Genomic DNA, 57,671 nt, shown 5'->3' with positions numbered 1-57,671 from the left:
GGACCACTGCCGTTGACATGGTATTTAAGTGGTATTAGTTTTGCGCCATTACCGGGCGACAACACTCCAATATCCGCATCGGAACCTCATCAGATGAACCACATCCTGGCCCTGCGCCCTGACGACACCCAACCCACGCCTTTGTACCTGCAACTGGCGCGCAACCTGGAAGCGGCGATTCATGCCGGCCTCTGGAAAGCCGAGCAGGCGCTGCCGTCGGAACGCAACCTCAGTGAAACGCTGAACATCTCCCGCGTGACCGCCCGCAAAGCCCTCGAAGTGCTGTTCGAACAAGGCCTGATCCGTCGCAGCCAAGGCTCCGGAACCTTCATCACGCCACGCCTGGAACAACCGCTGTCACGGCTCTCCGGGTTCAGCGAAATGCTTCGCCTCAAGGGCTTTGTGCCGAGTTCGCAATGGCTGGAACGGGAAATCACCCAGCCGACCCACGAAGAATTGATCCGTCTCGCGCTGTCACCCTACGACAAAGTCGCGCGCCTCAAGCGCCTGCGTAAAGCCGACGACACCGTCATGGCCATCGAGATGAGCACCCTGCCCGCCTCGATCATTGCCCAGCCGCAAGCCATCGGTGCCTCGCTGTACGAATACCTCGACGGCATCGGCAAACCGGTGGTGCGCGCCCTGCAACACATCCAGGCAATCAACGCCTCGGACGAATTCGCCGCGCTGGTGGGCATCGCTCCCGGCACCGCCATGCTGCGCATGACCCGGGTCGGCTACCTCGAAGACAACACACCGATTGAAGTCACCGACACCTATTGCCGCAACGACTACTACGACTTTGTCGCAGAGCTTCGACGCTAAGAACTGCGTCACTGACGCCGGAGAACCTTTCATGTCTGAAGACAACATTCTCACCGCCCAAGGCTGGGTTCGCGGCCGACTGGTCCATGAACACGGCAAGATCGTGCGCATTGAAGGTCAGGCCTGCGACCCGGCGGACAACGACCTGCCTTACCTGCTGCCGGGTTTCATCGACCTGCACGTCCACGGTGGTGGCGGCCGGGACCTGATGGAAGGCACGCCAGCCTTCGAAACCATCACCAGAACCCATGTGCGCTTCGGCACCACCTCGCTGCTGGCCACCACCATGACCGCGCCGAGCGAAGAGATTTCCCGCGTACTGGAACAGGTCGGCGAGTTCTGCGAGCTACGCCCTCAAGGTTGCGCCCGGGTACTCGGCGTGCACCTCGAAGGGCCGTACATCAACCCCGGCAAACTCGGCGCCCAACCGAACTTCGCCCACACCGCGTTGATGGCCGAAGTCGAAGCCTACATGGCACTGGCACCGATCCGGGTGATCACCATCGCCCCGGAAATCGCCGGTCACGACAACCTGATCCGCGCCCTGAGCGAGCGTGGCGTGCGCATGCAGATCGGCCACACGCTGGGCAGTTACGAGGAAGGTGTCGCGGCGCTTGAGGCCGGTGCCACCAGTTTCACCCACCTCTACAACGCCATGAGCCCGCTGCATCACCGCGAACCTGGGATCGTCGGCGCGGCACTGGCCCACGCCAAGTACGCCGAGCTGATCCCGGACTTGCTGCACGTGCACCCCGGCGCCATTCGCGTGGCCCTGCGTTCGATCCCGTGCCTGTATTGCGTCACCGATTCCAGCGCCGCCGCCGGCATGCCGGACGGTGAATACAAGCTCGGCAGCCACACCGTGACCAAATGCCTGGGCGGCGTGCGCCTGCCCGATGGCACGCTGGCCGGCAGCACCCTGACCATGGATCAGGCGCTGCGCAACCTGGTGAAAATCGGCCTGCCACTGGCTGAAGCTTCGCAACGTCTTTCGCAATTCCCCGCCGACTACCTCGGCCTCAACGAGCGCGGCCGTCTGCAACCTGGCGCCTGGGCCGACTGCGTGCGCCTGGATCGCTCACTCACACTGACCGCCGTGATGGTCGAAGGAGAAGACATTGACTTCAAAAATGCTTGAAGAGGCGTTGTCCTCGTACAAAGCCGTCGAAACCCAGTTGCAGCAACTCGACCCACAGATGATCGAGATTGCCGGGCGCCTCAACCGTCAGCCACCCCAAGTGGTAATGACCGTCGCCCGTGGCAGCTCCGATCACGCCGCGAGCTACTTCGCCTACCTGACCATGCAGCACGTGGGCGTTCCGGTGGCATCGCTGCCGATGTCGGTGGTGACCATGCAACAGGCACCGCTGAAGGTCAGTGGCCAGGTGGCATTTGCGTTCTCGCAGTCCGGCCAGAGCCCGGATCTGGTCAACAGCCTGCGCCTGTTGCGCAAACGCGGTGCCCTGAGCATCTCCATGGTCAACGCCGAAAACTCGCCACTGGAGGCCGCGTGCGAATTCAGCCTGCCACTGTGTGCCGGGACCGAAAGCAGCGTCGCCGCGACCAAAAGCTTCATCGCCACCCTCAGCGCCAGCGCACGGTTGATTGCCCACTGGAGGCAGGACCCCGAGTTGCTGGAGGCCGGCCTCGCCTTGCCCGAAGGCCTGCGCGACGCCGCGAAACAGGACTGGAGCCTGGCCATCGACGTCTTGCGTGATTGCCAACGGTTGATGGTGATCGGCCGTGGCGCCGGGTTCGCCATCGCCCAGGAAGCGGCGCTCAAACTCAAGGAAACCTCGGCGATCCAGGCCGAAGCCTTCAGCAGCGCCGAAGTGAAACACGGGCCCATGGCACTGATTAACGACAACTACCCGCTGCTGGTATTCGCCCCGCGCGGTGCCGAACAGGCTGGCCTGCTGAGCCTCGCGGCCGAAATGCGCCAGCGCGGTGCTCGTGTGTTGCTGGCCGCCCCGGATGACGTGACCGAACGCGACCTGACGCTGAGCCGCGCCGAACATCCGGCGCTGGACCCGATCCTGGCGATCCAGAGTTTCTACGTCATGGCTGCCGGCCTCGCCGAGGCACGCGGCATGGACCCGGACCAGCCGCGTCACCTGAGCAAAGTGACCCGCACCCACTAACGCGCCCGAATCGAGTACCGAGCCATGCATAACAACAATAAAGACCTGACTCTCAGCGCCCCGCTCAGCGGCCCGGTGCTGACGCTCGCCAAGGTGCCCGACCCGGTGTTCGCCAGCGGCGCCATGGGTGACGGGATCGCCATCGACCCGCTCAACAACACCTTGCACGCGCCGTGTGCCGGAGTGGTGGTGCATGTCGCCCGCACCGGCCACGCCGTGACCCTGCGCGCCGACAATGGCGCCGAACTGCTGCTGCACCTGGGCCTGGACACCGTCGAGATGCAGGGCGAAGGGTTCTCGATGCTGGTCAAGGAAGGCACCCGCGTCAGCAATGGCCAGGCGCTGCTGCGCTTTGACCTGGACAAGGTTGCCCAGGGCTGCAAAAGCCTGGTCAGCCTGCTGATCCTGACCAACAGTGAGGACTTTCAGGTACTCCCCATCACCCTTAAATCGGTCAAGGTCGGCGAGCCGCTGCTGCACATCGTGCCAAGAGCCGCGAACGGCGCACAGGCCGAAGCGGATCACTCGACCTGCGAAGTCCACGGGCAGGTCCGCATCAACCACCGTGGTGGCCTGCATGCGCGGCCGGCAGCGCTGATTCGCCAGACCGCGCAGCTGTTCACCAGCCAATCACGGCTGCATTTCGCGGGTAAATCGGCGCCGTGCGACAGCCTGATCGGGTTGATGGGTTTGGGGATTGGCGAGCAGGACGAGGTTCAGGTCAGTTGCCGTGGTGCAGACGCCGACGCGGCGCTGCACGCCTTGCTCAACGCGCTGTCCACAGCGGTCAACGACGACTCTCACAGCGCCGCACCGACGCCAATTGCCCTGCGCCCTCGCGTTGCTGAAGCAGGCGTGTTGCACGGCGTGTGCGCCGCGCCGGGGCTGATCGGCGGGCCGTTGTTCCAACTGGCCGCCATCCACCTGCCCGACGACACCGGCAACCACAACGCCGAAGAACAACTTCAAGCGCTGGACCGGGCCCTGGAGCACGTGCGTGGCGAAATCCGCGCCACCCTCGCCCACGCCAAAAAGCACAAGCACACCGACGAAGAACAGATCTTCGCCGCCCACCTCGCCCTGCTCGAAGACCCGGCGCTGCTCGACGCGGCCAGCCAGTCCATCGATCAGGGCAGCGCCGCGACCCACGCCTGGAGCCAGTCGATCGAGGTCCAGTGCGAGGTTCTGCAAACCCTCGGCAACCCGCTGCTGGCCGAGCGCGCCAACGACCTGCGCGACCTCAAGCAGCGCGTGCTGCGGGGCTTGCTCGGGCAGGATTGGCACTACGACGTACCGGCCGGGGCCATCGTCGCCGCCCATGAACTGACGCCCTCCGACTTGCTGCAACTGAGCCTGCAAGGCGTCGCGGGGCTGTGCATGGCCGAGGGCGGCGCGACGTCCCACGTGGCCATTCTTGCCCGGGGCAAAGGCCTGCCGTGCATCGTCGCCCTCGGCTCATCGCTGCTTGATCAACCGCAAGGCCAGTCGGTGGTGCTGGACGCGGACGGCGGACGCCTTGAACTGACACCCGACAGCGACCGTCTGGAACAAGTGGCGCAGGCCCAACGTGAACACCTGCAACGTCGCGAGCGTCAGCAAGCGCAAGCCCACAAACCGGCGCACACCCGCGATGGCCTGCGCATCGAAGTCGCGGCCAACGTCGCGTCCAGCAGCGAAGCCGCCGACGCCTTGAAAGGTGGCGCCGATGGCGTCGGCCTGCTGCGCACCGAGTTTCTGTTCGTCGATCGCCAGACCGCGCCGGACGAGCAAGAGCAGCGCCAGTCCTATCAAGCCGTGCTCGATGCCATGGGCGACAAGTCGGTGATCATCCGCACCATCGACGTCGGCGGCGACAAACAGCTCGACTACCTGCCTCTGCCCGCCGAAGCCAATCCGGTGCTGGGCCTGCGCGGGATTCGTCTGGCGCAGGTACGCCCGGAACTCCTCGACCAACAACTGCGGGCGCTGTTGCAGGTCAGCCCGTTGCAGCGCTGCCGGATTCTGCTGCCAATGGTCAGCGAAGTGGATGAGTTGCTGCACATCCGCCAGCGCCTCGATGCTTTGTGCGCCGAGCTGCAACTGACCCAACGCCCGGAGCTGGGCGTGATGATCGAAGTCCCCGCCGCCGCGCTGCTTGCCGAGCAACTGGCCGAGCACGCGGACTTCCTGTCCATCGGCACCAACGACCTGTCCCAGTACACCCTGGCCATGGACCGCGACCATGCAGGCCTCGCCGCCCGGGTCGATGCCTTGCACCCGGCGCTGTTGCGGCTGATCGCCCAGACCTGCGCCGGTGCCGCCAGACATCAGCGCTGGGTCGGCGTGTGCGGGGCGCTGGCCTCCGATCCATTGGCCACCCCGGTGCTGATCGGCCTGGGCATCAGTGAACTATCGGTCAGCCCGCCCCAGGTCGGCGAAATCAAGGAACGGGTCCGCCAACTGGACGCCAGCGAATGCCGGCGCCTGAGCACCACCCTGCTCAACCTGAGCAGCGCAGCCGCGGTACGTAATGCCTGTCATCAACATTGGCCTCTGAGCTGAATAACAACAGCGCTAAAACAAAAAGAACACAGGGAGAACTGCCATGTACCAACTCTTCATCGAAGGCTTGCAGCGTCTCGGACGGGCGCTGATGCTGCCCATCGCGATCCTGCCGATTGCCGGCCTGTTGCTGCGGCTCGGCGACACCGACCTGCTGAACATCGCGATCATCCACGACGCTGGGCAGGTAATCTTCGCCAACCTGGCGATGATCTTCGCCATCGGCATCGCAGTCGGTTTCGCCAGGGACAACAACGGCACCGCAGGCCTCGCCGGGGTCATTGGTTACCTGGTGATGATCTCCACGCTCAAGGCGCTCGACGCGAGCATCAACATGGGCATGCTCGCCGGGATCGTCAGCGGCCTGACGGCCGGCGCGCTGTACAACCGCTTCAAGGACATCAAGCTGCCCGAATACCTGGCGTTCTTCGGCGGCCGGCGCTTCGTGCCAATCATCACCGGGTTCGCCGCCGTGGGACTGGGCGTGATCTTCGGTTTGATCTGGCCGCCGATCCAGCACGGCATCAACAGCTTCGGCGCAATGATGCTCGACAGCGGCCCCATCGGCGCCTTCATCTTCGGCACGCTCAACCGCCTGCTGATCGTCACCGGCCTGCACCACATCATCAACAACATGGCGTGGTTCGTCTTCGGCAACTTCATCGACCCGACCACGGGCGCACTGGTGACCGGTGACATCTCGCGCTACTTTGCGGGCGACCCGAAGGGCGGCCAATTCACCACCGGCATGTTCCCGATGATGCTGTTCGGCCTGCCAGCCGCGTGCCTGGCGATGTACCGCAACGCCCTGCCGGAGCGACGCAAGGTGATGGGCGGGATCTTCCTGTCGATGGCCCTGACCTCGTTCCTGACCGGCGTTACCGAACCGGTCGAATTTGCCTTCATGTTCCTCGCACCGTTGCTCTTTGTGCTGCACGCCCTGCTGACCGGCCTGTCGCTGGCGGTCACCAACGCGCTGAACATTCATTTGGGCTTTACCTTCTCCGGCGGCTTCATCGACATGATCCTCGGTTGGGGCAAGTCCACCAACGGCTGGCTGGTGCTTCCGGTGGGCCTGGCGTATGCGGTGATCTACTACGTGGTGTTCGACTTCTGCATCCGCCGCTTCAACCTGAAAACCCCGGGGCGCGAAGACATCGTGGTCGGTGAGAAAACGCTCATCGCCGAGAACGAACGGGCCGGGGCCTACATCAAGGCACTGGGCGGCGCCGAGAACCTGATCACGGTCGGCGCTTGTACGACACGGCTGCGGCTGGACATGGTGGATCGCAACAAGGCCTCGGACGCGGACTTGAAGGCGCTGGGCGCCATGGCCGTGGTTCGTCCCGGCAAGGGCGGCAGTTTGCAAGTCGTGGTCGGGCCACTGGCCGACAGCATCGCCGACGAGATTCGGCATGCGCTGCCCACGGCCGGCAAAGTCGTCGCAGCTGCCGCTGTGGTTGCCGAGGCAGAGCCTGAAGTAACGCCGGTGTCCACCTCGCTGGCCCACAAATGGCTGAGCGCCCTGGGCGGCAGCGACAACGTGTTGCAACTGGACTGCGTGGCCATGACCCGGATTCGCCTGCAACTGGCGGACGGCAAAGCCTTGTCGGAACACCAACTCAAGGCGTTGGGCTGCCAGGGTGTGAGTGCCTTGGACGGCGGCGTGTGGCACCTGCTGATCGGCGACAACGCAGCGAGTTTGAGTGAGGCGCTTGAAGGGTTGGTGAATCGTAGTGAGGTCAGTGCCAAGGTTTAAATCGTCATCGCCCAACAAAAAACCGCTGACCGTTTTCGGCCCAGCGTTTTTTTGCTGCCCGTTACTCTGCCGAGTCGGGCGGATCGAGCTGATCCAGCACGCGGTTCACCGACAACTGCGCCAGGGAAATCATCTGCTGAATCGCCAGTGCCATGTTGCACGCAGGGCCGGTCAGGTCGAACGCCAGATCACTGGCCATGACATTGGCCGACGCCAGGGTTTCACAGGCATGGGCCAGCAGGCTTTCGGACTCGACACCGGGGACAATCATGAAAATCGTACCGGGGCGCCGATCAGGCAACGCATGGCGATTGCCGGGCGGCGTCAGGTAGTGATCGAGGGCGCGGTGGGCGGCGGCATGGAGCTTTTTTGAATCGAGGGATTGGTAGGGGGAGACGTCGTCGGTTTCGGGGGGATTTGGACTGTCTTTAATCATGGTGGAACTCCAAGTTTGAATGGAGCCGCCACTGATCGCCGCGACGCGAAGGAAGGTGGCAGCTGTACGCAGGTTCGCGGACCGAGAACTTGGAACCCGGCATACCCGAAGGTATCCCGCGCACAGCCACCATGACACCAAACAACAAGCACAGTGAAGATGCCAGTTATTGGAGCGAACGATTATGCATCAAGTTAACGGGCCGCGACGCCCGATCGCTGAATTGGCAGCGACGTTCAAAGGCTAGACGCCGCCCTTCCGAGCGGCAACCTGAAAGACATGTCGGAAATTTCTACGTTACTCGTGATGCTGTCACCGAGTTCAAGCCTCTTCCTACGGGCATTACACAACCCCCAATAAAGTAGGAACGATCGAGCAAGATCAAAAGATCATCCGAACGCGGCCCGAGCCTGCGGCAGCTCCAAATAAATATCGTCGACTGTAAGGCCGCCATCGCGAGCAAGCTCGGCTCCCACAAGGGAGCCGCGTGTACTTTAGCGCGGACAACAAAAACCCGACCTAGGCCGGGTTATTGTAATGCTGCTTGGGCTCAGGCAAACGTTGCGCGTTGCTCAGCCTCGTAATGCCGTGTCTGGAAAGGCATAAGTGTTTGAGCCTTAAGACCAAGACCTTCACTCAGCCCCCAAGAAGCGGCAAGTTCATCACGGCGTCTGCGAAGCGAAACAGCTGCTTGCGGCTTCACATCTTGCTTGAGAGTCGAGCGTGAAAAAAGCTCTAGGGCGTTGAAGGTTTCCGACACGCGATTATCAGACACGCATGAGAAACGGGTGAACCGCTCGAGCAAGTAGCCTGCGCGACGAACCTCAACCTCGTTGGTGTGGCAGCTCAGAAAAGCTTTGGCTTCACTCACAAGGTTCGAGTTCGAGTACCAAACAGCTTTGGCTGCGCTCACAAGCGCAGCGTCATCTGCTTGATTTAAAGGGTTTTTGACCAGTCTGTCCAAGGCGGATGAGAGGACGTGGCCGTTAAGAGGCTTCGCCATCTATATTCTCCAAGTAGTCCTGCAAAATATTCGTAAGAACGGATGTTGGTGGCTCTTTGTTGCCAACATACACATCAATCGCCTGCAATGCCAGTCGACGGAGCTCGGCGGTCAGTATGAAGCCAGCCCTGAGCAGCGCCATGATATCGCTAATGTCCTGATCCGTGGCTCTACCCAATTTGGAGATTGCAATATCGATAGGCGCAGCAATATGGAGGTGCAGCGGAGACTCAACTGGGAACTCTACAAGAGGAAGACTCCGCTCCCAGTAGTCCTCGTGAATGGGACCAAAGCTTGTGTTGTATTGAAGATCGTAGTTCAACTCCATCAATCGACCGGATCGCTCATCGAGAAATTGCTCAGGAACCTCTGCAAGCAAGGTTTGAAGGTGGAGGCCTTCAGGGACATTAGCGTAATAAATCTCGGCATCAACGTCTGTGGAAACACGATGATTTGTGTAGAGGTGAACTGCGCACCCACCGAACACGATGACTTTGACCGCCCCTGACTCTGCGCCTTCAAGCTCCAACTCCGCTTCGACGGACTTGAACATCGAAATCAAAGCCTGTCCCAGCGCCGTGCTCGTATTGACTCGAGGAGTGATTACGTCCGGTAATTTCCATTTTTGAACCTCAAATACTGATCTGGTGCGGTGCAGCTGTGCTTGTAATGGCTCTACGCAGAGTAAACAGCAGGAGAACCTTTCGCCAGCGGTAAGGCCTCTAAGCAGCCAATGGATTTTCCCACTGCAATATATAAGTCGGCTGTCAGGCCACCTCGCCATAAAAAAACCCGCAGAACCAATAACGGTTCTGCGGGTTTCTCATTTCAACGGCGGGAAGATCAGAAATCCTCCAACCGCCACACCTCGTAAGCCGGTGTCTCATAGGGATGGCTCTGCTTCAGCGCCATCACCACAGCACGAATCAACTCATCGCTGACCACCAGCTCAACCTTCCACTCCTCCACCTGCTCGACCTGGCCCGCCTCCCCAATAAACGGCTGACTGCCGTCCAAAGGACGAAACTGACCCAACCCGAGCACCTGCCACGCACAGTGGTCATACAAACCGATTCGCCCACCACCGGCAGCGAACACAGCCTGCTTGACCACCTCAACATGGCTCTGAGGAACAAAAAAGCTGAGCTTGTACACAGCGCTTAGTTCACCCACACACGAGCGTTACGGAACATACGCATCCAAGGTGCGTCTTCGTTCCAGTCTTCCGAACGCCATGAGTTCTGCACCGCGCGGAATACCCGCTCCGGGTGCGGCATCATGATGGTCACACGACCGTCACGGCTGGTCAGGCCGGTGATCCCGCGCGGCGAACCGTTCGGGTTGGCCGGGTAACGCTCGGTGACCTTGCCGTGGTTGTCGACGAAACGCATCGCCACGCAACCCGACAGATCGGCTTCCAGCAACGCTTCTTCGCTTTCGAACTCGGCATGACCTTCACCGTGCGCGATGGCGATTGGCATGCGCGAACCGGCCATGCCTTGCAGGAAGATCGAGTTCGACTCCTGAACCTGAACCATGGCCACGCGGGCTTCAAACTGCTCGGAGCGGTTACGCACGAAGTGCGGCCAGAACTCGCTGCCCGGGATCAGCTCGTGCAGGTTGGACATCATCTGGCAACCGTTGCACACGCCAAGGGTGAAACTGTCGGTACGCTCGAAGAAACCCTGGAACGCATCGCGAGCGCGGCTGTTGAACAGGGCCGATTTGGCCCAGCCTTCACCGGCACCCAGTACGTCGCCGTAGGAGAAACCGCCGCACGCCACCAGACCTTTGAACTCGTTCAGGTCAACACGGCCGGCCAGAATGTCGCTCATGTGCACGTCGATCGCGTTGAAACCGGCGCGGTCGAACGCGGCCGCCATTTCCACCTGACCGTTGACGCCCTGCTCACGCAGCACGGCAACCTGTGGGCGAATGCCTTTTTTGATGTAAGGCGCGGCGATGTCCTGGTTGACGTCGTAGCTGAGCTTGACGCTCAGGCCCGGGTTGTCTTCTTCCAGCAGCACGTCGAACTCTTGCTCGGCGCAGTCGGCGTTATCACGCAGGCGCTGGATCTGGTAGCTGGTTTCAGCCCACTGACGTTGCAGCAGACGACGCTGACCTTCGAACACGGTTTCGCCGTTGAAGGTGATGCTGATCTCGCCGTTGTTGATCGGCTGACCGATCACCGACACGCAGTCGCCCAGGCCAGCAGCGCTGAACTGCGCGAGGATGTCCGGGGTGGCGTCCTGACGAACCTGGATCACGGCGCCCAGTTCTTCGTTGAACAGGATCGCGGCGATGTCGGCCGAGGTTTCCGCCAGGCCGTCGAGGTTCAGGCTCAGGCCGCAGTGGCCGGCGAAGGCCATTTCCACAACGCTGGTCAGCAAACCACCATCGGAACGGTCGTGGTAAGCCAGCAGGTGGCCGTCGGCGTTGAGGCCCTGGATCACGGCGAAGAAGGCTTTCAGGTCTTCGGCGTCGTCGACGTCCGGCGCCTGATTGCCGAGCTTGCCGTGAACCTGTGCCAGGATCGAGGCGCCCATGCGGTTCTGGCCACGGCCCAGGTCGATCAGGATCAGGTCAGTGGTGCCCTTGTCCATGCGCAGTTGCGGGGTCAGGGTCTGACGGATATCAGCCACTGGCGCGAAACCGGTCACGATCAGCGACAGCGGCGAGGTCACGCTCTTGTCCACGCCTTCGTCGTTCCAGCGCGTGGCCATGGACATCGAGTCCTTGCCCACCGGAATGGTGATGCCCAGTTCCGGGCACAGTTCCATGCCGACCGCTTTGACGGTGTCGTACAGACGCGCGTCTTCGCCCGGGTGACCGGCCGCCGACATCCAGTTCGCCGACAGTTTGATGTCGGAGATCTTGTTGATGCGCGAGGCGGCGATGTTGGTCAGGGTTTCGCCGATAGCCATGCGGCCCGACGCCGGGGCGTCCAGCAAGGCCAGCGGAGTACGCTCGCCCATCGCCATGGCTTCACCGGTGTAAACGTCGAAACTGGTGGCGGTGACGGCAACGTCGGCCACCGGAACCTGCCACGGGCCAACCATTTGGTCACGGGCCACCAGGCCTGTGATGGTGCGGTCGCCGATGGTGATGAGGAAGCTTTTGCTCGCGACAGCCGGGTGATGCAGAACGCGCTCGACGCAGTCGGCAATCGCAAGCGTCGACGGGTCGAAGTCGTCGCCCAGTTCGCTTTCACGAACGGCCGAACGGTGCATGCGCGGGGCTTTGCCCAGCAGCACTTCGAGTGGCATGTCCACCGGGCTGTTGCCGAAGTGGCTGTCGGTGACCGTCAGTTGCGGCTCGGCAGTGGCTTCGCCGACGACGGCGAACGGGCAACGCTCACGTTCGCAGATCGCTTTGAAACGTTCGAAGTCGGCAGGGCCGACCGCCAGAACGTAGCGTTCCTGGGATTCGTTGCTCCAGATTTCGTGCGGGGCCATGCCCGGCTCGTCGTTTGGAATGTTGCGCAGTTCGAAACGGCCACCACGGTCGCCGTCGTTGACCAGTTCCGGGAAGGCGTTGGACAGGCCGCCCGCACCCACGTCGTGGATGAAGCTGATCGGGTTGTGTTCACCCAACTGCCAGCAACGGTCGATGACTTCCTGGCAACGGCGTTCCATTTCCGGGTTTTCGCGTTGTACCGAAGCAAAGTCCAGGTCGGCCGAGCTGGTGCCGGTGGCCATGGAGGAAGCCGCGCCGCCGCCCAGGCCGATCAGCATCGCCGGGCCGCCGAGCACGATCAGCTTGGAGCCAACGAGAATTTCGCCTTTCTGTACGTGTTCGGCGCGGATGTTGCCCATGCCGCCAGCCAACATGATCGGCTTGTGGTAACCGCGCACTTCATCGCCACGCGGGGTGGTGATCGATTGTTCGAAGGTACGGAAGTAACCGGTCAGCGCCGGGCGGCCGAATTCATTGTTGAATGCGGCGCCGCCCAATGGGCCTTCGATCATGATGTCCAGCGCGGTGACGATGCGCTCAGGCTTGCCGTACGGCACTTCCCACGGCTGTTCGAAGCCCGGGATTTGCAGGTTGGACACGGTAAAACCGGTCAGGCCAGCCTTCGGCTTGGCGCCGCGACCGGTGGCGCCTTCGTCGCGAATCTCGCCACCGGAACCGGTGGATGCGCCCGGGAACGGGGCAATCGCGGTCGGGTGGTTGTGAGTTTCGACTTTCATCAGGATGTGCACCGGTTCCTGCACCGCGCCGTACTGGCGGGTTTCAGGGTCCGGGAAGAAACGGCCGGCCACGTTGCCGACGATCACCGAAGCGTTGTCCTTATAAGCCGACAGAACGCCTTCGCTGTGCATCACGTAGGTGTTCTTGATCATGCCGAACAGGCTTTTTTCCTGGCTCTGGCCGTCGATGTCCCAACTGGCGTTGAAGATCTTGTGGCGGCAGTGCTCGGAGTTCGCCTGGGCGAACATCATCAGTTCGATGTCGTGCGGGTTGCGCTTCAAGCCGATGAAGGCGTTGACCAGGTAGTCGATCTCGTCTTCGGCCAGGGCCAGGCCCAGTTCGACGTTGGCTTTTTCCAGCGCGGCGCGACCGCCACCCAACACGTCGATGGCGGTGAGCGGCTTGGGCTCGGAGTGACTGAACAGGCCCAGCCGCCAGCTCGAGGTTTTCCAGCACGATCTGGGTCATGCGGTCGTGCAGACCGTCGGCGATCAACTGGGCCTGCGCGTCGGTGAATTCACCGGTCACGTAGAAAGCGATACCGCGCTCCAGGCGCTGGATTTTCGCCAGGCCACAGTTGCGGGCGATGTCGCTGGCCTTGCTCGACCATGGCGAGATGGTGCCAAACCGCGGCAACACCAGGAACAGACGGCCGGTCGGCTCTTGTACCGGAACGCTTGGACCGTACTTCAGAAGGCGCGCAAGCACCTGCTGTTCATCGCCGGTCAGGACGCCGGTGACTTCGGCGAAGTGAGCGAATTCAGCATACAAGCCAGTGACAGCCGGAACCTTTTGGCTCAGTTGCTCAAGGAGTTTGCTGTGGCGAAAGGCAGAAAGGGCAGGAGCGCCGCGCAGGATCAACATCTTCGGGACAGCCTCGGGAAGGGGTGTGCTTTGAGGCCGTGCATTCTAGCCTAAACCGCCCGCGACATCACTCGAAACGCTACGCCTGGCTGCGGCCGAACGTCGGCCGGGGGGCCAGAGCCTATAACCAGAGGCAATTGAGGTCAGTGCGAAGGGTTATTTGAAGTGTCATACAAAGGGCTGAACGCCCATTCCTGAAGGCTTGGCGGCGATTTTGAAACCTCTAGCAGACAAGCCCTTTGCTGTCGAGATATGGCGCCCGTGGTCCTTTGCGTATACTGCGCAGATGTTTTCCCCAACGGCTTTGCGTCCGCGATACGCCAAATGGCTCTTCGCAACCGGACTCTTCCTGATGCTCAGTGGCTGTGTTGATAAACCCAACACACTGGAGCGCGTAAAGGAGGATGGCGTGCTGCGGGTGGTTACCCGCAACAGTCCCGCCACCTACTTCCAGGATCGTAACGGTGAAACCGGCTTCGAATACGAGCTGGTGAAGCGCTTTGCCGAAGATCTGGGGGTGGAGCTAAAAATTGAAACCGCCGATAACCTGGACGACCTCTACGGGCAGTTAGGCAAACCCAACGGCCCGGTGCTGGCTGCTGCCGGTCTGGTCAGCAGCGAAAAACGCAAGGCACAGGTCAGGTTTTCCCACCCGTACCTGGAAGTCACCCCGCAGATCATCTACCGCAACGGTCAGTCGCGGCCCACCAAACCCGCCGACCTGGTGGGCAAAAAAATCATGGTGCTCAAGGGCAGCACCCACGCCGAACAATTGGCAGAGCTGAAACAGAAAAATCCCGGCATTGAATACGAAGAGTCCGACGCCGTTGAAGTCGTCGACCTGCTGCGCATGGTCGATGAAGGTCAGATCGATCTGACACTGGTCGACTCCAACGAAGTGGCGATGAACCAGGTCTACTTCCCTAATGTGCGGGTCGCCTTCGACCTGGGTGACGCCAGCAACCAGAGCTGGGCAGTCGCTGCCGGCGAGGACAACAGCCTGCTCAACGAGATCAACACCTACCTCGACAAGGTGCAGAAGAACGGCACCCTGCAACGCCTCAAGGATCGCTATTACGGGCACGTCGACGTACTCGGCTACATGGGCGCCACCACGTTCGCCCAGCACTTGCAGCAACGGCTACCCAAGTACGAACAGCACTTCAAGACGTTCGCCAAGAAAGAACAGGTCGACTGGCGCCTGCTGGCGGCGATTGGTTACCAGGAGTCGTTGTGGCAACCGGCGGTCACCTCCAAGACCGGCGTTCGCGGCCTGATGATGCTGACCCAGAACACCGCGCAGGCCATGGGCGTGTCCAATCGACTGGACGCCAAACAAAGCATCATGGGCGGCGCAAAGTACCTGGCGTACATGAAGGAGCAACTGGACGATTCAATCCAGGAACCGGACCGCACATGGTTTGCGCTGGCAGCCTACAACGTTGGCAGCGGTCACCTGGATGACGCACGCAAACTCGCGGCCAAAGAAGGTCTGAACCCGGACAAGTGGCTGGACGTGAAAAAGATCCTGCCGCGCCTGTCGCAGAAACAGTGGTACAGCAAGACACGCTACGGCTATGCCCGTGGCGGTGAGCCGGTGCACTTTGTCGCGAACATCCGTCGCTACTACGACATTCTGACCTGGGTCACGCAGCCGCAGCTTGAAGGCAATCAGGTGGCCGAAGGCAGCCTGCACGTGCCGGGCATCGACAAGACCAAGCCGCCGGAAGAAAACCGACCGCTTTAATCAAGCCAACCCCAATCAAATGTGGGAACGAGCTTACTCGCGATGAGGCCCTGACATTCAACATTGATGGTGACTGACAGACCGCTATCGCGAGCAAGCTCGCTCCCACAGGGTTTCAGCGTGGTCTTCAGGCCTTCGTAGCAGCCGCCAGGATCAGCGCTTTCATCTCCGAAACAGCCGACTTGAACCCGACGAACAAGGCATGCGCCACCAGCGCGTGGCCAATGTTCAGTTCGTTGATGCCCTTGATGGCCGCGACCGCTTCGACGTTGTGGTAGTGCAGGCCATGGCCTGCGTTGACGATCAGGCCCTGAGCCAAACCAAAGGCCACGCCATCCGCCACACGCTTCAGCTCTTCTGCAACCGAAGTCGGCGTCTCGGCATCCGCATAACGGCCAGTGTGCAGTTCGATTGCGGGTGCGCCGACACGACGGGAGGCTTCGATCTGACGCTCATCGGCGTCGATGAACAGCGACACTTCGCAGCCGATTTTCGCCAGACGCTCCACCGCTGCCCTGATCCGCGCTTCCTGCCCCGCCACGTCCAGACCGCCTTCGGTGGTCAGCTCCTGACGGGTTTCCGGAACCAGGCAAATGTGCGCCGGGCGAATGCGCTCAGCGAACGCCATCATTTCCTCGGTGACGCCCATTTCGAAGTTCATGCGGGTTTGCAGCACGTCCTTGAGCAACAGCACGTCGCGCTCCTGGATGTGCCGACGGTCTTCGCGCAAATGCACGGTGATGCCATCGGCACCCGCCTCTTCCGCGTCCAGCGCTGCCTTGACCGGATCAGGGTAACGAGTGCCCCGGGCCTGACGCAGGGTAGCAACGTGGTCGATGTTCACGCCAAGAAGAATGCGATTGCTGGTGGTCACGGAAGCGCTCCTGAAAGAGGGAAGATTCGGCGCACAGCATACACGGGGATACAGGGTCTGTTGACGCTTGGTGACGGCAGACCCTAGGGTCTGTACGAAAACTGCCTGCGTGTCGATCATGCTGCGTTAAAAACAGGCTCGGAATGCTCATTTACACCCCGTAAACTCCGCTTCCTCGCCTGTTTTTGCCTTGCCTGATCGCCACTCGGCGACTTTTCGTACAGACCCTAGGGCTTGCGAAACAACTCGCGGCTGACCAGTGGCCGGCCACCCAGATGAACGGCCAATGCCTGACGCATCAGACGCTTGGCGGCAGACAATGCGCCCGGCGCGCTCCAGTCAGCGTCGGCCATGGCCAACAGCTCGGCACCGTTGAACAGGCCGGGTTGCAGCAGGTAGACCCGCTCCAGGCCCGCATCCACTTGCAAACGGTACAGACCGTCCGCCGCAATCGGCTCGTGGTGGATATCGGCGTTCAATGCAAAGCCGTAGCCCAGGTCATCGAGCAATCGCCATTCGAACGAGCGCAACAACGGCTCCAGCGGTCGCCCTTCGGCCAGTGCCAACAAGGTCGCGGCGTAATGATCGAATACTGCCGGGTGAGGATCTTCGGCGGGCAACAGGCGAATCAGCAGCTCATTGAGGTAGAGACCGCTGAACAGCGCTTCGCCATTGAGCCAGGTCGAGACGCCCGCACTTTCCATGCGCCCGACGTTCTTCAATTCGCCCCGACCACGAAACTCGACTTCGAGCGGCACGAATGGCCGCGCCAACGTCCCGGCCTTGCCCCGCGCACTGCGCAACACCGCCCGTAGCCGACCTTGCGGCGTGAGGAAATCCACCAACGCGCTGCTTTCGCGGTAGGCGCGGCTGTGGAGCACATAGGCGGGCTGGCCGAGGGGAGCTTGAGACATGAAAGTCAGGGTTCTCAATGAAAGAGCGCAGTTTTACAAACAACCCAAAACCACTGTGGGAGCGAGCTTGCTCGCGATTGCGGCCTGTCAGTCAACATTGATGTTGAATTTCAGGCCCTCATCGCGAGCAAGCTCGCTCCCACAGGGATTATCTGGTGTACCAGGAACCGAGTATTACAAGTCGCCGTAACCCAGCGAACGCAAGGCGCGCTCGTCGTCGGACCAGCCGCCTTTCACTTTGACCCAAAGGTTGAGCATGATCTTGGAGTCGAACAGCAGCTCCATGTCCTTGCGCGCTTCGGTGCCGATGCGCTTGATCCGCTCGCCCTTGTCGCCAATGATGATTTTCTTCTGACCGTCACGTTCGACGAGGATCAACGCATGGATGTGCAGGGTTTTCCCCTGCTGCTTGAACTCTTCGATTTCCACGGTGATCTGGTAAGGCAGCTCCGCGCCCATCTGGCGCATGATTTTCTCGCGCACCAGTTCGGCGGCGAGGAAACGGCTGCTGCGGTCGGTGATCTGGTCTTCCGGGAAGAAGTGATCGTTTTCCGGCAGGTGACCGGCGATCACCCGCTCCAGCGCGTCGAGGTTGTGCCCGTGCTGCGCCGAAATCGGAATGATCTGCGCGTTCGGCAGCTGCTCCTGCAACCAGCTCAGGTGCGGCATCAGCTCGGCTTTGTCTTCGATGCGGTCGGTCTTGTTCAGCGCCACGATCAACGGGCCCGTCACGTACTGAACGCGCTCGAGAACCATCTGGTCTTCTTCGGTCCACTTGGTGCGATCAACCACGAAGATCACCACGTCGACGTCTTTCAACGCGGCCGAAGCGGTCTTGTTCATGTAGCGGTTGAGGGCTTTCTCGCCACCTTTGTGCATGCCGGGGGTGTCGACGTAGATCGCCTGCACATCGCCTTCGGTCTTGATACCGAGCATGTTGTGACGAGTGGTTTGCGGTTTGCGCGAGGTGATCGCCAGCTTCTGACCCAGGATGTGGTTCAGCAGCGTGGATTTGCCCACGTTCGGACGGCCGACGATGGCGACATAGCCACAGCGAGTTGCAGTTGAATCAGTCATGGCCATTCTCCACGCCCAGGGCAATCAGTGCTGCGGCGGCCGCTACCTGTTCGGCAATACGACGACTCACACCCTGACCTCGGCTTTTTTCGTTCAGTAAGGTGATTTCGCATTCGACGAAGAACGTCCGGCAATGCGGCTCACCCTGGATATCCACCACTTCGTAACGCGGCAGTTCACAGGCACGCGACTGCAAGAACTCTTGCAGGCGGGTCTTTGGATCTTTGTTGGTATCGACCAGCGTCAGGCTGTCGAACTCGGACGTCAGCCAGGCCAGCACGCGTTCGCGCGCCATGTCCATGCCGGCATCCAGGTAGATCGCACCGATCAGCGCTTCGAGGGCATCGGCGAGAATCGACTCGCGGCGGAAACCACCGCTCTTCAATTCACCGGAGCCCAGGCGCAGGTACTCACCCAGATCGAAACCACGGGCCAGTACGGCCAGCGTCTCACCTTTCACCAAGCGTGCGCGCAAACGCGACAACTGGCCTTCGCGGGCCAGGGGAAAGCGATCAAACAACGCTTCACCGGCGACGAAGTTGAGAATGGCATCACCGAGGAATTCCAGGCGTTCGTTGTTGCGCCCGGCAAAGCTGCGGTGAGTCAGGGCCAGGATCATCAGTTCCTGGTCCTTGAAAGTGTAACCGAGCTGACGCTCGAGACGGCTTAAGGAGACGCTCACGGTTTACCCACGCTGAGTTCGTGGTCGACGTCCATCACAGCAATGCTGCTAGGTTCTTTGACAATTAACGCTGTGTTCAAAAATTACATCCTGAATATCGAGGCAAATGCTACCCGGCGGCCTTATGCAGGCTCCAGAAATGCATTCGGCGCTGTGTTCAACAGCGCCGTGTGTGATTACTTGATCAGGCCAACCCGCGAGAAATTCGGCAGGTGGCTGAGTTTGGGTTCCGGCCAGCTCATCCAGACTGCGAAGGCCTTACCGACGATATTCTTGTCGGGAACCATGCCCAGCATGTCTTTGGGAATGCTTGGATCATCCCAATAGCGACTGTCGTTGGAGTCGTCGCGGTTGTCGCCCATCATGAAGTAGTGCCCGGCAGGCACGGTCCATTGATGGTCCGGGATTGCGCGGTTACGGCTCATTTGCTTGCGGATAAAGTGCTCGGCAACGCCGAGTTTTTCCTTGTAGAGCTCGGCACTGCCCAGCATTCCCGGCTCGGAGCCAACCAGCAACTCGGCAATCGATTCGCCATTGACGAACAAACGCTTGTCGGCGGTGTAGCGAATCTGGTCACCCGGCAGGCCCACCACACGCTTGATGTAGTTGATGTTCGGGTCGCTTGGGTAGCGGAACACCATCACATCGCCGCGCTGCGGATCACCGACCTCGATGACTTTCTTGTCGATCACCGGCAAGCGGATCCCGTAAGAAAACTTGTTCACCAGAATGAAATCGCCAACGTTCAGGGTCGGTTTCATCGAGCCGGATGGAATCTGGAACGGTTCCACCAGGAACGAACGCAGCACCAGCACGATGAACAACACCGGAAAGAACGACTTGCCGTATTCAACCAGCATGGGTTCTTTGTTGAGTTTCTCGATCACCATCCCGTCCGGCTGGCTGACGCTGCCCTGATAGGAGGCAATGGCGGCACGCCGACGCGGCGCCAGGAAAATCAGATCGAGCAACGCCAACGCACCACAGACGGCGACGGCGATAACCAGCAACAGCGGGAAATTTAGTGACATAGGACCTAACTATCCAACCTGAGCACCGCGAGGAAGGCTTCCTGTGGAATTTCCACGTTACCGACCTGCTTCATGCGTTTTTTACCGGCCTTCTGCTTTTCCAACAGCTTGCGCTTACGGCTAACGTCACCACCGTAGCATTTGGCCAATACGTTCTTTCTGAGTGCCTTGACGGAGGTTCGCGCAATAATCTGCCCGCCAATGGCGGCCTGGATCGCGACGTCGAACATCTGGCGCGGAATCAGTTCTTTCATCTTCTCGGTCAACTGGCGACCTTTGTAGTGCGCATTGTCACGGTGCACGATCAGCGCCAGGGCGTCGACCTTGTCACCGTTGATCAGCACATCCAGTTTCACCAGACTAGCCGATTGATAACGATCGAAATGATAATCCAGCGAAGCATAGCCGCGACTGGTGGATTTCAGACGGTCGAAGAAGTCCAGGACCACTTCGTTCATCGGTATATCGTAGGTCACCTGGACCTGGGAACCGAGGAACAGCATGTCGTGCTGTACGCCACGCTTTTCGATACACAGGGTAATGACGTTGCCCAAGTGTTCTTGCGGCACAAGAATATTGGCCCGCACGATCGGCTCGCGCATGTCTTCGATCGAGGACACGTCCGGGAGCTTGGACGGGTTGTCGACGTAAATCGTTTCACCGGTTTTCAGCACCAGCTCGAAAATAACCGTCGGCGCAGTGGTGATCAGGTCCAGGTCGTACTCGCGCTCCAGGCGCTCCTGGATGATTTCCATGTGCAGCATGCCGAGGAACCCGCAACGGAAGCCGAAGCCCAGGGCGTCGGAGCTTTCCGGGGTGTACTGCAGCGACGAGTCGTTCAGGGTGAGCTTTTGCAGGGCTTCACGGAAGTCTTCGAAGTCGTCGGAGCTGACCGGGAACAGACCGGCGTAGACCTGCGGCTGAATGCGTTTGAAACCTGGCAGCACATCGACGTCCGGCGTCGAGCTCAAGGTCAGGGTGTCACCCACTGGCGCACCATGAATGTCCTTGATGCCGGCGATGATGAAACCTACTTCGCCTGCTTTCAGGTCAACGGTGGCGGTGTGTTTCGGGTTGAATACACCGACGCTGTCCACCAGGTGGATCTTGCCAGTGGATTTGACCAGAATCTTGTCGCCCTTCTTCACGCGGCCGTGGCGCACGCGAACCAAGGAGACAACGCCCAAGTAGTTGTCGAACCAGGAGTCGATGATCAACGCTTGCAGCGGATCTTCGATGTTGCCGGTCGGCGCGGGAATGGTCTTGACCAGGCGTTCAAGCACTTCGTCGACGCCCAGACCGGTCTTGGCACTGCACTCGACCGCGTCGGTGGCATCGATGCCGATGATTTTTTCGATTTCTTCCTTGACGCGGTCCGGGTCGGCCTGCGGCAGGTCGATCTTGTTCAGGACCGGCATGACCTCAAGGCCCTGCTCGATGGCCGTGTAGCAGTTGGCAACGGATTGCGCTTCAACGCCCTGACCTGCATCGACCACCAGCAACGCACCTTCACAGGCCGCCAGCGACCGGCTGACTTCGTAGGTGAAGTCAACGTGGCCCGGGGTGTCAATGAAGTTCAACTGGTACTTGATGCCGTCTTTGGCGGTGTAATACAGGGTAACGCTATGTGCCTTGATGGTGATCCCGCGTTCACGCTCAAGGTCCATGGAGTCCAGCACCTGGGCTTCCATCTCGCGCTCGGCCAGGCCGCCGCACATCTGGATGAAGCGATCGGCCAGCGTCGACTTGCCATGGTCAATGTGGGCGATGATGGAGAAATTGCGGATATGACTCAAATCACTCACGGATCAACACTCAAAAAGGCTGCAGGCATAGCCCGCCGAAAAATAGCCGGGAATTGTACCTGATACACGACGCAAGCGTCACGTTTGCAGGTCACCGACATTGAATACAAAAACGCCCCGATCTTGCGACCGGGGCGTTTTTACTGAACAGGCAGCGCGAAAATACCCGCGATCAACCCGCCCGACGCAAGAGCCAGACCCCTGCCAACGCACAGACACCCGCCGGGACCAGCACCGCAAACAGCGGCGAGAAACCGAACACCAGGCTCGACGGCCCCAGCAGATCCTGAACAATGCGGAACGTGAAGCCCACCAGCACGCCGGTAAACACTCGCTGCCCCAGGGTCACCGAACGCAACGGACCGAAGATGAAGGAAATCGCCATCAGGACCAGCGCCGCCGTGACCAATGGCTGCAACACCTTGACCCAAAAGGCCAGCCAGTAACGGCCGTTGTTCAAGCCCTGATCGGCCAGGTAGTGGATATAGCCCCACAGACCGCTGATCGACAGCGACTCAGGCGCCATCACCACGGTATTGAGCAACTCCGGGCTCAGGGCCACGTCCCAGCGCACGACCGGCTCGCTGACCAGCTCGGTGCTGCGACCGTGGAACAGCGTGGTGCTGACGTCGGTGAGCTGCCAGTGATCCTGTTCGAACTGCGCGCGTTTGGCGAAGCTCGACGACAGCATGTGCCGCTCATTGTCGAAGCGATAACGGGTCACGCCATACAGCACGCCGTTAGGCTGCACCGAGTTGACGTGAATGAACTCGTCACCCTGGCGGTGCCACAAACCGTGCTTGGCACTCTGGGCATCCCCGCCGCCCTGCGCCAGCGAGCGATTGGCCTGTGCCTGGTTTTCCGTGGCCGGGGCGACGTATTCGCCAACCAGCACGCCGGCCAGCATCAGCACCAGCATCGGCTTCATGACCGCCCAGACGATCCGACCGATGGACACACCGGCGGCACGCATGATGGTCAGCTCACTGTTGCTGGCCAGGCTGCCCAGACCGATCAGGCAACCGATCAGCGCAGCCATCGGCAGCATGTCGTAGACACGACGCGGCGCAGTCAATGCAACGAAGCTCAAGACGTCGACCAGCGTATAGGTATCGCTGACATCGCCCATTTCATCGATGAAGGCAAACAGCGACGCCAGTCCCAGGATAATCCCCAGTACCGCGACAATCGCCATGAAAACACTGCTACCAATGTAGCGATCGAGCTTAACCACGGGTCACCTCCAGCGCACTGCGGCGACTCGCCATCTTCAAGCGTAACGGCTCCCAGTAGAGCAAGCCCAGGCCAATGGCCAGGAATATCCCGTGAACCCACCACAAGCCCAGGGCCTGCGGAATCGTGCCTTTCTCCAGCGCGCCACGAGCGGCGATCAGGATAGTCAGGTAAGCCATGTAAAGAAGAATCGCCGGCAGCAGCTTGAGGAAGCGCCCCTGACGCGGGTTGACCCGCGACAGCGGAACGGCCATCAGCGTGACGATGAACACCAGCAGCGGCAGCGACAGACGCCATTGCAGCTCAGTGCGCGCGCGGATGTCATTGCTTTCGAGCAGGGAACGGGTGGTCATCGCATCGCGGTCGGTCACTTCATCGCTGACATCGGGCTTGGGCAGCAATACGCCATAGGTGTCGTACTTGATCGCACGATAGTCCGCCTGCCCCGGATTACCGTCATAACGGTAGCCATTGTCGAGGATCAGGTAGCGATTGCCATCTTCGTGGATTTCCTGACGACCCTTTTCGGCCACCAACACAGAAATCCCGCGGTCCTTGCTCTTGTCGCCCGACAGGCGTTTTTCCGAAATGAACACGCCAGCCAGGTTGATCCGGTCATCGGAGAGCTGCTCGGTGTAGGTCACCCGGGTGCCATCACGCAACGCCTGGAAGCGGCCCGGCACCAGGGTGTCGAATTCGGTCATCGCGTCTTGCTGGTTGATCAGCAACTGGAAACGGTTGGCACCCTGTGGCGCCAGGCTCAAGGCCAGCCAGGCCACGAGCAGCGCAACCAGCGTGGCCGGGAACAGGGTCATGCCCAGCAGCCGTTGCTGGCTCATGCCGGTGGCCGACAGCACGGTCATTTCGCTTTCCAGATAAAGCCGGCCGTAAGCCAGCAGAATCCCGAGAAACAGCCCTAGGGGCAGGATCAGTTGCAGGAAACCCGGCAGGCGAAAGCCCATGATCAGGAACAGCGAGCCGGGATCCAGGGCGCCAGAGGCAGCCTGAGCCAGGTACTTGATGAAGCGTCCGCTCATGATGATGACCAGCAGCACAGCGCTGACGGCGCTCAAGGTCAACAGGACTTCGCGGGATAGATAACGGAAGACGATCAAACCAGACACTCCAGGGTTGTCAGGCTAAGGCGGCCAAACAAGCAAACGTAGCGGGCGGCCCGCAGGGCTGAGCCGCCGAAAAAGATGTCGCATTATCCTGTGATTGCACGCGCCTGTCACTGCGCATGCTCAAGCGGGCGCGTAATGGCGCAAAGATCGTCCATACAAGGGTTGTCAGCCTCGACCGGCGAGGTTCAAACTGCGGCCTTTGTCGCTGCACCCAGCAGCGTCTGCCGCTCTTGTAAGCAAGCTTGCGCAAGCCCCTTTGGCGCGGCGTACTTTGACTATTTATTCAGGGACCCGGACATGGAACTGGTTGTAAAAAGCGTCAGCCCAGAAACGTTGAAAACCGCCACTCTGGTGGTCGCCGTCGGCGAAGACCGCAAGCTTGGCACCGTTGCCAAACAACTCGATGAACTCAGCGGCGGCGCGATCAGCGCGATCCTCAAGCGCGGCGACCTGACCGGCAAAGTCGGCCAGAGCCTGCTGCTGCACAGCCTGCCAAACCTCAAGGCCGAACGCGTGCTGCTGGTGGGCACCGGTAAAGACGCAGAACTGGGCGACCGCCCATTCCGCAAAATCATTGCCGGCGTGCTCAACACCCTCAAAGGGCTGGGCGGCACCGACGCCGTGCTGGCGCTGGACGAAGTGGTGGTCAAGGGTCGCGACAGCTACGGCAAGACCCGCCTGCTGGCCGAAACCCTGGCGGACGGCGAATACACCTTCGATCAGTTCAAGAGCCAGAAAGCCGAACCCCGCACCCTGAAGAAAATCACCCTGCTGACCATCAAGGCCGCGCAAGCCGAAGTTGAGCGCGCCGTGAGCCACGCCACCGCAATCGCCAACGGCATGGCGTTCACCCGCGACCTGGGCAACCTGCCACCGAACATCTGCCACCCAAGCTTCCTCGCCGAACAGGCGAAAAACCTCGGCAAGGAATTCAAGGGCCTGAAAGTCGAGATCCTTGACGAGAAAAAAATCAAGGAACTGGGAATGGGTTCCTTCTACGCCGTCGGCCAGGGCAGCGCCCAGCCGCCACGCCTGATCGTCATGCAGTACAACGGCGGCAAGAAATCCGAGAAGCCGTATGCGCTGGTCGGCAAGGGCATTACCTTCGACACCGGCGGCATCAGCCTCAAGCCGGGCGCGGGCATGGATGAAATGAAGTACGACATGGGCGGCGCCGCCAGCGTGTTCGGCACCCTGCGCGCCGTGCTTGAGCTGAAGCTGCCGATCAACCTGGTGTGCATCCTGGCGTGCGCCGAGAACATGCCGAGCGGCAATGCTTCGCGCCCGGGCGATATCGTCACTACCATGAGCGGTCAGACCGTAGAAATCCTCAACACCGACGCCGAAGGCCGTCTGGTGCTGTGCGACGCCCTGACCTACTCCGAACGCTTCAAGCCACAGGCCGTGATCGATATCGCGACCCTGACGGGCGCCTGCGTCGTTGCCCTGGGGGCTCATACGTCGGGCCTGCTGGGTAACAATGACGAACTGATCGGCCAACTGCTGAGCGCCGGCCAGACCGCCGACGACCGTGCCTGGCAATTGCCGCTGTTCGATGAGTATCAGGAACAGCTGGACAGCCCGTTCGCCGACATCGCCAACATCGGCGGCCCGAAAGCCGGCACCATCACCGCCGCCTGCTTCCTGTCGCGCTTCACCAAGAACCTGAACTGGGCGCACCTGGACATCGCCGGTACGGCCTGGACCAGCGGCGGCAAGGACAAAGGCGCCACTGGCCGTCCGGTTCCTTTGCTGACCCAATACCTGCTGGACCGCGCCAAAGCCTGAAACCGATGACCGCAAGCAGCGTCACTCACGGGTGACGCTGCTTGCGGCTCAGGAACCACGATGACCAAAGTCGACTTTTATATCCTGCCGAGCGCCGACCCCGCCGCACGGCTGGATTTTGCCTGCAAACTCACCGAGAAAGCCTGGCGCATGGGCCACCGGATCTACCTGCATTGCAGCGATGCCGCCCAGCGTGATGCCCTTGATGCACGCCTGTGGGCGTTCAAAGGTGAAAGCTTCGTGCCTCACGGCCCTGCCGAAAGCGAACCGGACGGCTTGATTGTACTGGGGCCCTGGGCGACGACCCCGGCCAGCACCAGGACTTGCTGGTCAACCTTGACCTGAAGGTGCCCTCGTTTGCCCAACGCTTTGCCCGAATCGCCGAAGTAGTGGTCGAAGACCCTGCCATTCGACAGGCTGCGCGGGAGAGTTTCCGTTTCTACCGCGAACAGGGCTATCCTCTGCAAGATCACCGTCTACAGCGACTCTGAATTCACGATGGACACGCCAAAACCGCAGCAAAAGCCCACGCACCTGCTGGATGACCTGGAGTCGATCCGCCAATTGCTCGGCGATGACAACCTGCAACCGCCCCTGCTGACGGACACCGTCGAGCAAGCGCGTGATGAAGGCCAGATCCCGATGTTGTTCGATCAGGTCGGCGGCAAACCGCAAGCCGACGTCATCGAACCGCCAACGCCCAAACCTGCACCTGTCGCCCCCCCTGTCGTCGAACCGGCGCCAGCAGCTTCCGTCCAGCAAGGCGCTGACGTGATGTTGCACCTGGACAGCGAACTGCGCGCCGCCGCGCAATTGATCATGCAAGACGTGATCGACGACTTCGCCCCGCACATCGAAACCGAAATCAAACGCCGTTTGGATGCGCGGATGGAACGGCTCCTCAGCCAGTACGAATAAACCGTATCTCTGTGGAGTGAGCTTCTGTGGCGAGGGAGCTTGCTCCCGCTCGGCTGCGAAGCAGTCGCAAAACTTGAGCATGCGGTGTACCTGACACACCTGATGTGCAGATATCAGGGCCGCTTCGCGCCCCAGCGGGAGCAAGCTCCCTCGCCACAGGTTCATTCCACATTAGTTCTCCGCCCGGCCTGCCCCTGCTCGCCCTTCGCCCCATGCCCCGCTATACTTGCCGGCTTTTCCTGAATAAATGCCAATAGGGTCCCGCCGCGCATGGATAAGACCTACCAGCCGCACGCCATTGAAACTTCCTGGTACAACACCTGGGAGTCCGAGAACTACTTCGCCCCGCAAGGCGCGGGCGATTCCTACACCATCATGATCCCGCCGCCGAACGTCACCGGCAGCCTGCACATGGGTCATGGCTTCAACAACGCGATCATGGACGCCCTGATCCGTTTCCGCCGCATGCAGGGTCGCAACACTTTGTGGCAGCCGGGCACCGACCACGCCGGTATCGCCACGCAAATGCTGGTGGAGCGTCAACTCGAAGCCAAGGGCCAAAACCGCCATGACCTGGGCCGCGAAAAATTCCTCGAAAAAATCTGGGAATGGAAGGATGAGTCCGGTGGCAACATCAGCCGTCAAATCCGCCGCCTCGGCTCGTCTGTAGACTGGAGCCGCGAGCGCTTCACCATGGACGACGGCCTGTCGGAATCCGTTAAAGAGGCCTTCGTGCGCCTGCACGAAGACGGCCTGATCTACCGCGGCAAGCGCCTGGTCAACTGGGACACCAAGCTGCACACGGCGATTTCCGATCTCGAAGTGGAAAACCACGACGAGAAAGGTTTCCTGTGGAACCTGAAGTACCCGCTGGCTGACGGCGCCAAAACCGCCGAAGGCAACGACTTCCTGATCGTCGCGACCACCCGCCCGGAAACCATGCTCGGCGACTCCGCCGTGGCCGTTAACCCGAACGATGAGCGCTACAAGGCCCTGATCGGCAAGTTTGTCGAGCTGCCGCTGGTTGGCCGCCGCATCCCGATCATCGCGGACGATTACTGCGACCCTGAATTCGGCACCGGCTGCGTGAAAATCACCCCGGCCCACGATTTCAACGACTACGAAGTCGGCAAGCGCCACAACCTGCCGCTGCTGAACATCTTCGACAAGAACGCCGAAGTGTTGGCGGCCGCCCAGGTATTCAACCTCGATGGCAGCGTCAACGAAGAGATCGACGGCACACTGCCCACCGAGTACGCCGGACTCAACCGCTTCCAGGCCCGCAAGGAAATTGTTGCCGCCTTCGACGCCGCCGGCCCTGCTGGTCAGCGTCGACGATCACGCCCTGAAAGTCCCGAAAGGCGACCGCTCCGGCACCATCATCGAGCCGTGGCTGACCGACCAGTGGTACGTGTCCACCAAGCCATTGGCCGAGCCTGCCATTGCTGCCGTTGAAGACGGTCGCATCCAGTTCGTACCCAAGCAATACGAAAACATGTACTTCTCGTGGATGCGCGATATCCAGGACTGGTGCATCAGCCGTCAGTTGTGGTGGGGCCACCGGATCCCGGCCTGGTACGACGAATCGGGCAAAGTCTATGTGGGCCGCGACGAAGCCGAAGTGCGTGCCAAGCACAACCTCGGGCCGGACGTTGCACTGCAACAGGACAACGACGTACTCGACACCTGGTTCAGCTCGGGCCTGTGGACCTTCTCCACCCTCGGCTGGCCGCAGCAGACCGAATTCCTGAAGAAGTTCCACTCCACCGACGTACTGGTGACCGGCTTCGACATCATTTTCTTCTGGGTTGCCCGGATGATCATGCTCACCATGCATTTGGTGAAAAACGAAGACGGCACGCCGCAGGTTCCGTTCAAGACGGTTTATGTGCACGGACTGGTGCGCGATGGTCTGGGCCAGAAGATGTCCAAGTCCAAGGGTAACGTCCTCGACCCGCTGGACATCATCGACGGTATCGAGCTTGAAGCGCTGGTAGAAAAACGCACTTCGGGCATGATGCAGCCGAAACTGGCGAAGAAGATTGAAAAGCAGACCCGCGACGAGTTCGCCGACGGCATCGCCAGCTACGGCACCGACGCCCTGCGCTTCACCTTCTGCTCGCTGGCGTCCACCGGTCGCGACATCAAGTTCGACATGGGCCGCGTAGAAGGCTATCGCAACTTCTGCAACAAGATCTGGAACGCCGCGCGCTACGTGCTGGACAAGGGCGAAGACTGCGGCCAGAACGGCGAAGCCTTTGAGCTGTCGCTGGCGGATCGCTGGATCATTTCGCAGCTGCAACGCACCGAAGCCGAAGTGACCCGTCAACTCGACCAGTTCCGTTTCGACCTGGCGGCGCAAGCCTTGTACGAATTCATCTGGAACCAGTATTGCGACTGGTACCTGGAACTGTCCAAGCCTGTGCTGTGGGACGAAAACGGCCCGATCGAACGTCAGCGTGGCACTCGTCGCACACTGGTTCGGGTGCTGGAAGTTGCCCTGCGCCTGGCTCACCCGTTCATGCCGTTCATCACCGAAGAAATCTGGCAGCGCATCGCGCCGCTGGCCGGTATCGAAGGCAAGACGATCATGCTGCAACCTTGGCCTGTGGCCAATGATGCTCGCATTGATCAGGCTGCCGAAGACGACATCGAATGGCTCAAGGGCCTGATGCTTGGCACGCGTAACATTCGTGGCGAGATGAACATCGGCCCGGGCAAACCGCTGCCGCTGTTCTTGAAGAACGTCAGTGCCGAGGACCAACGTCGCCTGACCGAGAACGAAGTCCTGCTGAAGAAGCTGGCCAAGCTCGAGTCGATCACCGTACTGGCCGCAGGCGAAGAAGCACCGCTGTCCGCCACTGCGCTGGTCGGCGAGATGGAAGTGCTCGTACCGATGGCCGGTCTGATCGACAAAGGTGCTGAACTGGCGCGTCTGGACAAGGAAATCCAGCGCCTGCAAGGCGAAGTGCAGCGCGTGGGCGGCAAGTTGTCCAACGCCGGCTTCGTTGACAAGGCCCCGGCTGAAGTCATCGAGAAGGAACGCGCCAAACTGGCCGAAGCCGAACAGGCTCTGGGCAAGTTGGCCGAGCAACATGCGCGGATTGCCAGCTTGTAACGGCAACTCCAGCGATTAAAAAGGGAGGCCTGCGAAGGCCTCCCTTTTTTTGCCTGCCGCATTCTCCCAAAACACCAAAATTCCAATGTGGGAGCGGGCTTGCTCGCGAAAGCGGAGTGTCAGCCAACATGAATGTTGAATGTTAAACCACCTTCGCGAGCAAGCCTGCTCCCACACTTGATCGATGTTATCTGCACTTTTGTCATCAATCCTGAGCTGATGTGGGACAATGCCCGCCACTTTGAGCCAAAACCCTGAATCGACTTCCCATGACCGCCCCTAGCAAACCCAAAGCCCCGCGCCAAAAGCCAAAACCCGCGACCCCGGCCAAAGCCGTCGAACCGCGCGAGAAGGCCAGCCTGCATCCGCGCAACCGCCACCAGGGTCGTTACAACTTCCCCGCGCTGATCAAGACCACGCCGGAACTGGCGAAGTTCGTGATCATCAACCCGTACGGCAAGGAAAGCATCGACTTCGCCAGCCCGGACGCGGTGCGGGTGTTCAACCGGGCGCTGCTCAAGTCGTTCTACGGCGTCGCCCATTGGGACATCCCGGCGGACTACCTCTGCCCACCGGTTCCGGGCCGTGCCGACTATGTGCACTTCCTGGCCGACCTGCTGGCCAGTGTCAACGACGGCGAGATCCCACGCGGTGCGCCGGTCAAGGTGCTCGATATCGGCATGGGCGCCAACTGCGTCTATCCGCTGATCGGCTACAGCGACTACCGCTGGCACTTCCTGGGCTCGGAAATCGACCCGACGGCCGTGGCTGCCGCCAAAGCCATTGTGCAGTCCAACGGGCTGAACAAAGCCATCCAGTTGCGCCAGCAAAGCAATCCCAAGCACATTCTGCTGGGCCTGCTCGAACCCGGCGAACGCTTTGACCTGACCATGTGCAACCCACCGTTCCACGCCTCGATGGACGAGGCTACCCGGGGCAGTGAGCGTAAATGGCGCGCCCTGGGCCGCGCCGATCCAAAACGCAAACTGCCGGTGCTGAACTTTGGCGGTCAGTCGGCAGAATTGTGGTGTGAAGGCGGCGAAGCGCGATTTGTGACGCAACTGATCGCCGAGAGTGCGCACTTCCAACACAAAGTACTCTGGTTCAGCACTCTGGTCTCGAAGGCATCAAACCTGCCAGCGATTGAGACGGCCCTGAAAAAGGCCGGCGTCCTGGAAAGCCAGGTGGTGGAAATGTCTCAGGGGCAGAAGAAAAGCCGCTTCGTGGCCTGGACCTTCCAGACCAAGTCCGAGCAGCAAGTCTGGCGCGAGCGCTGGGTCCGAAAGAGCTAATGCAGGTCAAGTGCGGGAGCGAGCTTGCTCGCGATGGCGGACTTTCAGTCAACATTTCTGCTGAATGTTAATGCCTCATCGCGAGCAAGCTCGCTCCCACATTGGTATAGCGGTGCTGGTGGTAAATGACAGATACAAAAAAACCGTGCCTGGATTGCTCCAGTGCACGGTTTTTTTATTACTGCGTCTTACTTGTTAACAGCGTCGGTCAGGCCTTTGGCCACAACCAGCTTGATAACTTTCTTGGCAGCGATTTCGATGGCAGCGCCAGTCGAAGGGTTACGGCCGGTACGGGCAGGACGCTCGGTCACTTTCAGCTTACCGATACCTGGCAGGGTGATTTCGCCGCCGTTTTCCAGTTGATCAGCAACGATCTGGCCCAGTTGGTCCAGAGCGTTACGCGCGGTGGTTTTCGGCGCGTCGATGGCTTCAGCGATATCGGCGATCAGTTGGTCTTTAGTAAGAGCCATTTAGTGTTCCTTCCCTATCAAATTCATTTGGATTGCAGAGTGCAGTGTCAGCCATCGAGCCCGATCTTCTGGATCTGGCACCCCCGGCTAGAACCACGACGGATCGGGGTTATAGATACCGAAATCAGGGTTTGGTTCGACCTGACAAATGCTGAATGCACGCTTAACGCAGTGACTTCGCGTAAGACGGGGCAAAACTAGCACAGAGACGGGGAAATATCCGCCTCTACCTACCCATTTGGTCAGCTTTATCGCTCTAAAACGGCAAAAAATCCCATAAGGTCGGTCGGACCACTGCGAAACACCCTTCCACCCGCTCCAAAACCAGTGGTTGCGGTACACTGGGCACTTTTTCGGGGAGCGCGCCCTCCCCCCTTCAACCAGCCGAGAAGCCTATGCCGATCCGTCATTGCATCGTCCACCTGATCGACAAAAAACCCGACGGCACCCCTGCAGTTCTCCACGCTCGCGACTCGGAACTGGCAGAGTCCGCGGCCATCGAGAACATGCTCGCCGACCTCAACGAAAGCTATAACGCCAAACAGGGCAAGGCCTGGGGTCTGTTCCATGCCGAGTCCGGCGCGCACCCGTTCAGCGGCTGGCTGAAGGAATACCTCGATGGCGGCAAGGATTTCACTGCCTTCAGCCGCGTTGCGGTGGAACACCTGCAAAAACTGATGGAAGAATCGAACCTGTCGACCGGTGGTCACGTGCTGTTCGCCCACTATCAACAAGGCATGACCGACTACCTGGCCATCGCCCTGCTGCACCACAGCGAAGGCGTGGCGGTGACCGACCAGCTTGACGTGACGCCCTCGCGGCACCTGGACCTGGGCCAACTGCACCTGGCGGCACGCATCAACGTGTCCGAGTGGCAGAACAACAAGCAGTCCAAACAGTACATCTCGTTTATCAAAGGCAAGAACGGCAAGAAGGTTTCGGAGTATTTCCGCGACTTCATCGGCTGCCAGGAAGGTGTCGACGGTCCGGGCGAAACCCGCACCCTGCTCAAGGCCTTCAGTGACTTCGTGGAAAGCGAAGACCTGCCGGAAGACTCCGCTCGCGAGAAGACCAAGACCCTGGTCGACTATGCCAGCAGCCAGGCCAAGCTCGGTGAACCGATGGGCCTGGAAGAGCTGTCGGAACTGATCGATGAAGAACGCCCAAAAGCCTTCTACGACCACATCCGCAACAAGGATTACGGCCTCTCGCCCGAGATTCCGGCCGACAAACGCACCCTCAACCAGTTCCGCCGCTTCACCGGGCGCGCTGAAGGCCTGTCCATCAGCTTCGAAGCGCACCTGCTGGGTTCGAAGATCGAGTACGACGAAGAAGCCGGCACCCTGATCATCAAAGGCCTGCCCACCCAACTAACCGACCAACTGAAGCGTCGCAACTGATGCTGGGCGGCGTACTGAAGAAATTCCTGCTGATCCTGCTGGTGGTCGTGGTCTACCAGAACTGGGGCAAGATCGAGCGGGTGTTCAACCCCTCGCAAGCGGTGTCCGAACAGACCCAGGCAAACGCCAGGGTCACGCTCTACGCCACCGACTGGTGCGGCTACTGCAAGCTGACGCGGCGTTTTCTCGACCAGAAGGGTATTCCATATAAGGAATTCGACATCGAGAAAGATGCCGAAGCGCGCAAGGCGTACGAAGCGCTGGGCGGACGAGGGATTCCGCTGATCGATGTGAACGGCACGCTGATTCGCGGGTACGACCCGGACGAGATTCTCGCCGCCCTGAAATAACCACTGACTCACTCAATCCTGTGGCGAGGGAGCTTGCTCCCGCTGGGCTGCGTAGCAGCCCCAAACTCTTCGCAATGAACACCAATTTTGTGAGCGCGGCACACGAGTGCGCCAGCCCGGTCAAGCGGGAGCGAGCTCCCTCGCCACAGGTTCAAGCCGATCCAAACATCGGCGGTGTAAGTTACTTCGCTTCAACCCGAAACCCAAACCGCGGAAAGTGCACATGCACCACCCCGGCGCGCAGATCTTCACGGCGCAGGATCAGCTCTTCGCTGCCGGCAAACAGCAACTCGCCCTCCACCGGGTCAACGCCGTAATCCGTCGCGGCAATCGACACCTGCTGCCCCGCCTTGAAGCCGTTTGGCTCGTTGAACACTTCATCCGGCAAGGCAGCCGGCGCGCAATGGCGAGCAACGTCCAGGGCTTCTTGTGAAGTCATCTCGCTGAACGCGCCATGCCCGAACCCTATCACTCGCGCCAACCAGGCCGACACAGCCGGATAAACATCGACCAACGGTGAGGTCACCGGCGTGCCCTTGAGAAACCATAACGGGTGAGCCATGGCGAAGTCGGCAATCGACGGCTCACCAAACAGAAAGTCCCCGTCCTCGCGCTGCAATTGCTGTTCGAGACGCGCCATGATCGTCGGCCATTGGTGCTTGGCCAGTTCGGTCGACAGGCGCGTCGCGGTGCCGCCGCTGAACAACCCGGCACGGTCAGCGACAAAGGCCTTCACCGCGTCTGGCGGCAACGAGGCAAACCGCACCGCCACCGATTCCGGTTGAAACACCAGGCTCACGGCATGCTGAAACACCACCGAATCGGCCCAGGCCGCGAACGTCGCGGTGATCATTTCCCGCCCTTCCGGGAAGAACGCGGGCGAGGCTTTTTCCTGCTCCAGGCGTCGGGCAATCAGCGCCGTATCACAGTAGATATCAGCGCCAATCTGCAATACAGGGGTTTTGCGATAACCACCCGTCAGCGCCGTCAGGTCAGGTTTTGGCATCACCGGCGAGATCTTCACCGAACGCCAGGACAAGCCTTTGAAACCCAGCAGCAACCGGGCCTTTTCCGCAAAGGGAGAAGTCGGGTAATGATGAAGAATGATCTCTGACATGCTCGAACCCGCCGCTGGTGTGAGGAACCAGCAGCTTAGCGCGCAATCGGTTGGCAGCCCACCCATCTGCCTGACGGGAACTGATCAGTCAGCGAGACAAGCCCGCAGCGGCAGTCGCCACCAGGCATTCCTTGGCGCTTTTCTTGAGTTTTTTGATCAGCCGCTCCTGGCGCAACGCTTCGCTTTTGTCGCGACAGGTTTCGGTGTAGACCAGCGCCACGGCCGGGCTGGAGAGAAAAAAACGGGCACCTTTACCGCTCTGATGCTTTGCAAAGCGCTTGATCGGATCGTCGCTGATCCCGCAATACAACGAACCGTTGGCCGCGCGAACCAGATAGACGAACCAGGGCTTGCTGATCGCAATCGTGGCTTCATCGCTGCTGACGGAGGTTTCGCTAAGGGTGTTCACGTGACGATCAAGGTTTGTAGGAAAACAAGCCGCGATCTTATCAGCGACTGGCCTGGAATGCCTTCAGCCCCTTCAAGGCCTGGGCGCGAACAGCGTTGCCCACCAGCGGCGTCCAACCCAGCAACAGGCCTTTGAAACCCAGCGCCTGACGCGACCAGCGCCACAGACTGAAGTGATCGTGGTGCTCGCAGATCTTGCCATCACGGAAAACGAAACGCGCCTGGATGTCGTTGACCACGGTGTTGCCGGTCTGGCCGAACAGGTAGGTCGCGACCCAATGGGCGCTGCCGGTGCGCTCGTCCGCACGGACGTTGTCGAAGGTCAGGGAGAAGTCTTTGGCCCGGCTGGCCAGCATGCGCCACATGTCGCCGGCATCGCGCCCACGCAGTTCGCCGAACGCCGGATCACTGAACACCACATCCTCGGTGTAGCAGGCGCTCATGGCCTCGGCATCCAGCCGCTGGAATGCTTGATAGAACTCAGTGATCAATGCGCGGTGGGCATCACTCATGGGCAGGCTCCCTGTATGTGCAAAAATGGCTTCGACAGATGCCTGCACGATAGTCTGCAAATGCCCGGAACACTATCGGCATCATCGACGGGAATATCGAAACTGCCCCCCCACGTACCTAGAGCGACATGCCACTGTCACGGGCGTAGGCAAACAGCCCCACATCCGTGGAGATACCCAGCCTGATCATGGCCATATTTTTTTGTTTACTGATCGTCGACACGCTGCGCTGGAAGTGGACGGCGATTTCACTGACGGTCATACCGCTGGCGAGCATTCTCACGACTTCATGTTCTTTAGCCGACAGCAAAGGGGGATGCGGCTGACCACCTGTGTCTGCTTGAGCCAGCGCCCCGCGTAAGCACTCACTGAGAAAACGTCGTCCTTCGACCACCGATTTGATTGCCATGGGCAGTTCCGTTGCTGACGCGCTCTTCGTGACGATCGCCATTACACCTTGAGCGAGGACCGCCCTCAATGTCGCTACGTTGGCATACATCGTCACCAGGATGACCGGCATCGCAGGGTAATGACGCCGAACCATGCTCAACATCTTCAGACCATCGGCCTGCTGGTTGCCCGGCATGGAGAAGTCCGTAATCAACAGATCGCACGGCGTGCTTGAAAGAAGGCTGAACAGGCTCTCGGGCCCTTCGGCTTCCCCCACCACGGTGCATGTCTTGCTGGATTCGATGAGCATCCGTAACCCGATGCGAACAACAGGATGGTCGTCAGTAATAATTACGCGCATTGTCGGACACCTCCTACTTTGTGACTGGTAATCCGCGAAAAGTAACGCTGTCCCGCACCTCCGACAACACTCCATTCTGGCTGCGCGGTCACCTTACCCAACATATCCGGGTTCCCGAATTTTCTCTTATAAAAAATAGAGTCGGCTCCTACGCCACCCTGGTTATACGACCTACATCAAAAGACAACGGACAGCCCGGCGAAGGGACGAGCAGCCTGCAACACCCATTCATACACCGAACCGTCCCCTTTCGTATTAGTTGTATTCCACCAGACTACTCCGACCGCTAAATTGCGCTTCGCCTACCTAGGGCAACTCCCAACATGACTTAATCAAGGAAGAGCCAATACATGAACAACAAGCTATCCATCCTGACCGCTGCATTGCTCCTCACCGGAGCATCATCGGCTTTCGCCGCGTCCAGTACCGACCTCACCGTCAAGGGGCTGATCACCCCAAGTGCGTGCACGCCAACCCTGTCCAGTGGTGGCATCGTCGACCACGGCAAGATCTCGGCCAAGGATCTCAGGCCGAACAACTACACTGATCTACCCCGTATCACGCTGCAAATGAATATGAACTGCGATGCACCCACTACTTATGCGCTGAATGGCATTGATAACCGTGAGAGCTCTGCCCCCTCGTCAATCTCGTATGGGTTGGGTCTGATCAATAACACGCAAAAAATCGGGATGTTCTACTTGCAGTTTCTGAACGCGGTAGCCGACGGCGTTGGAACCGAACCCCTGGAATCGTCCGATAACGGACTCACCTGGATAGATTCAGCAGACGCTATCTGGCCGCGCCAGAGGCTGGCAGGATTTGGTGACCAATCCAGCGGTGCGTGGTATCCGCAGGCAATCAAGGATTTGACCACGGATCTGATTGTGATTACGGCGATCGCCCCCGCCCGAGGCCTGGACCTGACCAATGAAGTGACCATTGATGGTTCGGCGACCCTTGAAGTGAAGTACCTGTAACTCGACGTCGACAATCGAGCAACACTTGATACACCGCGCTGCCCTTCCAACTCAAGGCCCTCGCTTCATGGACGGATTTGCGGCAGCGCATTCGATCACCTGCGCGCCAGCAGCACCAAACTGACGATCAATGCCCTGTACGCTGATCTCTGCGCCCCGAACCTGACCCAGGCTCAGGAAGTCGCGATCAACGGTTCTGCCACATTGGAGCTGAGCACCTCAAGGCAGGCGCCTTTTTACTTCGAACACTCAACGAGACACTTCATGACGATGTTTTTTACTTGCGCGCGTTATCTGACGCAGGCCGGTATCGGTGCAATCGCCCTGTTTCTGGCCTTACAGGTCCGGGCCGACGGCATGATCCCCGACACCTCTGTGGTCATCGTCCATGAGGCAGACGGCGAGGCCGCCGTTTCAGTGACCAACTCTGATGCGAGCCTTGCACTGCTGCACGTCACCATCGAGGACATTCCGGAGGACAAAGAAGCCCTGGTGTTCGTGACGCCACCGCTGGCACGCGTCGAAGCCTCGACAACACAGTTGGTGCGTTTCATTCTTCAAACGGAGAAACCCTTGCTCACCCAGCGTTTGAAGCGGGTGATCTTTGAAGGCATCCCCCAAGGCAAACCCGCCCCCGAATCGGGGCACGCCCGCGTGGGTGTGACGGTGCGTCAGAACCTGCCATTGATTCTTCATCCCAAGGGGCTTGCGCCCAATCGCACCCCCTGGACCGACCTGCAATGGTCATTAGAAGGCGGCAAACTGAACGTGCGCAACGACACCCCTTACGTGGTACGTCTGGCTCAGGAGGTGCAATTGCTTCCGTCGGCAGGTCAAGCGATGTTGCCCAAGACATACGTTCTGCCCGGTGAGCACATCAGTGTTTCTGCGCCTGAAGGGGCGGCCACGCACGTGCGCTTTCAACCGGCGACCGTCTATGGCTTTGCGGTGCCGCACTACGAGGCACCGATCAAACCCTAGCACTTCAACCACCGACAGCGCCCCAAAGAAACAGTGAGCGTCGGTGTTTCAAGGCGACGGCCCTTGACCATCGCCAAACGCGTGCCTGAAGCCACAACGGAATCGGCCAGCACGCCGTCATAAACCAAGCGAACCCTCATGAACACAGTATTGTTTTACCGTGATTGCGAAGCCGTGCCCGCTATTCGGGTCATCGCTCATCCTCACCTGTCACGGCTCTGGGCCAAGGCAGCGTTGTTGCTGGGCAACCTGCTGCTGTTGCTCAATGCCCATGGCGATGTTTCGTTGCCAGCATCGTTTGACAGAAGCACGTTGCAACAACGCGGTATCGATCCGGTGCTGGCAACCTTGCTGCTGGCAACACCGCGCTTCACTGCCGGAAAACATCCCGTCACCCTCACGGTCAACGGTCAGCGCCACGGTCGGGTGGACGTCATGTTCAATCGCGATGGCTCGCTGTGCTTTGATCGCGCCTTGCTGGACGCGGCAAACCTGAGCGTTCCCACCCGAACGCAGGGCGATACACCCTGCCACGATTTTCTCGGCACTTGGCCGCAAGCCTTGATCGAACAAGCCCCGGCAAGCCTGGGCTTGTCACTGGTCGTGCCCACCGATGCGATACGCTCCGCGACACGAGACTTCTCGGGTTATCAAACCGGTGGCATCGCCGGTTTGCTCAATTACGACGTCACGGGTCTGCACAGCCGATCCGGTGACCAGTCGAGTCGCTATGCATCGGCCAACACCGAGCTTGGCTTCAACGCTGGTGACTGGATCGTACGCAGTCGTCAGGTGCAGACCTGGCAGGACGATGTTTCGCGCACCACCCATTTGGCGGCTTACGCTCAACGCACCTTCGCCCGTCAGCAAGCGGTGCTGCAGGCGGGTCAGATCAACCTCTACAACCCGGTACTGGCCGGCGCGCAGATCACCGGTGTGCAGGTGATGACCGAACAGGCGCTGCTGGTCGAAGGGCAAACTACCCTAATCGAAGGCGTCGCTCACAGTCAGGCACAGGTCGAGGTCAGGCAGAACGGTTCGCTGATCCATTCCACCGTCGTTCCCGCCGGTCCGTTTTCCCTGAACAATGTGCGCCGGCTCAACAGTCGCTCCGACGTGGAAGTCACCGTCAAGGAGAGCGATGGCAGCGAGCGGCGCTTTACCGTCCCCGCCGCCATGCTCGGTATCGGCCTGCCTGCGCCTGGTTATTCGCTGGCGGCCGGACAGGTACGCAATGTCGGAGATACACCAAACAACGCGCCATGGGTGATCAGCGGTGGCTGGAGCGGCGCACTCTCGCCACAGGCCCTATTCAGCGCAGGCCTGACGGGCACGACCGATTATCGCGCGGCGGGAATGAGCCTGGGGTTGCTGCCCTGGCCCGACACACAGATTCAAGCCACTCTTCAAAGTACCCACGCCACTCGCAACGAACGCGCCCAGGGGATTCAGACCAACCTGACCCTGTCCCAACGCTTGGGCGAGCAATGGTCGATCAATGCCGCAAGCTCATACCGGACCTTCGGTTACCGCGAACTCGAGAATGCGGTGTTCGACGCCAGCTCGCAAAGCAGCACGTCTCGTTACCGCGACCAACAAAGCACAGCACTGGCCTGGTCGCATCCGTCGCTGGGGGCATTCAGCGGCGGTCTTTCACATGCCACCTCATTCGCCGGTCAGAGCAGCAGCCGCGCCCTTGCGTCCTGGGGCACCCGCCTGGGCAACGTATCCGTTTCGGCAACGGCCGAATGGCAAGTCAGCGGCACCCAACGCAGCGACGACAGCCTTTACCTCAATCTCAGCATTCCTTTAGGCGAGAACCGTCGGGCGCGAACCTGGGTACGCAGTTCCGGTAGCGAGTACCGCAGCGGTGTGGGCTTGAGTGAGCAAATCAATGATCAACTGAGTTACCGGATCGGCGTTGAACGCGACACACGCGATAAACAGGTGCAGTCCTCAGCCGGTGTTTCGCTCTTGCCGCGCTACAGCCAACTGGACCTGAACTACACCCGCTCCGACGCCGAACGCTCCAGCTATCAGGCCAGTGCCCGTGGCGGCGCGGTGCTGCACAGCGGCGGTTTGACGCTGTCGCCCTACCCCGTGCGCGACACCTTTGCGCTGCTTTCGGTGGGCGACATGGACGCCATCAAAGTCTCGACGCCCAGCGGTCCGGTCTGGACGGACTGGCAAGGCCAGGCCGTGATTGCGCACGTGGCCGCGTATGGCCGCAGCCCAGTGCAGGTCGATACCCGCTCGCTGCCGCGCAATGCCGATATCAACAACGGACTGGCGGTGATTTCTGCCGGTCGCGGGGCCGTCGACAACGTCGAGTTCGGGATCACGTTGACCCGTCGAGCATTGCTCAAGGTCACCACCGACAACGGTTTGCCACTGCCTCGCGGCGCCACTGTGAATACCGAGGAGGGCGAGTTCGTCACCCTGGTGCAGGACGGCGGCCTGGTGTTTTTGCCCAACGTACTCGACACCCGTGCGCTATGGATAACCGTGCCGGGGCTGGAGCGCTGCGAACTGCGTTTCGACCTCCCGGCCAAGGCCGATGCCCAGGCGTACTACGAGACCGCCCCCGCCCGGTGCCGGGCACCCCGAGGATGACTGCATGAACCTGTCCCGCTATTTGATCCCGGCCCTCGCGCCCTTGGTGCTGAGCGGATTCACGCCTCTGGCCTGGGCGCTTGCCGATGACTGTCAGCTCAACATCAGCCAACCGGTGCTCGATTACGGGCTGATGAACCGGGCGATACGTCCCGATGCAACCTCCGAACGCCGACTGGGCGAGCGCCGCTTGAGCCTGAACCTGAACTGTTCGCAGCCCATCGACATGAGCGTGTTCTACCGGGCCATGACCGCGACCGTTGAACGCTTTTACTTTGCCGAACACGGCAGCTATGAGATGCAGATTCGCGATGCTGTGCTCGATGGTCAGTCAGTAGACCTTGGGTTGATTGCCAGTGTTGGCCAGGCACCTGTACACACCGCTTCAAGCCTGATTTGGCGACCTGAACACGGGGTGGTTCCCATTCGGGCCGGCATCCCCGTGCAGGGGAAAAGTTTCTCTGCGCAACTGGAGCTTTCCGCCTGGGCTCAGGAGCAAGCACTGCAAGTGCGTGACGCAGTGACATGGGAGACCAGCGGAATATTCAATGCTATCGCGGCGGGGCGAACCCGGGAGGTCACCCTGCGGGCCAGCTTCGCGCCGGGCGCCTGCGAACCGAGGCTGTCCAATGCAGGCCTGGTCGACTTCGGCACACTGTCAAAAAAAGACTTGAACACCGACAAGAGCACCCAATTGCCGCCCAAAACCCTGGTGTTGCAGGTTACCTGTGATGCGCCGACCCATTTCGCCCTGCTCATGCAGGACAACCGCGAAGGCACGGCCACGGTCAATAGCGAGATTTACTACGGCCTGGGTTTGGATAACAGCGCCAACAAAATCGGTCTGTATTCGCTGAACTTCAACCCGACCGACGCCACCGCCGACAACTTCGCTCGCCTCTATCGAACCGACTCCACCACCGGTGGCGTGGCCTGGAGCAGCGCCAGCGCGAACCCGATCCCGATCGGCAACAAAAGCTACCTGGGGTTCACCGACAGCGCTGGCAGCACCGCGGGGCCGGTCGTAATCCAGAACCTCAGCACCACGGTGACCGTGGACGCGGTCATCGCCCCCACCAAGAACCTGGACCTGAGCACGGCCATCGACCTCGATGGCTCGGGGACGATCGAAATTATTTACCTGTAACACCCACCCAACCTTGTTGAGCCCGAAGCGCTGTTGAGCACCTTGGGCAGCAAGGAAACAACCCTGAAAAAGAACAAACACTCATGAAAAAGTACTTTGCTGCACTCACCACAACGGCTCTGATCAGCGCCGCTCCTTTTGCCCTGGCGGCTTCCAGCACTGACCTGACCGTCAAAGGCATCATCACGCCAGAAGCGTGCACACCGAACCTGTCCAACGGGGGGATCGTCGATAATGGAAAGATTTCATCAAAAGACCTGAAGCAGACAAATCCCACCCTCATCGGCAAGCACACGCTGACCCTGACCGTTAAATGCGATGCCGCCATCCCGTTTGCCCTGCACTCCATCGATAATCGCAACGGCTCGGCCGCGTACAGCTCAAGGTACGGCCTGGGGCTGATCAACGGCACCCAGAAGCTGGGGGGATACTCGCTTATACTGAGCAACCTGATCGCCGACGGCGCGCCAGCTCAACCGATTGCATCATACGATGGCGAAACCAACTGGTTCGGCGAGAATAACTGGGACCCCGACCTGTACATGTCCGTAGGCGCCGTGGGTGGCGACAGTCAACCAATTGCCGTTCAGGACCTCACCCTGGACCTGCTGGTAGAAACCCTAATCGCCCGAGCCGACGGGCTGGACCTGACCAACGAAGTCAACATCGATGGCTCGGCCACGCTTGAGCTGAAGTACCTGTAAGCCTTGATGCTGAACCGCCCGCTCAGGGTATTGGCACGAGCGGGCGGTTCGGCGACGCGGGAGATTTTTATGCTTAGCGCCATTCACGCAGGATCAGAGGCGTTCGCTTTCGACCTGCACATACAGCGAACGCCCGGCACCGAGGCCGGCGATGATCGCGCCGAGGCCGATTACCCCGAAGATCCAGCCCAACGCGGTCCAGCCGCCAGTCCAGTCGTGCACCAGACCGACCGCGAACGGCCCCATCGAGGCCAGGGTGTAACCGAAACCCTGGGCCATGCTCGACAGGTTGGCGGCGACGTGGGCATCACGCGAACGCAGCACAATCAGGGTCAGCGCCAGGCTGAACGTTCCGCCCTGCCCTAATCCGAGCAGAATTGCCCAGCCCCACAGACCTTCAATCGGCGCATACAGGCAGCCGAACAGACCGCCCAGCGTCAGCAGCATGACGATGACAATCGCCAGTCGTTGATCCTTGCCACGGGTCGCCAACCACGGCGCCGCCAGCGAACTGGCCAATTGGACGATCACCGAACCGGACAGCACCAGGCCGGCCTGGGTCGGGGTCAGGCCACGGCCGATCAGGATCGACGGCAACCAACCGAAGACAATGTACGCCAGCGAGGATTGCAGGCCCATGTACAAGGTCACTTGCCAGGCCAGCGGATCACGCAACAAACCGCGCACCCGATATGCCACGTTGTGCGCGCCGTGCTTCTGCCCGACTTGCGGCAACCAGAAGATGGCGGCGATCAAGGCCGGTACCACCCAAAAACCCAGGCCCAACGCCCAGCGCTTGTCGAAATGCTCGCTCAAGGGCACGGTTGCCCCGGCCGCCATGGCCGCGCCGAGGCACAGCGCCATCGTATAGACACCGGTCATGGTGCCAGCGTGTTTGGCGAAGTCGCGCTTGACGATGCCCGGCAGCAATACACCGATCACCCCAATGCTGGCACCGGCCAGAATGCTCCCGGCAAACAGGCCGATCTCACCCAACGAGCTGCGCAGGATGATCCCGCCGGCCAGCGTCAGCAAAATCCCCAGCACCACGCGTTCAGCACCAAAACGCCGCGCCAGCACCGGCGCCAGTGGGGCAAACAGTCCCAGGCAAAGCACTGGCAAGGTGGTCAGTAACCCCGCCTGCGCCGCCGACAGGCCGAGGTTTTTCGATACATCACTGAGCAGCGGCGCCATGCTCGACAACGCCGGACGCAAGTTCAACGCAACCAGAATCAACCCCAACAGCAACAGCCACGGGCGGCGCAAGACCGGATGGCTTTGCTGGACCTGCTCGTCATCGGCCTCGGCGTCGATCAACAGCTCTTCAAGCTCTGCCGAACGTTTGGCTTGAGTCGTGATGGTGCTCGCCACTGGGCTGGACATGGCGTTCTCGGTTTCAGGGTTCATTGATTAACTGTCTCGACAGGGCCTTGGCCCGCTCCGGGTCGCGCTGCTCGACGGCCTCCAGCAGTTCGATGTGCAGATCGAAGACTGCCTGGCGTCGGGGCGTGATGTTGAGGGTCTGGCGCAGTTGCGCGCCGACGATGCTGGAAAAGTAGCGATACAGCTCACTGAGGGTGGGATTGTGCGCGGCGTCCACCAAACGACGGTGGAACACCAGGTCACAGGCGATGTAGCTGTCGAGGTCGCCATGGTAGTGACTGCCGCTCTCACCCAGGGCTTCGTGCAACCCCTTGAGGTCTTCGTCGGTTCGTCGCAATGCTGCCAGGCCAATCGCCTCGACTTCGAGGATATGCCGGGTTTCCCGGGCCTGCTCATGGGAACAACGGGACAGGGCCTTCATTGTGTCGAGAGGATCGACCACCGCCCGCAGGTAACTGCCATCGCCCTGGCGAATCTCGATCAGCCCGGAAAACGCCAACACGCGCATGGCTTCACGCACGGTGTTGCGACTGATGCCCAGCTCAGCGGCCAACTCAGGCTCGGTGGGCAAACGCTGGCCCACCTGCCAGACGCCTTCATTGATGCGCAGGCGCAGTTGCTCCAGGGCTTGATCGACCAGGGAGCGTTTTATCAAGGGAGCTATGTCTGTCATGGAATTCACCCTTTCATCCAATCATAGGATGAATTTTCCGACATGTTAGTCAGCATCGTCCGAGAGGACAAGCTTCTAGGGTTAGGTGGCAAGGAACAGAGCTGGATTTTCGATTGTTAAAATCACCCTTTGAGGGTGTTTTTTAATTCTGAGTGCAAACATCTTATGGAAAAGAACACACCTCTGTGGCGAGGGAGCTTGCTCCCGCTGGGGTGCGAAGCGCCCCCCCAAAACTGCCGCCACACCTCATCAGGCATATCTTTGCCACAAAGAACACGACTGCTTCGCAGTCGAGCGGGGGCAAGTTCCTGGAGATTTACCTCAAAGTGACCTACCGCCCAGGCGGGCCTCCGGTAATCTCCTTCAAGGAGAAAGACATATGAAAACCCGGCAATGCTTCAGCTGCGGTACCCAGGACGGGATGCAGCATTTCGAGGCTCGAAGCCTGACCATCGACGTCAGGCAGGTGACACGTGAGGTGCATGATATTTCAGGCTGGGAATGCCAGGCCTGTGGAGAAGTCGGATTCGATGACGGCAGCGCAGAGCGTTACTCCGATGCCAGCGATCAGTTGCTTGAGGACACCCGGCAACTGATGGCCGCCGAGATGAAACGCATCCGCCGCAAACTGCACCTCACGCAGAAAGAAGCGGTGAAGTTGCTGTCGGGCGGTGGGCACAACACCTTTTCCCGTTATGAGCGCGCCGAGCTCGCACCACCTCAGCCGCTGTTCATGCTGATGCGCCTGCTCGACCGTCATCCGCACCTGATGGCCGAGGTGCATGCCTTGAGCGAGGGGGCCGATTTACAGCAACTGCTGATGAGCCGTCACCCGGAACACGAAACCGCCCAGGTGTCGTGATGACATAACCCCCAGGCAAAAATAAACCCGGAACACGTCCGGGTTTATTTCACTGCCTGACTTCGATCAATGCAAGATCTGGCTCAGGAACAGCTTGGTGCGTTCGTTCTGCGGGTTGTCGAAGAAGTCGTTCGGTGCGGCCTGTTCGACGATTTCGCCCTTGTCCATGAAGATCACCCGGTTGGCCACGGTCCGGGCGAAGCCCATTTCGTGGGTCACGCAGAGCATGGTCATGCCGTCTTCGGCCAAACCGATCATGGTATCCAGCACCTCTTTCACCATTTCCGGATCGAGAGCCGAGGTAGGTTCGTCGAACAACATGATTTTTGGTTTCATGCACAGCGCACGGGCAATCGCCACACGCTGTTGCTGACCGCCGGACAGTTGCCCCGGAAACTTGTGCGCCTGCTCCGGGATGCGTACGCGTTCCAGGTAATGCATGGCAATTTCTTCAGCCTTGCGCTTGGGCATCTTGCGCACCCACATCGGCGCCAGCGTGCAGTTCTGCAAAATGGTCAGATGCGGAAAAAGGTTGAAATGCTGGAACACCATGCCGACTTCACGACGAATCGCTTCGATCTGCTTGAGGTCGTTGGTCAGCTCCACACCATCGACCACGATGCGGCCCTGCTGGTGTTCTTCCAGACGGTTGAGGCAGCGAATGGTGGTCGACTTGCCGGAACCCGACGGCCCGCACAGCACGATACGTTCGCCCTGTTTGACGTTCAGGTTGATGTCTTTCAACACGTGGAACTGGCCATACCACTTGTTCACGCCCTGCATCTGAATAATGCCTTCAGGGCTCACAGGCTGTTTGATTGCTTCGCTCATAACAGAACTTCCTAAATTAGGTACGGCGCTTTAGCGCTTGTGGCCAGTGTCCAGCTTGCGTTCCAAATGCATGGAATAGCGGGACATACCAAAACAGAAAATCCAGAACACCAGGGCTGCAAACACATAACCTTCAGTGGCCATGCCGAGCCATTTCGGGTCCGCGGCGGCTTGCTTGACGCTGTTGAGCAGGTCGAACAGGCCAATGATGATCACCAGGCTTGTGTCCTTGAACAGCGCAATGAAGGTGTTGACGATGCCAGGGATCACCAGCTTCAAGGCCTGCGGCAATATCACCAGGCCCATGCTGCGCCAGTAGCCCAGGCCCATGGCGGCAGCCGCTTCGTACTGACCTTTGGGAATCGCCTGCAGACCGCCGCGCACCACTTCGGCCACATACGCCGACTGGAACAGGATCACGCCGATCAAGGCCCGCAGCAGCTTGTCGAAGTTCATGCCTTCGGGCAGGAACAGCGGCAACATCACCGAGGACATGAACAGCACCGTGATCAACGGCACGCCGCGCCAGAACTCGATGAAGGTCACGCAGACCACACGAATCGCCGGCATGTTCGAACGACGGCCCAGCGCCAACACGATCCCCAGCGGCAAGGCGCCCGCAATACCCACGGTGGCGATCACCAGGGTCAACATCAAGCCGCCCCATTGGCTGGTTGCAATGTTGGTCAGGCCAAAGACGCCGCCATGCAGCAGGAAGTAGGCAATGATCGGGTACAGCACCAGAAAGCTCAGGCCGTAAACCGCCTTGTGGTGGAAGCGCGAGATGAACAACGGTGCAATGCCGATCACCGCCAGCCACACGGTCAGGTCCACGCGCCAGCGCAGTTCGGGTGGGTAATAGCCATACATGAACTGGCCGAAACGCTGCTGGATGAACACCCAGCACGCGCCTTCCTTGGTGCAATCGGCACGGGTGGTCCCGACCCAGTTGGCGTCCAGAATCGCCCAGTGCAGGATCGGTGGCACCACCAGATAAATCAGGTAAAACGCGAACAGCGTGAGCAGCGTGTTGATCCAGCTGGAGAACATGTGCTCGCGCATCCACGCCACGATCCCGATGCTGCTCTTGGGGGGTGGCATGTCAGGTTTGAAAGTATGAGTCGTCATGCGCGTTTCCTCACCGCTCGATCAGCGCAATGCGCTTGTTGTACCAGTTCATCAGCAGGGAAATGCTGATACTGATCGCCAGGTACACGCTCATGGTGATGGCAATAACCTCGATGGCCTGCCCGGTCTGGTTCAGCACCGTACCGGCAAACAACGACACCATTTCCGGGTAACCGATACCGGCCGCCAGCGAAGAGTTTTTCGCCAGGTTCAAGTATTGGCTGGTCAGCGGCGGAATGATCACGCGCAGGGCTTGCGGGATGATCACCTTGCGCAGGGTCGGCCCGTTGCGCAGACCCAATGAGCGAGCCGCTTCGGTCTGGCCATGGCTGACCGACTTGATCCCGGAACGTACGATCTCGGCGATGAACGCCGCGGTGTACACCGTCAGGGCCAGGGTCAAGGCCAGCAACTCAGGGATCAACACCCAGCCACCGACGAAGTTGAAGCCTGTAAGCTTCGGCATTTCCCAATGCAGTGGCGCACCGAAGATCAGCGCGCACAAGGCTGGAATCACTAGAAACAGTGCCAGCCCGGTCCAGAATTTGTGGAAGGGTACGCCCGTTGCTTCGAAGCGTTTGTTGGCCCAGCGGCACATCAGCACGATGGCGACAATTGCCACCACGACGCTGACCACAAACGGCCAGAAACCGTCGGCCTTCAAGGCTGCTGGCATATTCAGGCCACGGCTGCTCATGAAGAACGTATCGGCGAAGTTATGACTGTTACGCGGCCCTGGCATGGTCAGGAAGACCGCGAAGTACCAGAACAGGATTTGCAGCAGCGGTGGAATGTTGCGGAAAACCTCGACATAGACGGTTGCCAGCTTACTGATGATCCAGTTATGCGAGAGCCGTGCGACGCCAATGATGAACCCCAGAATCGTCGCCAGAATCACGCCGATGAAGGTCACCAGCAACGTGTTGAGCAGACCGATGACAAACACCCGGGCATAGCTGTCCGATTCGGTGTAGTCGATCAGGTGTTGCGCGATACCGAACCCGGCGCTGCGCTCCAGAAAGCTGAAGCCGGAAGTAATGCCCCGGTGTTGCAGGTTGGTTTGAGTGTTGTTGAACAAGTACCAGCCCATCGAGATCACCGCGACAATCGTGATGATCTGGAATAGCCACGCACGCACTCGCGGATCGCTGAGGCTGAGCCTCTGCTTTGGTGCGCCGATTGATTTTTGCATGAAGTGCCCCGCAAAGAATGGAACAGAACATCACCCGGTGGTTGGCCCACCGGGTGATAGAACCATCAGCGCACTGGTGGTGCGTATTGAATGCCGCCGTTGTTCCACAGGGCGTTCAGGCCGCGGTCGATTTCCAGCGGAGTGCCCTTGCCGAGGTTTTTCTCGAACACTTCACCGTAGTTGCCAACCTGGCCGACCACCTTGACGACCCAATCCTTCGGCAGTTTCAGGTCCTTGCCGTATTCACCGTCGCCACCCAGCAGACGGGCAACGTCCGGGTTCTTGGTCGACTTGGCTTCTTCAGCCACGTTTTTCGAGGTGATGCCTGCTTCTTCAGCGTTGAGCATGGCGAACAGGGTCCAGCGCACGATGCTGAACCACTCGTCGTCGCCGTTACGCACCACCGGCCCCAAAGGCTCCTTGGAGATGGTTTCCGGCAGCACGATGTAGTCTTTCGGCGAGGCCAGCTTGCTGCGCTGGGCAAACAGTTGGGACTTGTCGGAGGTCAGCACGTCGCAACGACCGGATTCCAGCGACTTGGCGCTTTCATCGGAGGTGTCGAAAGTGATCGGGGTGTACTTCAGGCCGTTGGAGCGGAAGTAGTCGGAGACGTTCAGTTCAGTGGTGGTACCGGCCTGGATGCAGATGGTTGCACCGTCCAGTTCCTTGGCACTTTTCACGCCCAGTTTGTTGTTGGCCAGGAAGCCAACGCCGTCGTAGTAGGTCACGCCGGTGAACTTCAGGCCCATGCCTGCATCACGGGAGCTGGTCCAGGTGGAGTTGCGCGACAGCATGTCGATTTCGCCCGATTGCAGCGCGGTGAAACGCTCCTTGGCGTTCAACTGGCTGAACTTGACCTTGGTCGCGTCGCCAAACACCGCAGCCGCCACGGCGCGGCAGATGTCAGCGTCGATACCGACGATCTTGCCGGTGGAGTCCGGCACCGAGAAACCTGGCAGACCGTCGCTGACGCCACATTGCACGAAGCCTTTCTTCTGCACTGCATCCAGGGTTGCACCCGCCTGAGCGAACCCGCTGACACCGAGTACGGCTGCAGCCGTCACGACGGCCAGGGTGGATTTCAACATCTTCATTCAAACCTCCAGTTTTGCTCTTGTTGTGTCGGAGCTTGAGTCCTGCCGCACCCTTATGAGGCGCTGTTGACCCGTGTTGGCTTTTTATAGGGTCAAGCGGCGTAAGACATTAGCTATGAGTCTAGTAGGAGAAAATCCACATCATGGAAAACTCGCCTCCCGCCAATCGGCCGAACGGGCTGTAGCCCTTTCACATTCGCGAAGCCCGTAGCGGCCATTGGCGAACATCCATCACCGGATTCTTTGCTATCCCACCGCCCGCCGTAGCCTGATAGTGTTACCGGCCGGCGCAGGATTACTTGCACAGGTCTACCCATAGCAAAGCCCGTACCACACCGGCCGCTCAAGCGATTCAGCCAGCGGTCAAGAGCAAAACGTGCAAGCGTGCGACAACTTATTAACTGATCGACCTGGCACGCCCCCTGATCTCGCACTCAATGGGAGCGCGCGCACACTATTGGAGCAACCATGACCCAGCCTTTGATTCTTCAGCCCAGCCAGCCTGTGGACGCCTGCGTAATCTGGCTGCACGGCCTGGGCGCCGACCGCTACGACTTCCTGCCGGTTGCCGAAGCCCTGCAAGAGCACCTGCTGAGTACGCGCTTCGTCTTGCCCCAGGCACCGACCCGCGCCGTGACCATCAACGGCGGTTACGAGATGCCGAGCTGGTACGACATTTTGGCCATGAACCCGGCCCGGGCCATCAACCGCGAACAGCTCGATGAGTCGGCAAAAATGCTCACCGGCCTGATCGAAGAACAACGCGCCAGCGGAATAGACGCTTCGCGGATTTTTCTCGCCGGGTTCTCCCAAGGCGGCGCGGTGGTTCTGCACACCGCATTCCTGCAATGGCAAGGTGCCCTGGGTGGCGTACTTGCCCTCTCCACCTACGCCCCGACCTTCAGTGATGAGCTGGAATTATCGGCCAGCCAGCAGCGAATTCCGGTGCTGTGCCTGCATGGCCAGTACGACGATGTGGTCCAGAACGCCATGGGCCGCACGGCCTACGAGCATTTGAAGGCACGTGGTGTCACCGTGACATGGCAGGAATACCCAATGGGTCACGAAGTGTTACCCGAAGAAATTCGTGATATCGGCACCTGGTTGGCCGAACGTTTACGCTGATTTCGAAACTTCCTGCTGCTGTATGACCAACACACTACGCCGCGCCCGTTTCTTGCATTACACTGGCCGGCGTACATTCCTTAACCAACTGATGAGATGACCGTGCTCAGAGCACTCAAGAAAATGTTCGGTAAAAGCGAGGCTGAGCAGCTCGCGCCCAGCTCCAGCGTACCTTCCCCTACTACCAGCAACCGCACCGACGGTCATCAGCCTGGCCGGACCGCAGCTGTCGCGGCACCGAAACATACGCCTGCGAACACACCCGCCAGCGAGCCTATTGCGCAAACACCGCACAAAGAGACTGAAAAACCTGCGCAACCGCGTCGCGAACGCGCACCGAAGCCGCCGCTCAAAGCCTGGAAACTCGAAGACTTCGTCGTCGAACCCCAGGAAGGCAAAACCCGTTTTCACGATTTCAAGCTCGCCCCGGAACTGATGCACGCCATCCAGGACCTGGGTTTCCCGTACTGCACGCCGATCCAGGCGCAAGTGCTGGGCTTTACCCTCGCCGGTAAAGACGCCATTGGCCGTGCACAGACCGGCACCGGCAAAACCGCTGCGTTCCTGATTTCGATCATCACCCAGTTGCTGCAAACCCCGCCGCCGAAAGAGCGCTACATGGGCGAGCCGCGAGCACTGATCATCGCACCGACCCGCGAGCTGGTGGTACAGATCGCGAAGGATGCGGCAGACCTGACCAAGTACACCGGCCTCAACGTCATGACTTTCGTGGGCGGCATGGACTTCGACAAGCAGCTCAAGCACCTCGAAGCCCGCCACTGCGACATTCTCGTGGCCACCCCGGGCCGCTTGCTGGACTTCAACCAGCGCGGTGACGTGCATCTGGACATGGTCGAAGTCATGGTCCTGGACGAAGCCGACCGGATGCTCGACATGGGCTTCATCCCACAAGTGCGTCAGATCATTCGCCAGACTCCACCGAAAAACGAACGTCAGACCCTGCTGTTCTCCGCGACCTTCACCGAAGACGTGATGAACTTGGCGAAGCAATGGACCACCGACCCGTCGATCGTCGAGATCGAAGCGCAGAACGTGGCCAGCGAAAACGTCGAGCAGCACATCTATGCGGTGGCCGGCGCCGACAAGTACAAACTGCTCTACAACCTGGTCAACGACAACGGTTGGGAACGGGTAATGGTCTTCGCCAACCGCAAGGACGAAGTGCGGCGCATCGAAGAACGCCTGGTCCGTGACGGCGTCAATGCGGCCCAACTTTCCGGCGACGTTCCGCAGCACAAGCGCATCAAGACCCTGGAAGGTTTCCGCGAAGGCAAGATTCGCGTGCTGGTGGCCACCGATGTCGCCGGTCGCGGCATCCACATCGACGGCATCAGCCATGTGATCAACTTCACCTTGCCTGAAGTGCCGGACGACTACGTCCACCGCATTGGCCGTACCGGCCGCGCAGGCGCTGATGGCGTGTCCATCAGCTTCGCCGGTGAAGACGACTCCTACCAGCTACCGTCCATCGAGGCGCTGCTGGGGCGCAAGATCAGTTGCGAAACCCCGCCGACCGAGCTGCTGCGCCCTGTCGAGCGCAAACGCCCTTAAGCTCGAGCCACACCTAAAGAAGCGCAGCCGACAACGACTGCGCTTTTTTTACGCCCGGATATTGCCAAACAGAACAATAAGTCCACAATGGACAAATTAGTTTACTTGCAAGTCACGGAGCATTCCCATGTCCCACGCCCCTTTTGTGATCGACCATGTCCAGGCTCGGCAGTTGCTCGAACAGGTCGATGTACCGCAGATCCTGCGCAAGCTGTTCCGTGACCTGGCCGCTGGCCAAGCGGTACAACCCGCCCAGCAACTGGTCGAGTTCCCCCAAGGGGGCGGCGACTTCATCAACTACCTGGGTGTGCTGGCCGAAGAACGTGTGTATGGCGTAAAGACCTCACCCTACATTGTGCGTAAGGAAGGTCCACTGGTGACAGCCTGGACCCTGCTGATGTCGATGCAAACCGGTCAGCCATTGCTGCTCTGCGACGCTGGCGAACTGACTACCGCCCGCACCGCTGCAACAACCGCAGTCGCCGTGGATGCCCTCGCCGCGCCGCAAGCCACGCGCCTGGCGATTATCGGCAGCGGCCCGGTGGCTCAGGCACATTTGCGCTACGTCAAAGACCTGCGGGACTGGCACAGCATCACCTTGTTTTCCCCCGGCCTCACGCACAAAGACCCTCAGGCCCTGGCATCCTTGAAAGCCCTCGACCCGCGCCTGTACATTGCCGGGAGTCGTGAGGAAGCCGTCCAGGACGCGGACGTGATCATGCTCTGTACCTCGTCTGCCGGCCCTGTCATCGACCCGCGGGCCTTGAGCAAACCGGCGCTGATTACCTCCATCAGCACCAACGCGGTGCGCGCCCATGAAATCCCACCTGAAACACTGAGTGAAATGCAGGTTTATTGTGATTACCGCCAGACCACACCCGGTTCGGCCGGGGAAATGCTGATTGCCAGCGAACAGCATGGCTGGGACAGCAGCGCGATTGCAGGCGACCTGGCTGAACTGTTGAGCGATCTTGCGCCACGTCCGGAGTATGACCGCCACGTGTTTTTCCGCTCCATCGGTTTGGGCCTGGAAGACATTGCACTGGCCAATGCCATTTATCAATTGCAAAAAAACCAATAAGTGCACCAGCCCTACTGTGGCGAGGGAGCTTGCTCCCGCTGGGTTGCCAGGCAACCCTGAAATCAGCCACCGCAGGCATTCAGATGAAACGCGACTGCCGGATTACGACCACTTCGCAGCCGAGCGGGAGCAAGCTCCCTCGCCACAAGTGCCCACCGGTCCCAAGCCAACAATTACAGGAGACGTTCATGACCCAGGCAGACTTCATCATCATTGGCGGCGGTATCGCCGGCGCGTCCACCGGCTTCTGGCTGTCGCAGCATGCTCGGGTGATCGTGCTCGAACGCGAATCCCATCCGGCCTACCATTCCACCGGACGTTCGGCGGCCCTATATTCCGCCGCTTATGGCACACCGCAAGTGCGCGCATTGACCCTGGCCAGCCGTGACTTCTTCGATGCACCGCCAGCCGGGTTCTGCGAGCACCCGCTGCTGACGCCGCGCGGTGAAATGACCGTCGATTTCATCGGTGACCCGGACGAGTTGACCAATCAGTACCTGAGCGCCAAGGCGACGGTGCCGCAGATGCAAATGCTCAGCGCTGACGAGGCCTGTGCGCGTATGCCGATCCTGCGACGCGAGAAGGTTCACGGCGCAATCTACGATCCGAGCGCCTCGGACATCGACACCGATGCCCTGCACCAAGGTTACCTGCGCGGCATCCGCCGCCATCAGGGTGAAGTCCACACCGACAGCGAAGTCCTGGGCCTGACCCGGGACACTCAAGGCCTGTGGCATGTCGAAACCGCACAACAGACCTTCACCGCACCCGTGATCATCAATGCCGCCGGAGCCTGGGCTGACGCCCTCGGCGCAATGGCCGGAGCCAAACCGCTGGGCCTGCAACCCAAACGCCGCGCCGCGTTCATCTTCGCCGGGGCCGAAGGCCTGGACAGCCACGACTGGCCAATGCTGGTCAGCCTCGACGAATCGTTCTACATGAAACCCGACGCCGGAATGTTCCTCGGGTCCCCGGCCAATGCCGACCCGGTCGAGCCTCATGATGTGCAGCCTGAAGAGCTGGACATTGCCATGGGTATTTATCAGATCGAGGAAGCCACCACGCTGACCATCCGCCGTCCGACGCGGACCTGGGCCGGCTTGCGCAGTTTTGTTCACGATGGTGACCTGGTCAGCGGTTTCGATCCGCAGGTGCCAGGGCTGTTCTGGGTCGCGGCCCAGGGTGGTTATGGCATCCAGACGTCGCCCGCCATGGGCCAGGCCAGTGCGGCGCTGGTTCGCGGCGAGGCCTTGCCTGAACACCTCGCCGGGTTTGGCCTGTCGAGCGACATGCTCTCCCCTGCCCGCCTGGGTTAATGCCTGACCCGGATGACGACTTGCCTCGATTGCGGCACACTCGCAGCGCCCTTTCCTACAGGGCGCTGACTGCCTGGAGCTCCACCGATGCCCCCACCTCCTCAAGACCCTGCATTGGATAACTTCCGTGCGATCGCCGATGCCATCGCCACGCTGTTTTTCCCCCACGCCGAGGTGGTGCTGCACGACCTGCGTACACAGAAAATCGATTACATCGCCAACAACATTTCCAAGCGGGAAGTCGGCGATGACGCCGCCCTTGAGGACATGCTCAGCGAAGGCACCCTTGAGCGGAATATCGGCCCCTACGAAAAACTCAACTGGGACGGTCAGAAGATTCGCAGCCTCAGCAGCGTCTTACGCGACAACGACGGCCTGCCGATCGCAATGTTGTGCATCAACCTGAACATTTCATTGTTCGAAAACGCCAAGGCTGCACTGGACCTGTTTCTCTCGCCGAGCAAACTGATCCCGCAACCGGATGCCTTGTTTCGCGATGACTGGCAGGAACGGATCAACACCTTCCTGCACAACTGGTTGCGCGAACGGCAATTGGGCCTGAATGTGCTGACCCGCGAACACAAACGCGAACTGGTGCTGGCGCTGCACGCCGAAGGCGCCTTCAAGGGCAAAAGCGCCTCCAACTATGTGGCCAATGTACTGAATATGGGGCGGGCGACGGTGTACAAGCATTTGAAGGAATTGAAGGGCTGATACTGACCTTTGTGGCGAGGGAGCTTGCTCCCGCTCGGCTGCGAAGCGGTCGTGAACCCGGCAAGCGCTTTGCATCTGGCAGAGCGCATCGCCTGAGTTCAGGGCCGCTTCGCGCCCCAGCGGGAGCAAGCTCCCTCGCCACAAGTCATCATCAATCGCCGTAGATATCCGACTTGAAGTACTTGTCTGAAATCTTCTGGTATTCGCCATCGGCCCGAATCCCGTCGATGGCCTTGTTCAGTTCGGCAACCAATTCGGCATTGCCCTTGCGCACAGCAATCCCGGCGCCTTCACCGACGTACTTCGGGTCCTTCAGTTCCGGCCCGACAAAGGCGTAACCCTTGCCTCGCGGCATCGACAGAAAGTCAGCCAGCGGAATGGTGTCGGCAAAAATCGCATCCAGACGCCCGGCCGCCAGGTCCATGTAAATCTCTTCGTTGTTGCTGTACCGCTTGATGACGACGCCTTTGGGTTCGAAGACTTCCGAGGCATAGCGATCCGTGGTGGTCGCCCGCTGCACGCCAATGGTTTTGCCCTTGAGGCTGGCGTACTGATCATCCACCACCGCGCCGTCCTTCATCACCAGCCGCGACGAAGTGAAGTAGTACTTATGGGTGAAGTCCACCGACTTTTTGCGGTCTTCGTTGATGGTCATGGACGACAGCGCTGCGTCGATTTTCTTCACCTTGAGGGAAGGAATCAGACCGTCGAACTCACCCTCGACCCACTCGCACTTGACCTTCATCTGCGCGCATAGCGCATTGCCGATGTCATAGTCGAAACCGGTGATTTTTCCATCCGAAGTCTTGGAGGCAAACGGTGGATAGGCCGCTTCGATGCCAATACGCAGGGTTTTCTCGGCGGCGAACAGGCTGCTGCACGCCAACAGACTCAAGGCCAGGCCAGTGACAAGGGGGAGTTTTTTCATATTCGTTCTCTCGCAGGTTGTTGTTGGTTTGGCAGGAGAAGATCAGTTGCAAGCAAGTGGCTGTCTTGTACTTATAATTCCATACTGGACTTTAATGTATTTTCCGTCAATCGACCGCACGCAGTTCTTCCAGCCTCTGGTCGGGAGAGAAATCAGGAAGACATTGAGTGTTCCGACGATGACGGACGGACGGACAGCCAACAAAGAAACAGCAGGCTAATTAATTCTTCCAGCGATCCGCTGCCACATGATCACTGGCCCGCCCTTCAACCCAGCGCGGGCCATCGGCGGTGGTTTCTTTTTTCCAGAACGGCGCACGGGTTTTCAGGTAATCCATGACAAAGGCGCACGCATCGAAAGCTGCCTGACGATGGGCGCTGGCGGCGCCGACGAAGACAATCGGCTCGCCGGGTTCGAGGGCACCGATGCGGTGCAGAACTTCGAGTTTGAGCAGCGGCCAGCGCTGTTCGGCCTCAACGGCGATTTTGCCGAGGGCCTTTTCGGTCATGCCCGGGTAATGTTCCAGAAACATCCCGGCGACGTCGAGGCCGTCATTGAAGTCGCGCACGTAGCCGACAAAACTCACCACCGCGCCGACACCGGCATTCGCCGCGTGCATCGCATTGACTTCAGCGCCCGGATCGAACGCCGTGGACTGCACGCGAACCGCCATTTCAGCCTCCGGTGACCGTGGGGAAAAACGCCACTTCATCGCCATCGACGAGCGGTTCGTCGAGCTGGCACAGGTCTTCATTGCGAGCGCACATCAGGTTCTGTTCACTCAGCACCTCGGCGCCTTCGCGTTGCGCCAACAACACACGCACATCGTCGACCGTGGCAAAGTCGCCTTCAACGCTCAACGCATCCACGCCCAACGCCTCGCGGTAACGGGCGAAAAACTTCACCGTCAGTTTCATTGATCGGCCACCTGATAATGCCCGCTCTTGCCGCCAAGCTTCTCCAGCAAGCGCAC

The 57,671-nt window shown here is 60.1% G+C and carries 49 protein-coding genes and 4 pseudogenes (1 of these 53 running past the window's edge); 25 read left to right on the top strand and 28 right to left on the bottom strand.

The annotated features are described in order from the left end of the window. Positions 1–93 precede the first annotated feature (93 nt). The 5 genes from AABM54_RS05595 to nagE are packed head-to-tail and all read left to right on the top strand — an operon-like array spanning position 94 to position 7,266. Positions 94–825: a GntR family transcriptional regulator gene (locus AABM54_RS05595; RefSeq protein WP_347904321.1), complete on the top strand. Its 732-nt coding sequence runs from the start codon at positions 94–96 to the stop codon at positions 823–825. Between the two features lie 31 nt (positions 826–856). After that, positions 857–1,963 (top strand): N-acetylglucosamine-6-phosphate deacetylase, encoded by a 1,107-nt coding sequence (gene nagA / locus AABM54_RS05590; protein WP_347904320.1) that lies wholly within the window; start codon positions 857–859, stop codon positions 1,961–1,963. Continuing rightward, positions 1,944–2,966, top strand: a complete 1,023-nt coding sequence (locus AABM54_RS05585) for an SIS domain-containing protein (RefSeq protein ID WP_347904319.1) — start codon at positions 1,944–1,946, stop codon at positions 2,964–2,966. Before nagA ends, AABM54_RS05585 begins: the two co-directional genes overlap by 20 nt. 24 nt (positions 2,967–2,990) lie before the next feature. Continuing rightward, positions 2,991–5,507, top strand: a complete 2,517-nt coding sequence (ptsP, locus tag AABM54_RS05580) for a phosphoenolpyruvate--protein phosphotransferase (RefSeq protein WP_347904318.1) — start codon at positions 2,991–2,993, stop codon at positions 5,505–5,507. A gap of 43 nt (positions 5,508–5,550) precedes the next feature. Beyond that, the gene (gene nagE / locus AABM54_RS05575) at positions 5,551–7,266 is read left to right on the top strand and encodes an N-acetylglucosamine-specific PTS transporter subunit IIBC (protein WP_347904317.1); all 1,716 of its coding nucleotides are present in this window, start codon (positions 5,551–5,553) and stop codon (positions 7,264–7,266) included. A gap of 61 nt (positions 7,267–7,327) precedes the next feature. Here the strand turns inward: nagE and AABM54_RS05570 are convergent, their stop codons facing one another. The 5 genes and pseudogenes from AABM54_RS05570 to purL form a co-directional block, all read right to left on the bottom strand. Then, positions 7,328–7,702, bottom strand: coding sequence for a DUF6124 family protein (locus AABM54_RS05570; protein ID WP_347904316.1), 375 nt, complete (start codon positions 7,700–7,702; stop codon positions 7,328–7,330). A 550-nt stretch (positions 7,703–8,252) separates the two neighbouring features. Further along, positions 8,253–8,705, bottom strand: coding sequence for a hypothetical protein (locus tag AABM54_RS05565; protein WP_347904315.1), 453 nt, complete (start codon positions 8,703–8,705; stop codon positions 8,253–8,255). Continuing rightward, positions 8,689–9,258 (bottom strand): DUF6036 family nucleotidyltransferase, encoded by a 570-nt coding sequence (locus tag AABM54_RS05560; RefSeq protein ID WP_347904314.1) that lies wholly within the window; start codon positions 9,256–9,258, stop codon positions 8,689–8,691. Before AABM54_RS05560 ends, AABM54_RS05565 begins: the two co-directional genes overlap by 17 nt. Before the next feature lie 290 nt (positions 9,259–9,548). Next, positions 9,549–9,860 (bottom strand): YqfO family protein, encoded by a 312-nt coding sequence (locus tag AABM54_RS05555; RefSeq protein WP_347904313.1) that lies wholly within the window; start codon positions 9,858–9,860, stop codon positions 9,549–9,551. Between the two features lie 5 nt (positions 9,861–9,865). Then, positions 9,866–13,763 (bottom strand): annotated as a pseudogene (purL, locus tag AABM54_RS05550) (phosphoribosylformylglycinamidine synthase). 286 nt (positions 13,764–14,049) lie between these two features. On the opposite strand from purL, the gene mltF reads away from it, so the two are divergent. After that, the gene (gene mltF, locus AABM54_RS05545) at positions 14,050–15,510 is read left to right on the top strand and encodes a membrane-bound lytic murein transglycosylase MltF (RefSeq protein ID WP_347904312.1); all 1,461 of its coding nucleotides are present in this window, start codon (positions 14,050–14,052) and stop codon (positions 15,508–15,510) included. A gap of 127 nt (positions 15,511–15,637) precedes the next feature. On the opposite strand, the gene pdxJ is transcribed toward mltF, so the two are convergent. The 8 genes from pdxJ to lptF form a co-directional block, all read right to left on the bottom strand. Then, a complete protein-coding gene (gene pdxJ / locus AABM54_RS05540) occupies positions 15,638–16,384 on the bottom strand; it encodes a pyridoxine 5'-phosphate synthase (RefSeq protein ID WP_347904311.1) in 747 nt (248 codons plus the stop codon). 227 nt (positions 16,385–16,611) lie between these two features. Further along, on the bottom strand, positions 16,612–17,298 hold the full coding sequence (gene recO / locus AABM54_RS05535) for a DNA repair protein RecO (protein WP_347904310.1): 687 nt from the start codon (positions 17,296–17,298) through the stop codon (positions 16,612–16,614). Positions 17,299–17,472: 174 nt separating this feature from the next. Continuing rightward, a complete protein-coding gene (gene era, locus AABM54_RS05530; RefSeq protein WP_054593873.1) occupies positions 17,473–18,375 on the bottom strand; it encodes a GTPase Era in 903 nt (300 codons plus the stop codon). Further along, positions 18,368–19,057, bottom strand: coding sequence for a ribonuclease III (gene rnc / locus AABM54_RS05525; RefSeq protein WP_347904309.1), 690 nt, complete (start codon positions 19,055–19,057; stop codon positions 18,368–18,370). The genes era and rnc overlap by 8 nt, the downstream gene beginning before the upstream one ends. A 176-nt stretch (positions 19,058–19,233) precedes the next feature. Next, the gene (gene lepB / locus AABM54_RS05520; RefSeq protein WP_347904308.1) at positions 19,234–20,088 is read right to left on the bottom strand and encodes a signal peptidase I; all 855 of its coding nucleotides are present in this window, start codon (positions 20,086–20,088) and stop codon (positions 19,234–19,236) included. Between the two features lie 5 nt (positions 20,089–20,093). Then, positions 20,094–21,893: a translation elongation factor 4 gene (gene lepA / locus AABM54_RS05515; protein ID WP_347904307.1), complete on the bottom strand. Its 1,800-nt coding sequence runs from the start codon at positions 21,891–21,893 to the stop codon at positions 20,094–20,096. 172 nt (positions 21,894–22,065) lie between these two features. Continuing rightward, a complete protein-coding gene (gene lptG, locus AABM54_RS05510) occupies positions 22,066–23,127 on the bottom strand; it encodes an LPS export ABC transporter permease LptG (protein WP_347904306.1) in 1,062 nt (353 codons plus the stop codon). Beyond that, the gene (lptF, locus tag AABM54_RS05505) at positions 23,120–24,241 is read right to left on the bottom strand and encodes an LPS export ABC transporter permease LptF (RefSeq protein WP_347904305.1); all 1,122 of its coding nucleotides are present in this window, start codon (positions 24,239–24,241) and stop codon (positions 23,120–23,122) included. The genes lptG and lptF overlap by 8 nt, the downstream gene beginning before the upstream one ends. 306 nt (positions 24,242–24,547) lie before the next feature. Between lptF and AABM54_RS05500 the strand changes: the two genes are divergently transcribed. The 5 genes and pseudogenes from AABM54_RS05500 to rlmF all read left to right on the top strand — a co-directional run bounded on the left by AABM54_RS05500 (position 24,548) and on the right by rlmF (position 31,366). Continuing rightward, positions 24,548–26,038, top strand: a complete 1,491-nt coding sequence (locus tag AABM54_RS05500; RefSeq protein ID WP_347904304.1) for a leucyl aminopeptidase — start codon at positions 24,548–24,550, stop codon at positions 26,036–26,038. Between the two features lie 60 nt (positions 26,039–26,098). Further along, positions 26,099–26,529: pseudogene (locus tag AABM54_RS05495) on the top strand (DNA polymerase III subunit chi). A gap of 7 nt (positions 26,530–26,536) precedes the next feature. Beyond that, positions 26,537–26,956 carry a DNA polymerase III subunit chi gene (locus tag AABM54_RS05490; RefSeq protein WP_347904303.1) on the top strand — a complete coding sequence of 140 codons (420 nt, stop codon included), beginning with the start codon at positions 26,537–26,539 and terminating at the stop codon, positions 26,954–26,956. Between the two features lie 270 nt (positions 26,957–27,226). Beyond that, a pseudogene (locus AABM54_RS05485) lies at positions 27,227–30,074 on the top strand (valine--tRNA ligase). Between the two features lie 269 nt (positions 30,075–30,343). Next, positions 30,344–31,366 carry a 23S rRNA (adenine(1618)-N(6))-methyltransferase RlmF gene (rlmF, locus tag AABM54_RS05480; protein ID WP_347904302.1) on the top strand — a complete coding sequence of 341 codons (1,023 nt, stop codon included), beginning with the start codon at positions 30,344–30,346 and terminating at the stop codon, positions 31,364–31,366. A 188-nt stretch (positions 31,367–31,554) separates the two neighbouring features. On the opposite strand, the gene AABM54_RS05475 is transcribed toward rlmF, so the two are convergent. After that, positions 31,555–31,836 (bottom strand): HU family DNA-binding protein, encoded by a 282-nt coding sequence (locus tag AABM54_RS05475; RefSeq protein WP_007905514.1) that lies wholly within the window; start codon positions 31,834–31,836, stop codon positions 31,555–31,557. Positions 31,837–32,231: 395 nt separating this feature from the next. Here AABM54_RS05475 and yejK point away from each other — a divergent pair, with 395 nt between their 5' ends. Continuing rightward, positions 32,232–33,236 carry a nucleoid-associated protein YejK gene (yejK, locus tag AABM54_RS05470; protein ID WP_347904301.1) on the top strand — a complete coding sequence of 335 codons (1,005 nt, stop codon included), beginning with the start codon at positions 32,232–32,234 and terminating at the stop codon, positions 33,234–33,236. Continuing rightward, a complete protein-coding gene (locus tag AABM54_RS05465; protein WP_347904300.1) occupies positions 33,236–33,586 on the top strand; it encodes a glutaredoxin family protein in 351 nt (116 codons plus the stop codon). Before yejK ends, AABM54_RS05465 begins: the two co-directional genes overlap by 1 nt. Positions 33,587–33,767: 181 nt before the next feature. Here the strand turns inward: AABM54_RS05465 and AABM54_RS05460 are convergent, their stop codons facing one another. The 4 genes from AABM54_RS05460 to AABM54_RS05445 form a co-directional block, all read right to left on the bottom strand. Continuing rightward, positions 33,768–34,703: a glutathione S-transferase family protein gene (locus AABM54_RS05460; protein WP_347904299.1), complete on the bottom strand. Its 936-nt coding sequence runs from the start codon at positions 34,701–34,703 to the stop codon at positions 33,768–33,770. A gap of 88 nt (positions 34,704–34,791) precedes the next feature. Next, positions 34,792–35,112: a GIY-YIG nuclease family protein gene (locus AABM54_RS05455; RefSeq protein WP_347904298.1), complete on the bottom strand. Its 321-nt coding sequence runs from the start codon at positions 35,110–35,112 to the stop codon at positions 34,792–34,794. Positions 35,113–35,152: 40 nt separating this feature from the next. Further along, complete coding sequence (locus AABM54_RS05450) at positions 35,153–35,623, bottom strand: nuclear transport factor 2 family protein (RefSeq protein ID WP_347904297.1); 471 nt, start codon at positions 35,621–35,623, stop codon at positions 35,153–35,155. Positions 35,624–35,741: 118 nt separating this feature from the next. Further along, complete coding sequence (locus AABM54_RS05445; protein WP_347904296.1) at positions 35,742–36,374, bottom strand: response regulator; 633 nt, start codon at positions 36,372–36,374, stop codon at positions 35,742–35,744. A gap of 350 nt (positions 36,375–36,724) precedes the next feature. Here AABM54_RS05445 and AABM54_RS05440 point away from each other — a divergent pair, with 350 nt between their 5' ends. The 5 genes from AABM54_RS05440 to AABM54_RS05420 all read left to right on the top strand — a co-directional run bounded on the left by AABM54_RS05440 (position 36,725) and on the right by AABM54_RS05420 (position 42,799). Then, positions 36,725–37,354, top strand: a complete 630-nt coding sequence (locus tag AABM54_RS05440) for a DUF1120 domain-containing protein (RefSeq protein ID WP_347904295.1) — start codon at positions 36,725–36,727, stop codon at positions 37,352–37,354. A 264-nt stretch (positions 37,355–37,618) separates the two neighbouring features. Then, positions 37,619–38,335, top strand: coding sequence for a fimbria/pilus chaperone family protein (locus AABM54_RS05435; RefSeq protein ID WP_347904294.1), 717 nt, complete (start codon positions 37,619–37,621; stop codon positions 38,333–38,335). Positions 38,336–38,473: 138 nt separating this feature from the next. Further along, positions 38,474–40,948, top strand: coding sequence for a fimbria/pilus outer membrane usher protein (locus AABM54_RS05430; RefSeq protein ID WP_347904293.1), 2,475 nt, complete (start codon positions 38,474–38,476; stop codon positions 40,946–40,948). A 4-nt stretch (positions 40,949–40,952) separates the two neighbouring features. Next, entirely contained in the window at positions 40,953–42,095 is a 1,143-nt protein-coding gene (locus tag AABM54_RS05425) for a DUF1120 domain-containing protein (protein WP_347904292.1), read from the top strand. Between the two features lie 83 nt (positions 42,096–42,178). Further along, entirely contained in the window at positions 42,179–42,799 is a 621-nt protein-coding gene (locus AABM54_RS05420; RefSeq protein ID WP_347904291.1) for a DUF1120 domain-containing protein, read from the top strand. A 93-nt stretch (positions 42,800–42,892) separates the two neighbouring features. On the opposite strand, the gene AABM54_RS05415 is transcribed toward AABM54_RS05420, so the two are convergent. Both AABM54_RS05415 and AABM54_RS05410 read right to left on the bottom strand, forming a co-directional pair. After that, positions 42,893–44,206 carry a CynX/NimT family MFS transporter gene (locus tag AABM54_RS05415; protein WP_347904290.1) on the bottom strand — a complete coding sequence of 438 codons (1,314 nt, stop codon included), beginning with the start codon at positions 44,204–44,206 and terminating at the stop codon, positions 42,893–42,895. After that, positions 44,196–44,855: a FadR/GntR family transcriptional regulator gene (locus tag AABM54_RS05410; RefSeq protein ID WP_347904289.1), complete on the bottom strand. Its 660-nt coding sequence runs from the start codon at positions 44,853–44,855 to the stop codon at positions 44,196–44,198. Before AABM54_RS05410 ends, AABM54_RS05415 begins: the two co-directional genes overlap by 11 nt. 308 nt (positions 44,856–45,163) lie before the next feature. Between AABM54_RS05410 and AABM54_RS05405 the strand changes: the two are divergent. Both AABM54_RS05405 and AABM54_RS05400 read left to right on the top strand, forming a co-directional pair. Next, positions 45,164–45,238: pseudogene (locus AABM54_RS05405) on the top strand (type II toxin-antitoxin system MqsR family toxin); the annotation flags it as partial. After that, the gene (locus tag AABM54_RS05400) at positions 45,235–45,717 is read left to right on the top strand and encodes a type II toxin-antitoxin system MqsA family antitoxin (RefSeq protein ID WP_347904288.1); all 483 of its coding nucleotides are present in this window, start codon (positions 45,235–45,237) and stop codon (positions 45,715–45,717) included. The pseudogene AABM54_RS05405 and the gene AABM54_RS05400, both read left to right, overlap by 4 nt. 66 nt (positions 45,718–45,783) lie before the next feature. Here AABM54_RS05400 and AABM54_RS05395 read toward each other — a convergent pair whose 3' ends face one another. From AABM54_RS05395 to AABM54_RS05380, 4 genes are all read right to left on the bottom strand, one after another. Then, positions 45,784–46,548 (bottom strand): amino acid ABC transporter ATP-binding protein, encoded by a 765-nt coding sequence (locus AABM54_RS05395; RefSeq protein ID WP_010444394.1) that lies wholly within the window; start codon positions 46,546–46,548, stop codon positions 45,784–45,786. Positions 46,549–46,578: 30 nt separating this feature from the next. Next, a complete protein-coding gene (locus AABM54_RS05390) occupies positions 46,579–47,676 on the bottom strand; it encodes an amino acid ABC transporter permease (protein WP_347904287.1) in 1,098 nt (365 codons plus the stop codon). A gap of 10 nt (positions 47,677–47,686) precedes the next feature. Further along, positions 47,687–48,868 carry an amino acid ABC transporter permease gene (locus tag AABM54_RS05385; protein WP_347904286.1) on the bottom strand — a complete coding sequence of 394 codons (1,182 nt, stop codon included), beginning with the start codon at positions 48,866–48,868 and terminating at the stop codon, positions 47,687–47,689. 65 nt (positions 48,869–48,933) lie between these two features. Next, positions 48,934–49,962, bottom strand: coding sequence for an amino acid ABC transporter substrate-binding protein (locus tag AABM54_RS05380; protein ID WP_347904285.1), 1,029 nt, complete (start codon positions 49,960–49,962; stop codon positions 48,934–48,936). A gap of 468 nt (positions 49,963–50,430) precedes the next feature. Between AABM54_RS05380 and AABM54_RS05375 the strand changes: the two genes are divergently transcribed. The 5 genes from AABM54_RS05375 (at position 50,431) to AABM54_RS05355 (ending at position 55,770) form a co-directional block, all read left to right on the top strand. After that, positions 50,431–51,087, top strand: coding sequence for an alpha/beta hydrolase (locus tag AABM54_RS05375; RefSeq protein ID WP_347904284.1), 657 nt, complete (start codon positions 50,431–50,433; stop codon positions 51,085–51,087). Between the two features lie 96 nt (positions 51,088–51,183). Continuing rightward, positions 51,184–52,659: an ATP-dependent RNA helicase RhlB gene (rhlB, locus tag AABM54_RS05370; RefSeq protein WP_347904283.1), complete on the top strand. Its 1,476-nt coding sequence runs from the start codon at positions 51,184–51,186 to the stop codon at positions 52,657–52,659. Between the two features lie 127 nt (positions 52,660–52,786). After that, positions 52,787–53,740 carry an ornithine cyclodeaminase family protein gene (locus AABM54_RS05365; protein ID WP_347904282.1) on the top strand — a complete coding sequence of 318 codons (954 nt, stop codon included), beginning with the start codon at positions 52,787–52,789 and terminating at the stop codon, positions 53,738–53,740. 188 nt (positions 53,741–53,928) lie between these two features. Then, positions 53,929–55,056, top strand: coding sequence for an FAD-binding oxidoreductase (locus AABM54_RS05360; RefSeq protein ID WP_347904281.1), 1,128 nt, complete (start codon positions 53,929–53,931; stop codon positions 55,054–55,056). Between the two features lie 87 nt (positions 55,057–55,143). Beyond that, positions 55,144–55,770 (top strand): PAS domain-containing protein, encoded by a 627-nt coding sequence (locus AABM54_RS05355; RefSeq protein ID WP_347904280.1) that lies wholly within the window; start codon positions 55,144–55,146, stop codon positions 55,768–55,770. A gap of 151 nt (positions 55,771–55,921) precedes the next feature. Here AABM54_RS05355 and AABM54_RS05350 read toward each other — a convergent pair whose 3' ends face one another. The 4 genes from AABM54_RS05350 to moaC form a co-directional block, all read right to left on the bottom strand. Then, positions 55,922–56,698, bottom strand: a complete 777-nt coding sequence (locus tag AABM54_RS05350) for an ABC transporter substrate-binding protein (protein WP_347904279.1) — start codon at positions 56,696–56,698, stop codon at positions 55,922–55,924. Positions 56,699–56,918: 220 nt separating this feature from the next. Further along, positions 56,919–57,371 (bottom strand): molybdopterin synthase catalytic subunit MoaE, encoded by a 453-nt coding sequence (moaE, locus tag AABM54_RS05345; RefSeq protein ID WP_347904278.1) that lies wholly within the window; start codon positions 57,369–57,371, stop codon positions 56,919–56,921. Between the two features lies 1 nt (position 57,372). Further along, complete coding sequence (locus AABM54_RS05340) at positions 57,373–57,615, bottom strand: MoaD/ThiS family protein (protein ID WP_347904277.1); 243 nt, start codon at positions 57,613–57,615, stop codon at positions 57,373–57,375. Further along, positions 57,612–57,671, bottom strand: the final stretch of a protein-coding gene (gene moaC, locus AABM54_RS05335) for a cyclic pyranopterin monophosphate synthase MoaC (protein ID WP_347904276.1). The gene runs 414 nt beyond the window's last position; 60 of the gene's 474 nt are visible here — the last part of the coding sequence; the start codon falls outside the window, past its right edge; its stop codon occupies positions 57,612–57,614. Before moaC ends, AABM54_RS05340 begins: the two co-directional genes overlap by 4 nt.

The sequence above is a fragment of the Pseudomonas purpurea genome (assembly GCF_039908635.1).
In the GTDB taxonomy this organism is placed as follows: domain Bacteria; phylum Pseudomonadota; class Gammaproteobacteria; order Pseudomonadales; family Pseudomonadaceae; genus Aquipseudomonas; species Aquipseudomonas purpurea.
The sequence above is the reverse complement of the archived record's forward strand: the minus strand, read 5'-3'. Positions and strand labels throughout refer to the sequence as shown.

Excerpts from the sequence above, each read along its gene's own strand:
- AABM54_RS05465 (WP_347904300.1), top strand. The coding sequence starts at position 33,236 with ATGCTGGGCGGCGTACTGAAGAAATTCCTGCTGATCCTGCTGGTGGTC.
- yejK (WP_347904301.1), top strand. The coding sequence starts at position 32,232 with ATGCCGATCCGTCATTGCATCGTCCACCTGATCGACAAAAAACCCGAC.
- AABM54_RS05360 (WP_347904281.1), top strand. The coding sequence starts at position 53,929 with ATGACCCAGGCAGACTTCATCATCATTGGCGGCGGTATCGCCGGCGCG.
- AABM54_RS05570 (WP_347904316.1), bottom strand. The coding sequence starts at position 7,702 with ATGATTAAAGACAGTCCAAATCCCCCCGAAACCGACGACGTCTCCCCC.
- AABM54_RS05425 (WP_347904292.1), top strand. The coding sequence starts at position 40,953 with ATGAACCTGTCCCGCTATTTGATCCCGGCCCTCGCGCCCTTGGTGCTG.
- moaE (WP_347904278.1), bottom strand. The coding sequence starts at position 57,371 with ATGGCGGTTCGCGTGCAGTCCACGGCGTTCGATCCGGGCGCTGAAGTC.
- nagA (WP_347904320.1), top strand. The coding sequence starts at position 857 with ATGTCTGAAGACAACATTCTCACCGCCCAAGGCTGGGTTCGCGGCCGA.
- AABM54_RS05420 (WP_347904291.1), top strand. The coding sequence starts at position 42,179 with ATGAAAAAGTACTTTGCTGCACTCACCACAACGGCTCTGATCAGCGCC.
- AABM54_RS05490 (WP_347904303.1), top strand. The coding sequence starts at position 26,537 with ATGGACACGCCAAAACCGCAGCAAAAGCCCACGCACCTGCTGGATGAC.
- rhlB (WP_347904283.1), top strand. The coding sequence starts at position 51,184 with ATGACCGTGCTCAGAGCACTCAAGAAAATGTTCGGTAAAAGCGAGGCT.
- AABM54_RS05450 (WP_347904297.1), bottom strand. The coding sequence starts at position 35,623 with ATGAGTGATGCCCACCGCGCATTGATCACTGAGTTCTATCAAGCATTC.
- AABM54_RS05430 (WP_347904293.1), top strand. The coding sequence starts at position 38,474 with ATGAACACAGTATTGTTTTACCGTGATTGCGAAGCCGTGCCCGCTATT.
- AABM54_RS05460 (WP_347904299.1), bottom strand. The coding sequence starts at position 34,703 with ATGTCAGAGATCATTCTTCATCATTACCCGACTTCTCCCTTTGCGGAA.
- mltF (WP_347904312.1), top strand. The coding sequence starts at position 14,050 with ATGTTTTCCCCAACGGCTTTGCGTCCGCGATACGCCAAATGGCTCTTC.
- lepB (WP_347904308.1), bottom strand. The coding sequence starts at position 20,088 with ATGTCACTAAATTTCCCGCTGTTGCTGGTTATCGCCGTCGCCGTCTGT.
- recO (WP_347904310.1), bottom strand. The coding sequence starts at position 17,298 with ATGTCTCAAGCTCCCCTCGGCCAGCCCGCCTATGTGCTCCACAGCCGC.
- AABM54_RS05400 (WP_347904288.1), top strand. The coding sequence starts at position 45,235 with ATGAAAACCCGGCAATGCTTCAGCTGCGGTACCCAGGACGGGATGCAG.
- AABM54_RS05595 (WP_347904321.1), top strand. The coding sequence starts at position 94 with ATGAACCACATCCTGGCCCTGCGCCCTGACGACACCCAACCCACGCCT.
- era (WP_054593873.1), bottom strand. The coding sequence starts at position 18,375 with ATGACTGATTCAACTGCAACTCGCTGTGGCTATGTCGCCATCGTCGGC.
- AABM54_RS05385 (WP_347904286.1), bottom strand. The coding sequence starts at position 48,868 with ATGCAAAAATCAATCGGCGCACCAAAGCAGAGGCTCAGCCTCAGCGAT.
- AABM54_RS05340 (WP_347904277.1), bottom strand. The coding sequence starts at position 57,615 with ATGAAACTGACGGTGAAGTTTTTCGCCCGTTACCGCGAGGCGTTGGGC.
- AABM54_RS05475 (WP_007905514.1), bottom strand. The coding sequence starts at position 31,836 with ATGGCTCTTACTAAAGACCAACTGATCGCCGATATCGCTGAAGCCATC.
- AABM54_RS05380 (WP_347904285.1), bottom strand. The coding sequence starts at position 49,962 with ATGAAGATGTTGAAATCCACCCTGGCCGTCGTGACGGCTGCAGCCGTA.
- AABM54_RS05415 (WP_347904290.1), bottom strand. The coding sequence starts at position 44,206 with ATGAACCCTGAAACCGAGAACGCCATGTCCAGCCCAGTGGCGAGCACC.
- rlmF (WP_347904302.1), top strand. The coding sequence starts at position 30,344 with ATGACCGCCCCTAGCAAACCCAAAGCCCCGCGCCAAAAGCCAAAACCC.
- AABM54_RS05435 (WP_347904294.1), top strand. The coding sequence starts at position 37,619 with ATGACGATGTTTTTTACTTGCGCGCGTTATCTGACGCAGGCCGGTATC.
- AABM54_RS05565 (WP_347904315.1), bottom strand. The coding sequence starts at position 8,705 with ATGGCGAAGCCTCTTAACGGCCACGTCCTCTCATCCGCCTTGGACAGA.
- AABM54_RS05365 (WP_347904282.1), top strand. The coding sequence starts at position 52,787 with ATGTCCCACGCCCCTTTTGTGATCGACCATGTCCAGGCTCGGCAGTTG.
- nagE (WP_347904317.1), top strand. The coding sequence starts at position 5,551 with ATGTACCAACTCTTCATCGAAGGCTTGCAGCGTCTCGGACGGGCGCTG.
- AABM54_RS05390 (WP_347904287.1), bottom strand. The coding sequence starts at position 47,676 with ATGACGACTCATACTTTCAAACCTGACATGCCACCCCCCAAGAGCAGC.
- AABM54_RS05375 (WP_347904284.1), top strand. The coding sequence starts at position 50,431 with ATGACCCAGCCTTTGATTCTTCAGCCCAGCCAGCCTGTGGACGCCTGC.
- AABM54_RS05350 (WP_347904279.1), bottom strand. The coding sequence starts at position 56,698 with ATGAAAAAACTCCCCCTTGTCACTGGCCTGGCCTTGAGTCTGTTGGCG.
- ptsP (WP_347904318.1), top strand. The coding sequence starts at position 2,991 with ATGCATAACAACAATAAAGACCTGACTCTCAGCGCCCCGCTCAGCGGC.
- AABM54_RS05355 (WP_347904280.1), top strand. The coding sequence starts at position 55,144 with ATGCCCCCACCTCCTCAAGACCCTGCATTGGATAACTTCCGTGCGATC.
- AABM54_RS05500 (WP_347904304.1), top strand. The coding sequence starts at position 24,548 with ATGGAACTGGTTGTAAAAAGCGTCAGCCCAGAAACGTTGAAAACCGCC.
- AABM54_RS05410 (WP_347904289.1), bottom strand. The coding sequence starts at position 44,855 with ATGACAGACATAGCTCCCTTGATAAAACGCTCCCTGGTCGATCAAGCC.
- AABM54_RS05560 (WP_347904314.1), bottom strand. The coding sequence starts at position 9,258 with ATGTTCAAGTCCGTCGAAGCGGAGTTGGAGCTTGAAGGCGCAGAGTCA.
- AABM54_RS05395 (WP_010444394.1), bottom strand. The coding sequence starts at position 46,548 with ATGAGCGAAGCAATCAAACAGCCTGTGAGCCCTGAAGGCATTATTCAG.
- AABM54_RS05440 (WP_347904295.1), top strand. The coding sequence starts at position 36,725 with ATGAACAACAAGCTATCCATCCTGACCGCTGCATTGCTCCTCACCGGA.
- AABM54_RS05445 (WP_347904296.1), bottom strand. The coding sequence starts at position 36,374 with ATGCGCGTAATTATTACTGACGACCATCCTGTTGTTCGCATCGGGTTA.